Here is a 56,413-nt window from a genome sequence, read left to right as displayed (position 1 = left end):
CTTCAAGCGCCACTTACTGACGTTGGCAGCGACGCTCGGCACAGCCACGCGGACACGAAGGCGTAGTGTTGTCGACGAGCTCGTGCCAGTTTCTCAGCGCGAGGCACAACCGCGCTCGCTCAGCCGAACCACTGGAACCGGAGCTCAGCCGTGGCACATGGACATGGCGCACCGTCCGGTCCCTGCCCGGTACCTAGTGCTCGGGATGCTGGAATGTTCCAGCGGCACCGCTGCAACCGAGCTGCTAGGCGCTGACCTGCTTCTGCCTGATGGGCTCAACGAGGCGGCCAGCACGGAGCCGTTTCTCGTGCGGACTGGCGCGAAATCGTTCTACGCAACAATTAAAGGCAAGGGCCAGCCATTCCTTCGCCTTGACCCTGGCTGCATGGAAGGCGCCACGGAGCGAGCAAGGAGATTGATGACCCTGCTTGTTGACCTGTGCGTGCCGCCGACATACGTTCATCGCTGGACGCCTGGCAGCATCCTGGTGCTGGATAACTGGAAGGTCTTTCACCGCCGTGCGGATGCCCGCGACGACCCCACGCGCTCGTTGTTCAGGATTACCATTTTGGGAGATAGCTCATGACGATGGCCAATATGGATCTCTTTAAGGTTGGCAAAGCACAACGCGGTCGCACTGTGCCAACCGCGATTTCGCATCAAGCGCTGCTGGACAAGTCCAAGCTTTTTGCGAAGCGCAGCATTGACGCGAAGGAGACAAGCCTCGAGAGCGAGTGCCAGCTTTGGGCCGCCGGCGCGCTGGAACTTCTGGCCAAAGCGCAGTTGGCAAGCATCCACCCTTGTCTTGTGGTCGAGCCACACAACCCCAACAGCATGCTCGAAGCGTGCGGAGTTTCAACCACGACGAAGGTCCGCACCATCGATGCATCGGTTGCCTATGTTCGTTTGATTCACACGGTTGACAACTTCACGACGCCTGTCATGGAAGGTTGTAGGCAGTTGGCAAACCGAAGGAATGCAGAACTGCATTCAGGCGATGCTGCATGTGCCGCGATGCCATACGACGGCTGGGAAGGAGATTTCTGGAACGCGGCTGACTTGATTCTCCAAAGCATGGACATGGACCTCCAGGAGTGGCTGGGCGCGGATGCCAAGGCGCCCAAGGCTCTCCTGAAAGCTCATCGCCATGCCGAAGTCCGCGCCGCGAAACAGCGGGTGAAGCACCATGCATCCCAGTTCAAGGAGTCAGAGCACGGGAAACTTGGGCGTGACAAGCTCAAGGCCTTCCTGGCCGCGACACACAACCTTCCGATTAACACCGACCTCTTCCGCTACGTGTACTCGGAATACTGGAGGGCCGACTGCCCCGCGTGCAAGAGTTGCGGATTCGTCGCTGGCGACCTGAGCTGGGAGGATAGGGCGGAGGATCAAGACGATGCCGACTACGGCGACGAAATCATCGAGCGTGGATACACAGCAACGGAGTTTCACTGCCCGACCTGCGGCTTGGCATTAATTGGAGACATTGCCATCCATGCTGCCGGCATCGACGAGGAACACGTCAAAGTCAGCGTCGAGGAAATCAGCTACGAGCCAGAGTACGGCAACGACTAGCGCGCTCGCCCGAGACTCCGACGCCGGTCAACTAAGGCTTTGAACGACCGCTCGAGGGCTTCGAGTCCTGCAAAGCGAAGGACCGTAACCGCTGCAGACCGGTCTGTGAGTTCCGGAGGTTGATGGCACGCCGAGCGGTCCTGCAGAACATCCCGCGCGGGCTCTTCTAGGCTCTCTTTCCCCTGAAAGGGATCACATCACCGGCCACGCATGCATCGAGATAGTCGCTCCAAGCCTGCATCATCTGGGCGCGTGGTTGCAGGTACATCGCGTGGTTGTACGAAGCGCTGACCTGGTTTCGTTCCTGGTGCGCCAGCTGCAGTTCGATGTGTTCGTGTGGCCAGCCCTGTTCGTGCAGCAGGGTGGAGGCAATGCCCCTGAACCCATGGCCGGTCATGCGTCCTGCGTAGCCCATGCGATCCAGGGCTCCCAAGATGGTGTTGTTGCTCATGGACTTCTGGTGGTCGCGCTCACCGGGGAAGAGCAGGGGACTGTGCCCGGTCAAGGTATGCAGACTTCGAAGCAGGGTCACTGCCTGGGCGGACAGCGGCACCACATGCGGCGTTTTCATCTTCATTCGCGAGGCAGGTATGTCCCAGCGCCCGCCGTCGAGATCAAACTCCTCCCAGCGTGCGCCGATCAGTTCGCTGGTGCGCACGAAGGTCATGGCCATGAGCTTGATGGCCACGCGGGTGACGGTGCTGCCGTTGTAGACCTCGATCTTGCGCAGTAACTCGGGCAGTTCCTTGCCGTCCAGCCTGGCGTAGTTCTCCTTTTTGCGCGATGCCAAAACATCGCTCGGTCGTATGTCGACTGCCGGGTTGCGTTTTGCCAAGCCGTGGGCGATGGCGTAACGAAAGATCTGGGAGCAGGTCTGCAACGAGCGTTTGGCGATATCGAGGGCTCCGCGTTTTTCAATGGACTTCATCATGGCGACCAGTTCGGGCGCCTCGATTTCCGCGATGGGCCGTTTTCCAATGGCCGGGAAAACGTCGGCGTCCAGGCGTCGCCATACGTACACCGCGTGGCTGTCGCTGCGCGCGGCCTTCCAGCTTTCCCACCATTTCTGTGCAACGGTCGCAAAGGTGTCTTCGACGGCCAGACGGCGGGCGATCTTGTCGGACTTGCGGGCGGCCATCGGGTCAACACCCGTTGCCAGAAGCTTCCTGGCCGAATCCGCTTTGTCCCTGGCCTGCGCGAGTGAAACATCCGGGTAAATGCCCAAGGCCATGAGCTTTTGTTTGCCCTCATGGCGATAGGCCCAGCGCCACAACTTGGAGCCTTGAGGCGTGACGTGCAACTGCAGGCCGCGTCCGTCAGACAGCTTGAAAGCCGACTCCCGTGGCTTGCTGGACTTGATGGCGATGTCGGTCAGGGCCATGTTCACCCCCGTTGGTAGCGGAAATACCAACAAGGCACCTCCTGCGTACCACCAACAATACCAACAGAAACCCTTGGATGGCAAGAACCGTTACGGGACGTCCGGAAACAAAAAAGCCCCGGAACACTAGGTAAACCGGGGCTTTCAGGTGTCTTTGGGAGACGTTTTGGGACGCTCTGAGACAAATCACTGGCGGAGAGGGCGGGAGACTGTGGTTGAGGAAAAATATCTATAAAAATCAACCACCTATTAAAGCGGCGTCGAACCTCAGTGTACCACCCAAGTGTCTCGATGTGAATGCCTGTCTGGGATCCCCATCGCGGCTGATGAGGGCGGTCGGTTACCAGCTTGTACGTGCATCTGTAGTGCACCTGGATTGATCAGCTAGCGTCTGTCGTGCTTCTCAATCGTTGCTGCATTTGTCAGCTGTCCCGCAAGTCGATTCTGGAGTCCTTCGAAGACCACCAGGTCGTCACAGGCTGCTAGTTCCTGGCGGGTCGTTCGGATCTTTAGGTGCTGACTGTTGGGCAAGAGCATCTTGCCGTCGCGCAACACCGCGCCGGTGACGGGCTTGGCTTGGCTTGCCGCGTAGGCACGTGACTTCTTACGTTTGGTAGTGCGGCCGTGCTTGTGGATGATCTGTCGTGCCCGCCACAAGAGCTTAGAGCTTGCTCCGCTGCCGGAGATCGTGATGTCATCGGCAAACACGGTCATGACGAGTCCATTCGAAGCAGCGAGCTGGTGAAGCTCGTCAAACATGTCCTTGGCACACCAAAAGGCAACAAACCCGCTGAGTGAGCTGCCAGTCGGGAGAAATCCGTTGAAGCAGCAGACATCTGCAAGCATCCGCGATACGTCGCTTGCGCAGTGGAAATGCCGCTGGAACATTCGGGTCACCATGGCATGCGTGGTGCCTGGGTAGAACTCCTTGATGTCGGTCTTCAGCAGTTCGGGCTGGTGACGGTGTGCCCCTGCGTTGTCCAGATGGGAGCGCCCCCGTTTCGAGTAGAGGTAGGAAGGCGTTTCGATGCGAGCCAGCAGTGCTGCGATGCGTCGATGGATTCTGTCGAGGGCGCCACGAGGAGCCTGGATCTCTCGCCCATTGTCATTTGGGAACACTCTGTAGGTGTCAGCTTTGCTGGCCTCAAGCGCCACTTGCAAGGGGGACTGCAACGCCTGTTCGAGCTGCCCCAGACCCTTCAGTGCGAAAAGGGGGGACTGATTGATGGGGTACAGCTTACGCGCCACGCCCCACCGCCTCGCCTTCATCGATCCATTCGAGCAGCTTGAGGATCTTCTGGGATGCAGAGAACCGAATGCGATCACTCGGCTTGTCCGCGTCAATGCGCTCCGAGAAGAGCAGGATGGATGAAACCGGGATGCTGAACACGGTGGCGTACTTTCCCAGCAGCTCCATGCTTGCCGTCTTCGACCCTTTCTCGATCTCCGAGAGGTACGTGTTCGAAATCTCCAGCCGGTCTGCCAGTTGCTGCTGGGTTAGACGGTGGTAGGAGCGAAGAAGCTTGAGGGCGCGATGCAGCATGGTGACCAAATATGTTTGAAAAGAGAGGGCGCCGACTAGCGGAACCAGTCGTACACGCGTGCAACCAGGCTTACCACGTTCATTGCGAACATCGCCACCCTCAAGGTGACGGGGCGCCGCAAGGCACGTTTCAACCACTTCGTCGGCGACTGCTGTTTGGGAGGCTTCTTTTTCACCATTTGTTTGGTCCTCAGTTAACCCCCGGGCGGATTCCCAGGGGTGTCGTCTAACTGATAAGAGCAAACAGCAGTACTACCCTCTACCTACTTTCCAAAGGGCTGTTCCGGGAGTCGTCCCGGAACAGCCCTCGCACGGCGGACGGGGCACGATCCCCACATGAGCCGGCGAGCGGCAGACACCTTTCGGCGTCCACAGGGCTTTCGCCCCACCTACATCACGACATCTCTGTAGGCCTCCGAGGGAGAATTTAGCGAATCCGCTGCGTCGTGTCAAGAAAAAACTTCGCTATTAGCGAAGTTTTTTTGGTGCAAGTTTGCGTGTGTGACCACACGGCGGCGGCGCGCTGAAAGTTGGCGAGAATCGACGCTGCTGATACACAACCAAAAAGCAGACATGACGCACCTCCAGGGCTTGCTAGATACCTTCCGCAACGCATCTGTCACCGAGCGGGAAAAGGGCACCTACTTTGAAGAGCTGATCCTCAGCTACCTTCGCAACGAAGCCACCTATCGCGACCTCTACAGCGACGTGTGGACCTACGCACAGTGGGCGGAGCGACAGGGTCTGGACAAGCGTGACGCTGGCATAGACCTGGTGGCCCAGACGCGGGGGACGGGCGAGTACCACGCCATCCAGTGCAAGCTGTACGCGGCCGACTACCGCCTGCAGAAGGGCGACATTGACAGCTTTTTCACCGCGTCGGGCAAGAAGCCCTTTGCGCACCGAATCATCGTGAGCACGTGCCTCCACTGGAGCGAGCACGCAGAAGACGCGCTTCGCGACCAGCAGCCACCGGTCAGCAAGATCGACCTGAACGACCTGGAAAACAGCCAGATTGACTGGTCTCAGTACCAGCCAAAGGCCGGGGTGACGGTCATCCGGCCCAAAAAGCAGCTGAGACCGCACCAGCAAAATGCTCTGGCCTCGACGTTGCAGGGCTTCCAGTCCGCGGACCGGGGCAAGCTGATCATGGCGTGCGGAACTGGCAAGACCTTTACCAGCCTGAAGATCGCCGAGGCCCAGGCCGGTCAAGGGAAACGGGTGCTCTTCCTGGTGCCCAGCTTGTCGCTCCTGTCGCAGACCCTGACCGAGTGGACTCAGGAGAGCGAGGTCCCCTTGCACAGCTTTGCGGTCTGTTCAGACAGTGACGTCGGGAAGAAGCGTAAGAAGGACGATGACACGGTCCAAACCTTCACTCACGAGCTGCGCTACCCGGCCACCACTGAACCTGCACGACTGGCCATCGAGATGGCCAAGCGGCACGAAGCCGACCACATGAGCGTGGTTTTCAGCACCTATCACTCCATCGACGTGATTGCTCGGGCGCAGGCTGAGCATGGCTTGCCGCCATTTGACCTGGTCGTATGCGACGAGGCACACCGCACCACGGGTGCCACCTTTGGTGACGATGACGAAAGCGCCTTCGTACGTGTGCATGACAGCGACTACATTCGAGCAGCCAAGCGCCTGTACATGACGGCGACGCCGCGCATCTACGGCGATACAGCCAAGGCAAGCGCTGAGCGGGACAACGTAGCCCTGTGCTCCATGGATAACGAAGCGCTCTACGGGCCAGAGTTGTTCGTGATCACCTTCTCCGAGGCGGTCAAGCGCGGGCTGCTGGTGGACTACAAGGTCATTGTCCTGTCTGTGGAAGAGACCCACGTCAGCCGTCGCCTGCAGGCTCTGCTGGCCGATGAAAACAACCAGCTCAAGGTAGACGACGCGGCCAAGATCATTGGCTGCTGGAAAGCGCTGGCCAAACAAGGGTTGGCGGAAGAGCTGAACGGCGACCCAGAAGCCATGAAGCGGGCTGTGGCGTTCTGCCAGGTCATCGAGGTCAGCAAAGGGGCCAAGACCCACAAGGTCAGTTCCAAGAACATCGCTGGCATGTTCCAGGCCGTGGTGGAGGCCTATCAGGCCAGTGAAACCGAGGAGGACGCTGCGACGTTGGCCTGCGAAGCCGAACACGTCGATGGCGGCATGAACGCCAGCGAGAAAGAGGCCAAACTGAACTGGCTGAAGGCTGAGCCACCCGAGGACACCTGCCGCATCCTCAGCAACGTGCGCTGCCTCTCAGAAGGCGTCGATGTTCCGGCGTTGGACGCGGTGCTTTTCCTGACCCCACGCAACTCCCAGGTGGATGTCGTGCAGTCGGTCGGTAGGGTGATGCGCAATGCTCAAGGCAAGAAGCGCGGCTACGTGATTCTGCCGGTGGTGATTCCAGCGGGTGTGGAGCCGCACGATGCGCTGAACGACAACAAGACCTACGCCGTGGTGTGGCAGGTGCTGCAGGCGCTGCGCTCCCACGATGACCGGTTCGATGCAATGGTGAACAAGCTGGACCTGATCGGTCGGGATACAACCAAGATGGAAGTCGTGGCCATCACTGACAAGATCCAGAAAAAGGCCACACAGCCGAAAGCGGACGCGAATGGTAAAAAGCCGGCCAGCAACCGCAAGGCGGGTAAAGGCGGCTTCACTATCGGCACCGGAGAGGACAAGCGAATCCCCACTGCCGCCCAGGAAGACCTGGAGTTCGAAATCGGGGAGATCGAAAAGGCCATCTACGCCAAGCTGGTGCAAAAAGTGGGCAACCGCCACCACTGGGAGGACTGGGCCAACGACATTGCCCGTATTGCCCGAACCCACATCGCGCGGATCACGGCCATCGTTGAAGACCCGACCAACTCGAAAGAGCGCGAGGCATTCAAACGCTTTGCCAGCGAGCTGAGGGATGACCTGAACGGCAGCATCACCGACGAAGAAATCATCGAGATGCTTGCCCAGCACTTGATCACCAAACCGGTGTTCGATGCGCTGTTTGCCGACTACAGCTTCGCTGAACACAACCCCATGAGTCGGGCGATGCAGGGCGTTCTGGACGCCTTGCAGGCACATCGACTGGACAAAGAAGCGGACACTCTGCAAGCGTTCTATGACAGTGTGAAGCTTCGCGCCGAGGGCATCGAGAGTGCAACGGGCAAACAGAAGATCGTTGTCGAGCTGTACGACAAGTTCTTCCGCAACGCCTTTCCCAAGATGACCGAGCGGCTCGGCATTGTGTACACGCCTGTGGAGGTGGTGGACTTCATCGTGCACAGCATCAACGACCTGCTCCAGAGTGAGTTCGGGGCGATGGTGGCCGACGAGAACATCCACATCATCGACCCGTTCACCGGCACGGGCACCTTTGTAACGAGGCTGCTGCAAAGTGGCTTGATTCCGCTGGACAAGCTGCCCCGCAAGTACCGACACGAGATTCATGCCAACGAACTGGTCCTGCTGGCGTACTACATCGCAGCGATCAACATCGAGGCGGTCTATCACAGCCTCGTTGGTGGGCCATACGTGCCCTTCGAAGGTATCTGCCTGACCGACACCTTCCAGATGTACGAGAAGGAAGACCTTGTAGACGCTGTCCTGGTGGACAACAGTGCAAGGCGCCGTCGGCAAAAGAAGCTGCCCATCAGGGTGATCTTCGGGAACCCGCCGTACTCGGTCGGGCAGGAGGATGCCAACGACAACAACCAGAACGTAGCGTATCCGCACCTCGACGCCAGGATCCGGGACACCTACGCGGAACGCTCGGCGTCCAACAACAAGAACTCGCTCTACAACAGCTACATCCGTGCCATTCGCTGGGCCAGTGACCGGGTCGGGTCCAGTGGCATCGTCGGCTTCGTGACCAACGGGGGGTACTTGGACGCAACATCGGCCGACGGCATGCGGCGATGTCTTGCATCTGAGTTCTCCTCCATGTACGTGTTCAACCTGCGTGGCGACGCAAGTAAGTCCGGAGAGCAGCGCCGCAAGGAAAAAGACAACGTGTTCGGCAGCGGCAGCCGATCCCCCATTGCCATAGCCCTTCTGGTCAAGAACCCGAAAGCCGCCCAGACCGGTCAAATTTACTACCACGACATCGGCGACTACTTAACCCGAGAAGACAAGCTCGCGAAGATCAGCGCCTATGGCAGTGTGGGCGGTATCACGGCCGAAAACGGCTGGCAAACCATCACTCCCGACGATCATGGCGACTGGCTCAAGCAGCGGGATACCGGGTTCAGTCAGTTTTTGGCCATTGGTGACAAGAGCGGTGGCACAGAGCCCGTTCTGTTCGCCAACTACTCGTCTGGCGTCAAGACGCAGCGCGATGTCTGGTGCTTCAACGCGTCCAAAACAACTGTCGCCTCGAACATGGAGCGCATGATTGACTTCTACAACGCGGAAGTCGCTCGGTTCAACGTTGCTCATCCAACAGCGAACAAGAACGAGCGGGAGGAGCTAGCCGACAGCTTTGCAAACAGCGACCCGAAGTTGATCAGTTGGACACGGGCACTCAAGAACGATTTCGTCAAGGCCAAGCAGTTCGAATATGACCCTGCTTGCCTGACAGACAGTGTGTACCGCCCGTTTACGAAGCAGTGGCTGTACTTCAACCGACGGTTCAACGAGATGGTGTACCAGATGCCCCGCATCTTCCCATCCTTGGACACGGAAAACCGGATGATCGTGATCAAGCAGCGGTGGAGTGGCGACGGCCACTTGGCGCTGATGGTGGACCGGGTGATTGAGCTGCAAACCGACGGCGGAACGCAGTGCTTTCCTCTCTACCTGTATGACCTAGATGAGGCCTCCGTTGACGAAGGAACTGGGCAGGTGGAGCAATCCGAACTGTTCCACGATGACGCTGGGCGTCCGATGGAACCCCTCACCGCGCAACGGGCGATGCCCAAATACAAGCGTCGCGACGCGATTACCGACGACGGCTTGGCACATTTTTCGAACGCCTATCCAGGGGAGGTCATCTCGAAGGACGACCTTTTTTACTACGTTTACGGCCTACTGCACTCGCCCGACTTCCGCGAACGCTACGCCGATAACCTGGGCAAAGAGCTACCGCGCATCCCGTGCGTCAAGAGCGCTGCGGACTTCTGGGCCTTCAGCCACGCTGGCCGCAAGCTGGCCGATCTGCACGTTCACTATGAAAAGGCGCAGCCTTACCCGGCCTCGGTTACCGGAGACACGGGGGGATTGACGGCGACACAGTACCGCGTGGAGAAGATGCGGTACGGCAAAAAGGGCAAGGACAAAGACCTGACCACCATCCACTACAACAAGTTGATCACTGTGAGTGGCATTCCGTTGGAGGCCTACGACTACGTGGTCAACGGGAAAGCGGCGATTGAGTGGGTGATGGAGCGTCAGTGCGTGAAGACCGACAAGGACAGCGGCATCGTCAACGACGCGAATGACTGGGCTGTGGAGACCATGGACAACCCACGGTACCCGCTGGAACTGCTGCTTCGTGTCGTGACGGTCAGTGTCGAAACGGTTCGCCTGGTCAAGTCGCTCCCGCCGCTCGACATCTGATGGGACTGCCGGACTGCCGGGCTGTCTCGCCGAGGCAGTCTTGTGGTTACAAACGCAGAAGGCCTCCCGAGGGAGGCCTTCTGCTGGGCTCAGAGGTCGTCAGGTCATGCAAACCTCGTATTTTTCGGCCAGCTCGCAGCAATCAGCGTCGAAGTCGGGCTGCACCCTGATGCCTTGCTCGTCAAAAACAGCGAACTCGAAGCAACTCGTGTCCTCGATGGGAACCTCGAGGTGGTAGGCGCCCAGTGCGGCGGCAGCGGCGATGCCCATAGGCAGGTGTCGAGGGACCCAGAAGTCAAAGGTGCCCAGCGCATCTTGGTCTTCTTCCGAAAGGTCTTCGAAATTCTCCCAAGTAGTCACTTCTACGTACATCGTCATGAAGTCTTTTTCAAGGTCGGCTCGGGTCTGATAAGTGGGGCTGTGGTTCATGGCTGACAGATTGATGATGGCGAGATTGCCGCTTCAGGGTAGACAGGTGTTTTAAATTTGCTTCTCGTCGGCAGCTGTCGCCGGATCTGGAAGCGGGCCCGCAGGCCCCACACTCACACAAGGCCGCGCTCGGCCATCGACTGGATTGAGTGCGCCGTGACGATGAAGTGGTCGAGCACCCGGACGTCCACCAGTGCCGTCGCCGCCTTGAGCGTCTGCGTCAGTGCCTCGTCCGCCCTCGACGGTTCCGGTGTCCCCGATGGGTGGTTGTGCACGAGCAGCAGCGCGCTGCTGTTACGCGACATGGCGTCCCGTACCACCTCCCGGGGGTAGACCGACGTCTGACTGACCGTGCCCCGGAACATCTCGACGTAGTCGATGACCCGATTCTGGGAGTCCAGATGGACCACCGCGAACACCTCGTGCGGCAGTTGCCCGAGCCGGGTGCGCAGGAAGTCTTTGACTACTGCGGGCGACGACATCACGTCGTTGCCGCGCAGCTGGGAGGCCAGCAGCCGCTGCGCCGCCAGCAGGATTTCTTCCGTCTCAGCTGGGCGGTACTGGCCAGCAAGATCCCGGACGAGGAAGCCACCCGCGCCAGCGGGGGAAGACAGAAGAGAGTCGAGGGACGAGAACAGGTCGTGCTGCATCAAAAGCTCCAGAAGCCGGGCGGGATTGCCCGGGACCGGAAGGGGCACATCGCAGCGGAGCAGGCACAGGTTCGCAGACGGCCAATTGGCCGCTAGCGCACGAAGGGTGCGCAGACCTTGCCGGCGAGAACGGTGTGACAGCATGGAGGGACCAGCAAGCCAACCCACCACCACACCTGCCTGCGTGAAATGGGCAAGCGCAGCGCGCAGGCCGTGGGCTTGCCCATGGCCGGAGGCGTGAGGGATTGAAGCCGTACGGCCGCGACTCGGGACGAGGTGTGGGGCGGAGCCCGCAAAGCCCGGCGGCGGCAGCCGGCACGCCCTGGACCCCCTGTGTCTTGTAGGGAGACTTCTTAATTAGATGGAGCAGGTGCGGCGTGCCCCAGCACCCTGGTGCGTGCGAACACGACAGGTGCAAACCCTCACGAGTTGCTGTCGGCGCCACGGTGATCGTGCGCGGCTGAATGTAAAGAGTTTGTAAAGACGCCTGGGGGAATAAAAAGATCGGGGGTGACGGTTCTAGACGAAGAACCAGAGGCTGCGGACGCACACATCAACAGTCCCGCGCCGATGGGTTCACCCCAGTGATGCCTGTCACTGGTTCTTTGTCTCTCTCCTGATTGGAACCCTCATGGCTCAAAAATCCGCCAAAACTGAAGCCCCTACCGCTACCCACGACCTGACCCAGGCACCGTATCCGACCGATGCAAGCGCCCCTGGGGCCTCGCTCGACCTGACAGCTCTCCGCCTGCCGCAGAACTTCGGCGCCTCGGCTGGCGTTAAGAAGCTCACCACCACCGTGCCCGTGCGCAAGCCCGGCAACCAAACGTTCGTGCGCGTCCATCCCGGCGCTGACTGGTCGATGGCTGCGCTCATCCTGCAGCTCAAGGAAGACGGCGAGTGCTACTTCGTGATGCCGACCCTGGCTGCCGACCTCGCACAGGAGGTGCGCGCCAAGCAGCTGTACACGTACGTCGGCCGCGACGGCAACGTCGCACTGTGGCCTGTGAACCTGCCCGGCGACGACGGCCGCCTGGACCAGTGGTCGCAGTCCGCCCACTCCGCCGCCGACATTGCGAAGAACAGCTGGGTGCGCCTGGTCGCAAACCGCCACGTGGGCGCATACGACGTGTACGAGGCGCCGAACGTGTCGGACGAACCCGACTGGCCTGAGCTGAGCTTCCGCGAGGTGCTGAACCTGGCGTTCAAGGACCGGCTCATCACGTCGCTTGACCATCCCATCGTGAAGCGTCTGCGCGGGGAGATTTGATGCGCATCGACGCCTACACCGAGGTGTGGGTCGTCGATTTTGAGTTTCGGGCTGCTCCTGGTGAGCGGCCCGATCCTGTTTGTCTCGTCGCATACGAGGTGAACAGCGGTCGTGAAATCCGCCTCTGGGAGGATGAACTCAAAACCGGGCCATGCCCATATCCAACCAGCCCCGACAGCCTTGTCGTGGCTTACTACGCTTCCGCTGAAATGGGGTGCCATCTGGCGCTTGACTGGCCCCTGCCAGCGAACGTGCTCGACCTATACGCCGAGTTCCGCGTCGAGACCAACGGCAAGACGCTCCCAGTCAGCAATGGCCTGCTCGGAGCACTTGAGTACTACGGCCACAGTGGCATCAGCGCCCTGGAAAAGGACGCCATGCGCGACCTGATTCTGCGGGGTGGTGCGTACAGCGAAGCTGAGCGCCAAGCCATACTGGACTACTGCGCTTCCGACGTGACCGCCACCACCCAGCTGCTCGGCTCCATGCAGGGGTTCATCTTCGAACACCCCCGTCTGGGTCAGGCACTGCTGCGTGGTAGGTACACAAAGGCCGTTGCGCACATCGAGTTCGATGGCATTCCAGTTGATGGCGAACTCCTTGCCAAGTTGCGCGAGCACTGGAGTAGCCTGCAAGACCGTCTGATTGCCAAGGTGGATGACCAGTACCACGTCTACGACGGCCGGACGTTCAAGCAAGCAAGGTTCGCCGCCTACCTGCAGGCCCATGGCATCGCCTGGCCAACGCTGGCGTCCGGCCGGCTGGCGCTGGACGACGACACCTTCAGCGAGCAGTGCAAGTCGCACCCGCATCTTCGCCCCCTTAAGGACCTGCGCCAGGCGCTAGGTCAGCTGCGCCTGAGCGAACTGGCCGTCGGCCAGGACAACCGCAACCGGGCCATGATGTCGATGTTCCGGGCACGAACGGGCCGCAACCAGCCGTCGAACTCGAAGTTCGTCTTCGGTCTGTCCGCTTGGCTGCGGGGTCTCATCAGACCGGCGCCGGGCCACGGCTTGGCCTACGTGGACTGGAGCCAGCAGGAGTTCGGTATCGCCGCCGCCCTGTCCGGCGACGAGAAGATGAAAGCAGCGTACCTGTCGGGCGACCCATACCTCGCGTTCGCCAAGCAAGCTGGAGCTGTCCCGCCTGATGCGACGAAGGCGACCCACGGCCCGCAGCGCGACCAGTTCAAGGCCTGCGTGCTGGCTGTCCAGTACGGAATGCAGGAGGAAAGCCTGGCGCGCCGCATCCAGCAGCCGCCCGTCTTCGCCAGGGAACTGCTCAGGATGCACCGTCGCACCTACGCAAAATTTTGGGCGTGGTCCGACGGCGTGCTCGACCACGCATTGACCCAGCGAAAGCTGTGGACCGTGTTCGGCTGGATGCTGCACGTTGATGATCGGCCAAACGGCCGGTCACTCAGGAACTTCCCGATGCAGGGCAACGGCGCGGAAATGCTGCGCCTGGCCTGCTGCCTCGCCACCGAGGCGGGAATCAAGGTCGTCGCACCTGTCCACGACGCTGTGCTGATTGAAGCGCCGCTGGAGCAACTGGAAGCCGACACCGAGCGCATGCAGTCGCTGATGCGGCAGGCCAGCGCCCAGCTGCTGGGCGGCTTTGAGCTGCGCTCGGACGCGAAGCTGATTCGCGCCCCGGAGCGCTTCTGCGACGAGCGCGGCACCGTCATGTGGGAAACGGTCCAGGACTTGCTGAGCGAGCTGGAAGGGGAGACCGCTCAATGACGCTGCAAGCCGCACCCGTCGAAGAGCGCCGCCACGCGTGGTCCGCTGTCAAGGGCGGATACACGCCAGCACCGGAGAGGTCGGCAGGCTTCATCAAGGGGCCACTGCCGTTGGGCTGGATGCAGCAAGCGGCAAAGATGCCTGGCAAGACCCTCCAGGTTGGCCTCACGCTCTGGTATCTGTCTGGACTGCAGAAGTCCAGGACCGTCAAGCTCGCAAGCAAGCCGCTGGCGGCGATGGGGGTGTCTCGCGATGCGAAGTACGAGGCGCTGGAGCGTCTGCGGTTGGCCGGGCTGATTGCTGTTGAACAGCAACCGGGTAGCGCGCCCACCGTCACCCTGTTGGAGGACGACGACTGAAACACATGACGGAAGTAAAAGGAGGGGCATCAGCCCCTCTTTTTTCGTCTGCGCGTCACATGTGATCGTGCCCGTCGAAGCCGCCACCGAAGTCCATCGATCCGCTGCTCTGATGGATGTCTTGCCCGAAGAGACTGCCACCGACGTCAATGCCGCCGATACTGTTGTCGACCATGGGCAGGCCGGTGCTCGGATTGATCACAGGGGCGCTTTGTTCATGGTTCGCTGTGCTGGAAAAGCAGTCGCACAGCCAGGTCCAGAGGTTCATGGAAGTTCCTTCGTCGGTGTTGATGGTGAGCCTCAGTCTTGTCCGGGCAACAGAACCGTGATCACCGGTTCCATTCCATCGCCCGGACCGATGTGCAGTTGCAGTGTTGTGAGCCGAGGGCGGCAGCCGCGCCCACCGCGCGGCACGCGGTAGAGCTGAAAGCTGATCCGGTCGCCATGGGCTCGCCGCGCCGCTACGAATGCCATCCACAAAACGTCCCAAAGCCTGCCTGCTTCGTCCTGCAAGACCTGCCGCTTGCTGTCTTCCTCTGTCCATGTCACGCAGTCGTTCCAGACCTCGGCAGTCAATGCCACCGGGACCTTGAACCCCGCTTCGCGTGCCATATTCGTGGCGTCGATGAGGATGCCGTCCGCAATCGCGTCGGCACGGGTGTAGCTGTGAATGGTTGGCAAAGTGTCCATGTCTTGGGTTCCTGGTTGGATTGATGGTCAGCTCGGCGGTCCTGGTAAGCCGGATTCCAAGATTCCGAGCCTGTGCGTCCGGCCCCTGGAGCCTTCGCACGCGCCCGGAACCACGGTGAAAGCCGTCTTTCCTGAGTTCGTCGCCTGCAAACGTGCACAGCTGGGTGCCCGGGGTTGGCCATCGGTGAATACAAAGCCGCAGCCCATAGGGACCGGGTGCCGTTTCAGCAGGGGCGTGCCGTTGGCTCTTCCCCGGACACTCGGCTACGGTTGCCAGCGGGCGACAAAGCAGGATCGACGCCGCGTCGAGGTTCCCGGGTGGTGCGCAGCGCAGTCGGCGCGGACTGGCGGCAGCCAGTCCGCGCGGGAATCTGGGGGCCGCGTGGCTACAAAGTCGCACACGTGGGGCAAGGCGTTCAGCCGAAGCCCATGAGCGCACGCCCGGCCCACCGGGCAAGCGAATGCGGGGGTGCCGCAAGACAAAGTCCGACAGGTTGCAAACCGTCGTCGAGACTTAGACGGTCCCAAGACCGTCGGTGGCGCAGTGGGGGGCATAGCCCCGCGCCCCAAGCCGCAGGCGCGGGAAACGGGGGCACGTCAGGCAACGCAATGACCAAAGCCGGCGCAGCGTCCAGCGAAGACGGGTGCCCCCGTTTCCCGCGCCTGGAGGCTCCCGCTGTGCGGGCGCTGGAAGACGTGGGGCGCCGGTACTCCTGGGGCACGGGGTGGCGTCCAGACACCCCGAGAGAACGGCCGGTCGTCCAGATCGGGAAAAGTGAACGGTGCCCGGTTGCCGCAGGACAACCTGTTCGCAGCCCCCGTTCGTCCCGGATGGAACAGCGGGACGAACGGGCGGTTCATCGCTAGACGAAGAAACCCCAAAGGAGATTCTTCGTGAAAAACAGCGATGGGCGGCGGGTAGCCGCCGACAACGAGGTCCGCATCTTGCGGGCGCTTCACCGTTTTGGGTGGTTGCGCACACGCGACCTCGCTGTGCTGGTGTGGAGCACATGGGCTCGGCACCCGAAAGGCGAACTCACCTTCGCCCAGGTGGAGCCGACTGCAAGTCAACTGCGGATGGCACAACGAACACTGCGTCGGATGCTGGAGCAGCGCATGGTCCTTCGTGCGACCGCGCCAGACGGTGCCCAGATTTACGCCGTGGCAGAGCCAGGCGCTCGGCGTCTGCAGGATGTCGGGCTGCCCGCCGCATCCGGCAAGGACCTTGTGCGTTCGTTCAGCGCGAGCTACTACCGACATCGCTGCATCGCGAATGCCATCGCCGTAGGCAGCATCGTTCAGGGTTACAGAGTTTCGACCGAGCGCGAGATCTCGCGCGGTGCGTGGGCGGGCGGTGAGAACGGGCTGGCGGGCAAGAAGCCGGATGTCCTCTTGCGCTCGGGTAGCGCGTGGACGTGGGTGGAGGTGGAGCGTAGCCGCCGCAACGCCAAGGACTACGCGGCCTTGCTCAACTGGTTGGACTGGGCTCGTTCGCGGCTTGGTCGGGAGCTGGCAGTTGGTGCCGTGCTTGAGCGAGTGGTTTTCGTGTGCACCGAAGCATTCGAACGGCGGCTGCGCACCGACCTGGCCGGCCGCGGCTGGAACGCCCAAGACGCCCAAAGGCTGATTGCGTATAAAACTGGTGCCTATTCTTTTCAGAACATCAGTTTTGGCAATTGAGGAAGGCACGGACCTGGCTGGCACCGGCCCGACACCATGATTCACCACCCCAAAAAAACTGGGTGGAAACCCGACGGTTGCAGCCAGCCCCGTCGGGTTTTTTTACTTGGGCCACTGCGCGTAGCTCAATGGGGTGGGCACTCCCTCGAAATGGAAGGCGGCCATGGCTGCAAACAGCGGTTCCAGCGGGTATTCGTCGTTGCCGTACGAACGCGCCTCGCTGGCGCTTGTGTGCCCGGTCAGCGCATCGTGTACATCTTCCGAAATACCGAGCTCGCGACAGCGGTGCTTGAACAGGTGTCGGAACGAGTGGAACACTTTGCGCCTGTCCAGGATCTTCAGCTCGTCACGCAGGAACTTCCCGAACGCCTTGCCGAAGCTAGAGCTGCGCCGCTGGTACTTGTCGGGGGTCAGTGTCGGAAAGAGATACCCGCCCTGGTCAGGGAGCGACTCAGCATAGGCGAGAAGGCCAGCATCCAGCAGGCGTTGATGGATTGGCACCCGCCGCCTTGAACTCTCATTCTTGACCGCGCTGTCCTCCCCCTCGTCGGTAATATGAAAGAAATGGCCCAGGGTCGGGTGGCGACGGATCTCCCTCACACGCAACTGCGCGATTTCTTCGATGCGCGCTCCGGTGTAGAGGCCGATCAACGGCAGCCAGAACTCCGCCGGGCCAAACTTGCGGCCCGCTACCGCGCCACGCTGAAACACCGTGGCCCCGAAGATGATGCCCAGCTCATCCGAGGTAAAGCCAGCGCGAGGCTTCTTGGTTGTCTTGGGCATGGCGACCAACACGCCCGCTGTCGGGTCAGACGGTAGAAATTCATCGTGTACCGCGACCCGAAAGATGGTCCGCAGGATCGAGATCTTCTTGTCTACGGTCTTGCTGGTCTGCTGCTCGGCCAGCAAGTGGTCGCGGAAGTCGATGACCTGCCGCTTGCCTACCTCCGCTGGCTGCATGCCCTTGGTAAATGTCTCGAACGCTTTGAGGATGCGTTGAAACTCGTCCGATGTCTTGGGCCGGCGGACGGTCGCGTTGCGCCATTTCTCGAAGAGCTGATCCCAGGTGAACTGCGCCAGAGCAGGTCGTGCGATCGGTCTGGGCAGAAGACTGGATGACGGAGCAAGTACCTCGGGCTCGACCAACTCGCCCTCGTCGCGAAGCGCGATGCTCTGAATGGTCTTGGTGTACCCTTGCAAGAATGCCAGTGACAGTCTGCGGTAGTCCCGGTCGGAGAGACGCAGCTCATAGCCCTGGGACCGAAGGAATACCTTCAGCAGTCCTTCGATGAGGGACGTGTCACCCGTGCGGTTGGCCTGGCGCAGCGCTGCAAGCTGCTGCTCAAGATGCTCTTGACGCAGTTCATAGTCCACCTCGCCAAACGGACTAGTGCGCAAGTCGGTGTCGCTATCAAGTGAGTCGCGCAAGAAGGAGGCTTTCAGCTTGGCGATGAACTCATCGTCGATGTTGGTCACGACGGTGAGCGGCTCAGTGTTCTGGACGGCTGACTTCCTGCGCTCGTCAAACTCGCGATCCAGACGCAGGGACTCGATCTGGACACGCTGCCACGCGACCTGACGGTCGCGCGTGCGAAGAGAAAACTTGATTTCAGCGCCCGGGTAGCAAGCGACCAGATCGACGGGGACTTTGGCTCTAAAGTAAAAGGTGTCGCCGCGCTTGTGCAAGCGAGGATGTCGGTACATCTCGTCGTCTTTCATGGAAGACAGTCTAGCGCCGGTGTACCAGGCTGGTGTACCACTCAGAAACGAAAAAGCCCTTGAATCAAAACTATCCGTTTGGATTCAAGGGCTTACGTCATTTTTGGCGGAGAGGGCGGGATTCGAACCCGCGGTGGGGATTAGCCCACACACGCTTTCCAGGCGTGCGACTTAAACCGCTCATCCACCTCTCCGCGAAGCCTGCGATTGTAGCAGGCCGCTGAGCGCGTTTTTCACTCCTTGGCCTTGGTGGTGCCGATCATCTTCATGGCCGAGCCGATGAGGGCCGAGACCTCGCTCATGTTGCCTGGGACGATGAGGGTGGTGGTCGCATCGGCAGCCACCTTCCCGTAGGCGTCCACCGCACGCTCGGCCACCTTGAGCTGGACGGCCTGCTCGCCGCCAGGTTGCCGGATGGCGGTGGCGATGCGCTCGATGGCCTGGGCCGTGGCGTCGGCCACCGCCGTGATCGCGGCGGCTTCACCCTGGGCCTGGTTGATGGCAGCCTGCTTTTCGCCCTCGGAGCGGGCAATGAAGGCTTCGCGTTCACCGGTGGCGATGTTGATCTGCTCCTGCCGGCGACCCTCGGAGGCGGCAATCAGGGCGCGCTTTTCGCGCTCGGCCGTGATCTGCTGCTGCATGGCGTGCAGGATCTCCTTGGGCGGCGTTAGGTCCTTGATCTCGTAGCGCAGCACCTTGACGCCCCAGTTCAGCGCCGCTTCGTCAATCGCCTGCACCACTTGCGCGTTGATGATGTCGCGCTCCTCGAAGGTCTTGTCCAGTTCCAGTTTGCCGATCACCGAGCGCAGAGAGGTCTGGGCCAGTTGGGTCACTGCCACGATGTAGTTGGACGAGCCGTAGCTGGCGCGCATCGGGTCGGTCACCTGAAAGTACAGGATGCCATCGACCTGCAGCTGGGTGTTGTCCCGCGTGATGCAGACCTGGCTGGGCACATCCAGCGGGATCTCCTTGAGGCTGTGCTTGTAGGCCACCTTGTCGATGAAGGGCACGAGAAAGTTGAGCCCTGGCGCCAGCGATGCGTGGTATTTGCCCAAGCGTTCGACCACCCATGCATTCTGCTGGGGCACGACCTTGACCGCCCGGATGATGAAGATCGCCGCGACGATGAAAAGAAACAGTGCGATTTCCATGTTGATGTCCCTGTGCAGTTGAAAATTTGCTTGACGGAGTTTGTTGACGGATCAGGCCTTCTCGACCTTGAGCCGGTTGCCCACCAGTTCCGTGACCCTGTAGTTGCCCGTCTCCGCCACCTGGCCTTGTTCAAGCACAGCGGTCCACTGTGCACCCCGGTAGCGCACGCTGGCAGTGCCATCGGGATGCCAGTTGTCCACGTGCAGCGTTTCTCCGATGTCCAGGTTCACGCTGCGCAGGGACCGGACCGATGGATCGCCTTTGCGCTTGCGGCGTTGCAGGTGCCCGATGACCACGGCGGCCGCCCCGACCAGGGCTGCAGCCACCAACTGACCGGAGAAAGAGAGTCCCAGGTGGGCGGCGAGCGCGCCGGCTACCAGCCCGACCGCCAGCATGAGGAGGTAGAACGTACCGGTGAAAAGCTCGAGCGCCACCAGCGCCGCAGCTATCAGCCACCACATGGTCGACTCGTCCATTGAACATCCTCCGCGGTATGCGCCACACCTTGTCTGGCAAGCGCCACATTCTGCGTCAAAAGCCTCTCGCAAGAGGCGCAGCGTCATGTGATTTCCGTACACTTGCCCGCTTCCTGCCCTTCCCACCCGCCCCGGCTCGCACCGGCTGGAGATACGCGATGAAATTCCGCTTTCCCATCGTCATCATCGACGAGGATTTCCGTTCCGAAAACACGTCTGGCCTGGGCATCCGTGCCCTGGCCCAGGCCATTGAAAGCGAAGGCTTCGAAGTGGTGGGTGTGACGAGCTACGGAGACCTTTCACAGTTTGCGCAGCAGCAGTCGCGCGCCAGCGCCTTCATCCTGTCCATCGACGACGAGGAGTTCACCCCGGGGCCCGATCTGGACCCTGCGGTGCTGAACCTGCGCAACTTCATCGAGGAAGTGCGCCGCAAGAACGCAGAGGTGCCGATCTATGTGCACGGCGAGACCAAGACCAGCCGCCACCTGCCCAACGACGTGCTGCGCGAGCTGCACGGCTTCATCCACATGTTCGAGGACACGCCGGAGTTCGTGGCGCGCCACATCATCCGCGAGGCCAAGAGCTACCTCGAAGGCATCCAGCCGCCGTTTTTCAAGGCCCTGCTGGACTATGCGGAAGATGGTTCGTATTCGTGGCACTGCCCCGGCCACTCGGGTGGCGTTGCGTTCCTCAAGAGCCCGGTGGGCCAGATGTACCACCAGTTCTACGGTGAAAACATGCTGCGCGCCGACGTGTGCAACGCCGTGGAGGAGCTCGGCCAGCTGCTGGACCACAACGGCGCCATTGGTGCCAGCGAGCGCAACGCCGCGCGCATCTTCAACGCCGACCACTGCTACTTTGTGACCAACGGCACGTCAACGTCGAACAAGATGGTCTGGCACCACACGGTGGCGCCTGGCGACGTGGTGGTGGTGGACCGCAATTGCCACAAGTCCATCCTGCACTCGATCATCATGACGGGTGCGATTCCCGTGTTCCTCAAACCCACGCGCAACCATTACGGCATCATCGGCCCGATCCCGCAGGCCGAGTTCGAGATCGATGCCATCAAGGCCAAGATCCGCGCCAATCCGCTGCTGGCCGGTGTGGACGCCGACAAGGTCAAGCCGCGCATCCTGACGCTGACGCAGTCCACCTACGACGGTGTGCTCTACAACACCGAGACCATCAAGAACCTGCTTGACGGCTGGGTGGACAACCTCCACTTTGACGAGGCCTGGCTGCCGCACGCAGCCTTCCACCCTTTCTACGGCAGCTTCCACGCCATGGGCAAGAAGCGTGCGCGGCCGCAGCATTCGGTGGTGTATGCCACGCAGTCCATCCACAAGCTGCTGGCCGGCATCAGCCAGGCCAGCCATGTGCTGGTGCAGGATTCCCAGAGCACCAAGCTCGACCGCCACCTCTTCAACGAGGCCTACCTGATGCACACCAGCACCAGCCCGCAGTACAGCATCATCGCCAGCTGCGACGTGGCCGCTGCGATGATGGAACCGCCGGGTGGCACGGCGCTGGTGGAAGAAAGCATTGCCGAGGCGCTGGACTTCAGGCGTGCCATGCGCAAGGTGGAAGCCGAGTTTGGACAGGACGACTGGTGGTTCCAGGTCTGGGGGCCGGACAACCTGGTGGACGAGGGCATTGGCCGCGCCAGCGACTGGGTGCTCAAGCGCACCGATGCCGACGGGGTTCAGCCCTCGGACGGTGAAGAAGCCTGGCACGGCTTCGGCGACATGGCACCGGGCTTCAACATGCTGGACCCGATCAAGGCCACCATCGTGACGCCGGGCCTGAACCTCAAAGGCGACTTTGCCGCCACCGGCATCCCGGCGTCCATCGTCACCAAGTTCCTGGCGGAACACGGCGTGGTGGTGGAGAAGACCGGGCTGTACTCGTTCTTCATCATGTTCACCATCGGGATCACCAAGGGCCGCTGGAACACGCTGCTGACGGCGCTGCAGCAGTTCAAGGACGACTACGCCAAGAACCACCCGATGTGGCGGATCATGCCGGAGTTCTGCGCCAAGCAGCCGCGCTACGAGCAGATGGGTCTGCGCGACTTGTGCCAGCACGTGCATGCGCTGTACGCCAAGTACGACATCGCGCGTCTGACCACCGACATGTACCTGAGCGATCACACGCCGGCCATGAAGCCCAGCGACGCGTTCGCACACATTGCCCACCGCACCACGCAGCGCGTGCCGATCGACGATCTCGAAGGGCGCATCACCACCAGTCTGGTGACGCCGTACCCGCCGGGCATTCCGCTGCTCATCCCGGGCGAGGTGTTCAACAAGAAGATCGTGGACTACCTCAAGTTCAACCGCGAGTTTGCCCGTGAATGCCCGGGCTTCGAGACCGATATTCACGGCCTCGTTCAGGAGATCGGGCTCGACGGTGTGGTCAGCTACTTTGCGGACTGCGTGAAGGCGGGGTAAGCTGGCGCCCCGACACCAGAGGAGCGCCGATGTTTCCTGAATACCGCGATCTGATCACACGCCTCAAGGGCCACGATCACCACTTCACCCGGCTGTTCGACAAGCACAACGAGCTGGACCAGCAGATCAGCAACAAGGAAGCCCACATCGAACCGGGCACGCAGCTGGAGATTGAGCGGCTCAAGAAGGAGAAGCTCGCCCTCAAGGACCAGATCTACGCACACCTGCGCCAGGTGTCCGGCGCCTGACGGCCAGCGTCAGCGGGCGGGTGGCCGGTAGTCTGGTCGCTCGCGCAGGAAGCTGGCGAACCGCGGCAGCCCGCTGTCGTGCAGCCCACGGTGGCGGTAGGTGATCCAGCTGCCTATGGCCGGCGGTTGTTCGCGCTGCGCGTCTGAGAAACCTGTGCCCAGCCGGAAGCGCTGGCCGTCGGGTGTCTCGACCCACATCGCGCCCATCCGCCCGGCGTGTCGCCCTTTGCCGGGTACGTAGGACAGTACGCGTGCTTCGGCATCGTCAAACGGCTTGAGCTTGACCAGGTCGTCGCCCCGCACCGCGCGGTAAGGCGAATCACCCCGGTGCAGCATCAGTCCTTCGGCACCCGCCTGTACGTCGGCCTTCAGCCGGCGCTGAAGCGTGCCGTGGTCGGTGATTTTTTCCTGGGGCACCGCCACCACCCACGGCAGATCAAGCTGGCGCACCAGCGCCTGGTAGGCCACCAGCCGCTCATCGAACAGGCCCGCATGGGCGGGCAGATCGAACACCATGAAGCGGATGCGGCGCCAGGCCTCATCGCTGGCTTGCAACTGGCGCACGGTGCCGCTGACTTCCTCGAAACGGCCGCGCCCGGCCCACAGCTCGCCATCCATGGGCATGGGTGACCAGCCCTTCGTGAACCAGGCGGGTGGCGACAGCGGCTCACCGCCCCGGGTCCACAGGCGCTGCCCGTCCCAGTAGCCACGCACGCCGTCGTACTTTTCGCTGACCCAGTACGCCGACAGATCCAGGCCCGGCCGGTACTTGCCCGCCAGCATGAGGGCCGGTGGCGCGTCGGAGGCCAGCGATGCCAAAGGGCACAAAAAAACACCGGCGATGGCAGCGAGAACGCTGCGTCGACCGGTGCTCATGGTGGTCATCTCGAAGAAAAAGGCGGTCAGGAGACCGATTCGCTGTCCTTGCTGATGCCGGCGGTCTGGCTGAAACCGCAGTCCACATAGGTGATTTCGGACGTCACGCCGGAGGCTAGGTCCGACAGCAGGAAGGCAGCCACATTGCCGACGTCCTCGATCGTGACGTTGCGGCGCAACGGGGAGGCCGCTGCCACGTATCCCAGCAGCTTGCCGAAGTCCTTGATGCCACTGGCGGCCAGGGTCTTGATCGGGCCGGCGCTGATGCCGTTGACCCGCGTGCCGCGCGGCCCCAGCGATTCCGCCAGATAGCGCACGCTGGCTTCCAGGCTGGCCTTGGCCAGGCCCATGGTGTTGTAGTTGGGGATGGTGCGCAGCGCCCCCAGGTAGCTCAGCGTCAGCAGCGCTGCATTGGCATTGAGGTAGGGCAGGGCGGCCTTGGCCATGGCCGGGAAGCTGTAGGCGCTGATGTCGTGCGCGATGCGGAAGTTCTCGCGCGTCAGGCCGTCGAGGAAGTCACCGGCAATCGCCTCGCGCGGGGCGAAACCGATGCTGTGAACGAAACCATCGAACTTGGGCCAAGTCTGCGACAGGTCGGCAAACAGCTTCTCGATCTGGGCGTCGTCGCCGACGTCGCAGTCGAAGATCAGCTTCGAGTTGAAATCGGCCGCAAATTCGGTGATGCGGTCCTTGAAGCGTTCGCCCACGTAGCTGAAGGCCAGTTCGGCCCCTTGCGCATGACAGGCCTTGGCAATGCCGTAGGCGATGGACCGGTTGGACAGCACGCCCGTGATCAGCAGTTTCTTGCCGGCGAGAAAACCCATTGTTCAGACTCCAGAAAAATTTCCCGCAGAATTGTCGCATGCAAGCCCATCGAGCCTTTTCCCTCCGCCTGTGGCGCCTTCTGGCGGCCGTCGGCGTTGCGATGGCTTCACTGCCGGCCTTGGCCGCACACGGCTATGCGCTCTGGGGGGAGTTGCGGTATCCACCCGGCTTCACGCACTTCGCCTACGTGAATCCCGATGCGCCCAAAGGCGGTGAGCTGCGCCTGGTCAGCAACCTGCGGGTCTCCACCTTCGACAAGTACAACCCCTTCACCCTGCGCGGCAACGCGCCGGCCTACCTGTCGAACCTGATGTTCGACAGCCTGCTGGCGGGCGCGCTGGACGAAACCGGCTCGGCCTACGGCCTGCTGGCCTCGGACGTGTCGCTGGCGCCCGACCGGCTGTCGGTGACTTTTCGAATCCGGCCGGAGGCGAAGTTCCACAACGGACAGCCGGTGCTGGCCGCCGACGTGAAACACAGCTACGAGACGCTGATCGGCCCCCACACCTCGCCGGCCTACAAGACGATTCTGGAAGATGTGGCCGGCGTCGATGTGGTCGACGACCGCACGGTGCGCTACCGCTTCAAAAAATTCAACCGCGAACTGCCGCTGACGGTAGGCGGCCTGCCGGTGTTCAGCCGCGCCTGGGGCGACGAGAAAGACCCCAAGACCGGCCAGCGCAAGAGCTTCGACCAGGTGGTGATGGACATCCCCATCGGCAGCGGGCCCTACAAGATCGGGCCGGTGCGCTTCGGCAAGGACATCACCTACGTGCGCGATCCGGCCTACTGGGCGAAGGACCTGCCGGTGCGCCGCGGCACGGCCAACTTCGACCGCATCACTGTCAAGATCTACAGGGACAACACCGCGCGTCTCGAGGCGCTCAAGGCCGGCGAGTTCGACCTGATGCGCTTTTTCTCGGCCGGCGACTGGGCGCGGCGCGTCAATGGCAAGCGCTTCGACAGCGGCGAACTGGTCAAGGCCGAGTTCGTGCACAAACAGCCCACCGGTTTCCAGAGCTATGTGCTCAATACCCGCCGCCCACCTCTGGACGACATTCGCGTGCGGCAGGCTCTGGGCCTGGCGCTGGACTACGAGTGGATGAACCGGCAGATGTTCTACGGCGCCTACCAGCGGGTGCAGGGCCTGTTCGGCAACACCGATTGCGCGGCCGAGGGAATGCCGTCGCCGGCCGAGCTCGCCCTGCTGTCGCCGTGGCGTACCCAATTGCCGCCGGCCGTCTTCGGCCCGGCCTACCGTTCGCCGCGCACCGATGGCGATGACTCCTTGCGCGGCAACCTTCGCAAGGCACAGACCCTGTTGCGCGAGGCTGGCTGGACGGTGAAAGACGGAGCGCTGCGCAATCCGAAGGGCGAGGCCATGGTGCTGGAGTACCTGGACAGCCAGGAAACGGGTGCGCGCGTGGTCACGCCTTGGTCGCGCAACCTCGCCAAGCTGGGCGTCCAGCTGAGCTTCCGACCGGTCGACTTCGCGCTCTATCAGCAGCGCCTGCGCACGTTCAACTTCGACATCACGTCGATCGCCTACGGCGGTACGCACAACCCCGGTCCGGAATACGCCGACCTGTTCGGCAGCAAGGCCGCCGATACCGAGGACTCGGGCAACATGGCGGGCGTAAAAAGCCGGGTGGTCGACGACCTGATTGGCCGCATGGTCGGCGCCGACACCCACCCCGAGTTCCTGGCCGCCTGCCGTTCGCTGGAGCGTGTGATCACGCACAGTCACTACCTGGTGCCGCAGTGGTCTTCCAGCACGCACCGCATGGTCTACAACGCCTGGCGCCTCGCCCGGCCGGAGGCCATGCCGCCTTACGCCACGGGCGAGGACTGGGCGATCGACACCTGGTGGGCGAAACCCTGATATGTGGTCCTACATCCTCAAGCGCCTGTTGTTGATGATCCCGACGCTGTTCGGGGTGCTGCTGCTGACTTTCGTGGTGATCCAGTTCGTGCCGGGTGGGCCGGTGGAGCAGTACCTCGCGGAAGCGCGTGCCGGGGCCGGCACGGGTGCGGAAGGCGGCTCGGTCTACCGTGGCGCGCAGGGCGTGGACCCGCAACGGCTGGAGCAGATCAAGGCCCTCTACGGCTTTGACAAACCGGCGCACGAGCGCTTCTTCCAGATGCTGGGCCAGTTCGCGCGCTTTGACCTGGGCACCAGCTTCTTCCAGAACAAGGCGGTGTCGCAGCTGATCATTGAAAAGCTGCCCGTGTCGATCAGCCTCGGGCTCTGGACCTTTCTCATCAGCTACCTGGTGGCGGTGCCGCTGGGCGTTGCCAAGGCGGTGCGCGCCGGTTCGCGCTTCGACCTGGTGACCACCTTGCTGGTGCTGGTGGGGTATGCGATTCCGGGCTTCGTGCTCGGCGTCGCGCTGCTGGTGATCTTCGGCGGGCAGCTGCAGTGGTTTCCGCTGCGCGGCCTGACCTCGTCGAACTGGGAAGAGCTGAGCTGGGGAGCGCGCATCTTCGACTACCTCTGGCACATCACGTTGCCGGTGACAGCCATGGTGCTCGGCAGCTTCGCGGTCACAGCCATGCTGACGAAGAACTCGTTCCTCGAAGAGATCCGCAAGCAGTACGTGATGACGGCCCGCGCCAAGGGGCTGAGCGAGCGGCAGGTGCTGTGGAAGCACGTGTTCCGCAATGCCCTGATCCCCATCGTGACCGGCTTTCCGGCGGCCTTCGTCGGCGCCTTCTTCACCGGCGCGCTGCTGATCGAAACCCAGTTCTCGCTGGATGGGCTGGGCCTGCTCGGCTACGAGAGCGTGATACGGCGAGACTACCCCGTGGTCATGGGCACGCTGTTCCTGTTCACCCTGATCGGTCTGATCACCAAGCTGGTGTCCGATCTCTGCTACGTGTGGGTCGACCCGCGCGTGAAGTTCGACTGATGGCCGCCGCCTCGCTGTCCCCCTCCCGCCGCGCCTGGCAGCGCTTCAAGCGCAACCGCCTGGGCTACTGGAGCCTGGTGCTGTTCTGCACCCTGGTGGTGCTGAGCCTGTTCGCCGAGCTGATCTCCAACGACCGCCCGCTGGTCGTGCGCTACGAGGGCAAGACCTATTTCCCGATAGTCCAGGACCCGCCAGAAACCGCCTTCGGCGGCGATTTCGAATCCGACACGGACTACCTTGACCCCTTCATCCGCGAGCGCATCACGCAAGGGGACAACTGGGCGGTCTACGCGCCCAACCCCTACGGCCCCAAGACGCTGAACTACTTCGCGAAAGAGCCCAACCCGTCCCGCCCGACCGCCGAGAACTGGCTGGGCACCGACGACCGCGGGCGCGACCTGCTGGCGCAGCTGATCTACGGCTTTCGCGTGAGCGTGCTGTTCGCTCTCGCGCTGACCGTCATCGGCACCCTGCTGGGCATCCTCACCGGGGCAATCCAGGGCTTCTTCGGCGGGCGGACCGACCTGGCCTTCCAGCGCTTCATCGAGATCTGGTCTTCCATGCCCGAGCTGTACCTGCTGATCATCTTCTCGGCCGTGCTGTCGCCGAGCATCGGTCTGCTGCTGGTGCTGCTGAGCCTGTTTGGCTGGATGGGGCTGTCCGACTACGTGCGCGCCGAGTTCCTGCGCAACCGGCAGATGGACTACGTGCGCGCGGCGCGCGCCATGGGGCTGTCCAACGGGCAGATCATCTGGCGCCATGTGCTGCCCAACAGCCTGACGCCGGTGGTCACCTTCCTGCCGTTCCGCATGAGCGCGGCCATCCTGGCGCTGACCTCGCTGGACTTCCTGGGCCTGGGCGTGCCGCCGGGAACGCCGTCGCTCGGTGAACTGCTGAGCCAGGGCAAGAACAACATCGACGCGTGGTGGATCTCGCTCTCGACCTTCGGCGTGCTGGTCATCACGCTGCTGCTGCTGACCTTCATGGGCGACGCGCTGCGGGACGCGCTGGACCCTCGAAAGGCCCACCGATGACGCCGCTGCTGGAGGTCAAGGGCCTGAGCGTCTCGTTCGGTGGCCAGGAGGTGGTGCACGGCATCGACTTCTCGCTCGCGGCCGGCGAGAAGCTCGCGCTGGTGGGCGAGTCGGGCTCCGGCAAGACCGTTTCGGCGCTGTCACTGCTGCGGCTGATCCACAACGCCGAGGTGCGCGGCACGGCGAACTTCGGCGGAACCGATCTGCTTTCCCTGAACGAACACGCGCTGCGCGGCATCCGGGGCGACCGCATCGCAGTGATCTTCCAGGAGCCGATGACGGCGCTCAACCCGCTCTATAGCGTGGGCGAGCAGATCGTCGAGGTGCTCCAGCTCAAGAAGGGCCTCACCCCCGCGCAGGCCCGGGCCGGCGCCATCGAACTGCTGGCCTCGACCGGCATCCCGGAGCCCGCCCGCCGCGCCGGGGCGTTTCCCCACCAGCTCAGCGGTGGCCAGCGCCAGCGCGCCATGATCGCCATGGCGCTGGCGGCGCAGCCGCAGTTGCTGATCGCCGACGAGCCGACCACCGCCCTGGACGTCACCGTGCGGGCCCAGATCCTGGCCCTGCTGTCGGATCTGCAGCGCCAGCACGGTATGGCGGTGCTGCTGATCACCCACGACCTGAACCTGGTGCGGCACTTCGCCGACCGGGTGGCCGTGATGGAAAAGGGACATCTCGTGGAGCAGGGCAGTGTGCAGTCGGTGTACGCGGCGCCGCAGCACGCCTACACCCGCCGCCTGCTGGCCAGCGAGGCGAGACGGGATGTTGCAGAGCCCCCTGCGGATGCTCCAGCGGTGATGCAGGCGCAGGGTTTGCGCGTGAGCTACCCGGTGCCGCTGCCGGGGATCCGGGGCTGGTTCCGGCACGGCAGTTTCGTCGCGCTGAAGGGGGCTGATTTTGCGATTCCGGCCGGCGGCACACTCGGGGTGGTCGGTGAATCCGGATCGGGCAAATCCACCCTGGCGCTGGCGGCGCTGGGCCTGCTGCCACACGGCGGCGACCTGCAGGTCGGCGACATCAGCTGGGCGCAGGCGCGCCAGACCGGGGCCGAAAAAGCGCTTCGCCGCCAGGTCCAGGTGGTGTTTCAGGACCCGTTTTCTTCGCTGTCCCCGCGCATGACGGTGGAGCAGATCGTCGGTGAAGGGCTCAGTGTTCACGAGCCAGGGTTGGATGCCATACAGCGCCGCGAACGGGTGAGGGCGGCGCTGGCCGACGTCGGGCTGGTACCCGAACCCAGTCAGGCCGACGACTGGCTGCAGCGCTATCCGCATGAGTTCTCCGGCGGACAGCGCCAGCGCCTGGCCATCGCCCGCGCGCTGATCGTCGAGCCGCGGCTGCTGGTGCTGGACGAGCCCACCAGTGCGCTGGACGTGACGGTCCAGCAACAGGTGCTGGCGCTTCTGCAGCGCCTGCAGCGAGAGCGCGGCCTGAGCTATCTGCTGATCACCCACGACATTGCGGTGATCCGGGCCATGGCGCACGAGGTGCTGGTGCTCAAGGATGGTGTCGTGATGGAGCGCGGCACTGTCAAGCAGGTCCTCCGTGCGCCGAACAACGCCTACACACAGGCGCTTGTCAGCGCCGCGTCCTGAGCTTCCAGTAGGATCGGTTGCGGCGCAATCGCGCCTTGTCGAACGCACCCGACCACGTCCAACCGCTGCTTTTCATGACCCAAGCCTCCAAGCCCGCGACGATACGGACCATGCCCGTGGACATGATTTCGCCGACCCGCTGGATCGAGCGCGGCTGGGAAGACCTTCGGGCCAATCCGTTGCCGGGCCTTCTGCACGGGCTGGCTCTGGCTCTTTTTGGCTGGCTGCTGCTCTGGCTGGCGCGTGACCGCTTCTGGCTGCTGGCCGGTGCGTTTTCGGGTTTCCTCATCGTGGCACCGGTGCTGGCCACAGGGCTCTATCACATCAGCCGAGAACGCGCGGCGGGTCGCCAGGCCGGACTGCGTGATGTCTTCGCGCTGTGGAGGTCCTTCGATGGCCGTCTGGTCCGTTTCGGCGTATTGCTGGGCCTGGCCGGAACAGGTTGGGTGATGGCTTCGGCCGGTCTGATCACGCTCTTGTCGCCCACCCCCATCCTCAAGCCGGTGGACTTCTTCCGCCATGTGGTGCTGGTCAAGGAGGTCGGCCTGTTCGAAGCCTGGCTCGTGCTGGGCTCTTTGCTTGCGGCGCCTGTTTTTGCATCCAGTGTCGTTGCCATTCCCATGCTGATCGACAAGAGCGTGCCCGTGAGCATGGCGGTGACGGCCAGCTGGCGTGCGGTGGCCGACTACCCTGGGCCACTGGTCTGGTGGGCCGTGCTGATCACGATGCTGGTTGGTCTGGGCATGGTCACCGCACTGGTGGGTCTGGTGGTGGTGATCCCGCTGATTGCCCACGCGAGCTGGCACGCCTACCGCGACCTCACGGCCACCCCATCGCCGGCTTCGGCTCACTGAGCCTGGACCATCTCGCAGTCATGGAAAACACGATATTTGGTCTGACCGAGGGTCAGATCGCCCAGTTCGGCCTGACCTTCGGGGTCGGGGCCTTCATTCTCTACATGCTGTTCATCGTGTTGAATCTGGCCCTTGAATCCAAGGCTGGTAAATTCGGCACTTTCATCATCTTTCTGGTGCTCTCTCTGGGCATGATGGGTTTCATGGCCAAAAACGTCATTCAGTGGGTGCTCGGCATCTGACGCATTCCTGGTCGGCGCTATTGCAAGAAAGGTGCCGCACGGAGTACAATGCTGGCTTCACGACCAAATGGGCGGGTTACTACCGGCCCATTTTTTTTGTCCAAACGCTTTTCCGGAATCTCGATTCCATTCACCACAAGACTGCAACACACCCGATGAGCTGGCAAGAAACCATTGCGCAAACCGTGACCGGACTGGGTTTTGACCTGGTGGATCTGGAGCGTTCGGCTGGTGGCTTGCTCCGGGTGACGATCGACCTGCCATGGCAGGCTCCGCAGCCTGGTGAACCCGCAGGTCCCGAGCAGTTCGTGACCGTGGAAGATTGCGAGACGGTCACCCGGCAGCTTCAGTACCTGCTGGAGGTAGAGGGTCTGGACTACCGGCGCCTCGAAGTGGGCTCTCCCGGCATCGACCGGCCGCTGCGGCATGAGGCCGACTACCAACGGTTTCAAGGTCAGGTCGTTGACCTCACGCTCAAGGCGCCCATCGGTGCCACCGGCGGCGTGGTGGCCGCCAACAGGAAAAAGTTTCGCGGCACGCTGGAGCGGGCCGCCGACGGGGTGATGTGGCAGGTGGTCTGGAGTGACGAGCCGCCCGTCAAGCCGGGGCAGCGCGTGAGCAAGAAGCGCGAGCCCGCACCTCTTCAGGCACTGACGTTTGCGCTGGACGATGTCCAGCAGGCCAAGTTGGCGCCCATCGTGAATTTCAAGGGACGGCGTACCGGCTCCTGAGTTTTTTGTGATTTGAGATAAGAGATACGGAAAGGTAGGCGACTGATATGAATCGCGAAATGTTGATGCTGATCGATGCCATCTCGCGCGAGAAGAACGTCGAACGCGACGTCGTGCTTGGTGCGGTTGAGCAGGCGCTGGCCTCGGCGACCAAAAAACTCTACAAGGGTGAGGTCGACATCCGTGTCGCGATGGATCCGGATACCGGTGCCTACGAAACCTTCCGCCGCTGGCTGGTGGTGCCCGATTCGGCAGGTCTGCAGAACCCGGATGCCGAGGAGCTGCTGAGCGATGCCCGTGACGATATTCCGGACATCGAAGAGGGCGACTACATCGAGAAGCCGGTGGACAGCGTGCCGATCGGCCGCATCGGCGCCATGGCCGCCAAGCAGGTGATCCTGCAGAAGATCCGCGACGCCGAGCGCGAAATGCTGCTCAACGACTTCATGAGCCGCGGCGACAAGATCTTTGTCGGCACCGTCAAGCGCATGGACAAGGGCGACCTGATCGTCGAGAGCGGGCGCGTCGAAGGCCGCCTCAAGCGCGGCGAGATGATCCCTAAGGAAAACTTCCGCACCGGCGACCGCGTGCGCGCCATGATCATGGAGGTCGACCTGACCCTGCGTGGCGCACCCATCCTGCTGTCGCGTTCCGCTCCGTCGTTCATGATCGAGCTGTTCCGGCAAGAAGTGCCGGAGATCGAGCAAGGCCTGCTGGAGATCAAGACCTGCGCCCGCGACCCCGGTTCGCGCGCCAAGATCGCCGTGCTGTCGCACGACAAGCGCATCGACCCCATCGGCACCTGCGTCGGCGTGCGCGGCTCGCGCGTCAACGGCGTGACCAACGAACTCGCCGGCGAGCGTGTCGACATCGTGCTCTGGTCCGAAGATCCCGCGCAGTTTGTGATCGGTGCCCTTGCGCCGGCCAACGTCGTGTCCATCGTGGTGGACGAAGAGCGCCACGCCATGGACGTGGTGGTGGATGAGGAGAACCTCGCGATTGCCATCGGCCGCGGTGGCCAGAACGTCCGTCTCGCGTCCGAGCTGACCGGCTGGCGCATCAACATCATGACCGCCGACGAGTCGGCACAAAAACAGGCCGAAGAGGCCGACGGCATCCGCAAGCTGTTCATGGCCAAGCTGGACGTGGACCAGGAGATCGCCGACATCCTGATCGAAGAAGGCTTCACCAGCCTGGAAGAGGTGGCCTATGTCCCTCTGCAGGAGATGCTGGAGATCGAGTCCTTCGACGAGGACACCGTCAACGAGCTGCGCGCGCGCGCCAAGGACGCGCTGCTGACGATGGAAATCGCCCGCGAAGAAAGTGTGGAAGAAGTGTCGCAGGATCTTCGGGACCTGGAGGGGATGACTCCCGAACTGGTCGCCAAGCTGGCCGATGGCGGCGTGCACACCCGCGACGAACTGGCCGATCTGGCCACCGACGAACTCACCGACATGACCGGCCAGACGCCCGAAGAGGCGACCAACCTGATCATGCGCGCCCGCGCTCACTGGTTCTCCGGTGAGGAGACGCCTGCGTCCAACTGACCCGTGCAGGCACGAGCGGAGAACAAACACCTATGACCAGTACCACCGTTGCCGAATTGGCCGCTGAGCTGAACAAGCCCACCACCACCCTGCTGGAGCAGCTGTCTGCTGCCGGGGTGCCTAAAACCGCAGGGACCGATGTGGTCACCGAGACCGACAAGCAGAAGCTGCTGGGCCACCTCAAGGCCAGTCACGGTACCGCCGGAGCCGAGCGCAAGAAGATCACGCTGGTGAAGAAGTCCACCACGGAGATCAAGCAGGCCGACGCCACAGGGCGTGCCCGCACCATCCAGGTCGAAGTGCGAAAGAAGCGCACCTTCGTCAAGCGCGACGACGAGGTGGTGGTTCCTGATGCACCGGTGGAGGCCGTTGAGCCCGTCGCACCAGTGGTGGATCCGGCCGAACTGGCGCGTCGCGAGGAAGAAGCGAGCCGTCAGGCCGAGCTGCTGCGGCGCCAGGAAGAAGAACTGCTGATCAAGCGCCAACAGCGCGAAGCCGAAGAAGCCCGCCAGGCGGAGCTCGCGCGCCAGGCCGCCGAGGCCGAAGAGGCTGCTGCCCAAGCGCGGCAGCAGGCGGCGGCGAAATCCGCCGCTTCTGTCGACTCTGCCAAGGAAGAGGCCGCCAAGGAGGACCAGCGCCGAGCCGCTGTCGCCGCCGAGCGTGAAGCCGCAGCCAAGGCGGAGGCCGACAAGCAGGCTGAAGCCCGCAAAGCGGAAGAGTCCCGAGCACAGGATCTGCTGGAGCGTCGCCGCAAGGCAGAGGCCGAGGCTGCCAACATCCGCGCGATGATGGCAGCGCCGGCCAAGACCCTGGTGGCCAAGAAGCCTGAACCAACACCGGATCCCAAGGCCATCAAGGGCACTCTGCACAAGCCTGCTGGTACGCCTGCCGCCAAGACGGCTGCCGGTGCGCCGGCTGCGCCCGGCTCGGGCGGCAAGAAAGAGGTCAAATCCGAGAACCTGTCGTCGACCTGGAAGGACGACGCAGCGAAGAAGAAAGAGATCAAGACCCGTGGTGACACCAGCGCCGGTCGTTCCAACTGGCGCAGCGGCCCCAAGGGCGGTGGTCGCCGTGGTGATCGCGACAGCCGTGACAACTCACAGAGCAGCTTCGTTGCCCCGACGGAAGCCAAGGTCATCGAGGTGCACGTGCCGGAAACCATCACGGTGGCCGAACTCGCGCACAAGATGAGTCTGAAGTCGTCCGAGGTCATCAAGCAGCTGATGAAGCTGGGCCAGATGGTCACCATCAACCAGCCGCTGGACCAGGACACCGCCATGATCGTGGTGGAAGAACTGGGTCACACCGCGGTGGTGGCGGCGCTGGACGATCCGGAGGCCTTCACCGATGAGGAAGCGGGCCAGCACCAGGCAGAGCTGCTGCCACGCGCACCGGTGGTCACCGTCATGGGCCACGTGGACCATGGCAAGACCTCGCTGCTGGACTACATCCGCCGTGCCAAGGTGGCCGCGGGCGAAGCCGGTGGCATCACGCAGCACATCGGTGCTTACCACGTGGAAACGCCGCGTGGCATGGTGTCCTTCCTCGACACCCCGGGCCACGAGGCGTTCACCGCCATGCGTGCCCGCGGCGCCCAGGCCACCGACATCGTCATTCTGGTGTGTGCGGCCGACGACGGCGTGATGCCGCAGACCAAGGAAGCCATCAAGCATGCGAAGGCGGCTGGGGTGCCCATGGTCGTCGCCTTGACCAAGATCGACAAGCCGGGCATCAACCTCGAGCGTGTGCGCTCCGAGCTGGTGGCCGAAGAGGTGGTGCCCGAAGAGTTCGGTGGCGACGTGCCTTTCGTGGGCGTCTCCGCCAAGACTGGTGAAGGCATTGACGCCCTGCTGGAGCAGGTGCTGCTGCAGGCCGAAGTGCTGGAGCTCAAGGCTCCGGTGGATGCCATGGCCAAGGGCCTGGTGATCGAAGCCCGTCTGGATAAGGGCCGCGGCTCCGTTGCGACCGTTCTGGTCCAGAGCGGCACGCTCAAGACCGGCGACGTGGTGCTGGTGGGTCAGACGTCTGGTCGCGTGCGCGCCATGCTGGACGAAAACGGCAAGCCCATCAAGGAAGCTGGGCCCTCCATTCCGGTGGAAATCCAGGGTCTGTCCGAAGTGCCTCAAGCCGGCGATGACTTCATGGTGATGACCGACGAGCGCCGTGCGCGCGAAATCGCCACCTACCGTGCCGGCAAGTTCCGCAACACCAAGCTGGCCAAGCAGCAGGCTGCCAAGCTGGAGAACATGTTCTCTGACATGTCGGCTGGCGAAGTCAAGGTGCTGCCGATCATCATCAAGGCCGATGTGCAGGGTTCTCAGGAAGCGCTGGGCGCCTCGCTGCTCAAGCTCTCGACCGACGAGGTCAAGGTCCAGCTGGTGTTCTCCGGCGTGGGCGGCATCAGCGAGTCCGATGTCAACCTGGCGATTGCGTCCAAGGCCATCATCATTGGCTTCAACGTGCGCGCCGACGTGGGTGCACGCAAGCTGGCTGAAGGCAACGATGTCGACCTGCGCTACTACAACATCATCTACGACGCGGTCGATGAGTTGAAGGCCGCCATGTCGGGCATGCTGGCACCGGAGAAGCGCGAAGAGGTCATCGGCTCCGCCGAGATCCGCACCGTGTTCGTGGCCACCAAGATCGGCACGATTGCAGGTTGTATGGTCACGTCCGGCATGGTCACCCGCAACGCGCATTTCCGCCTGCTGCGCGACAACGTGGTGGTCTACACCGGCGAGATAGACACGCTCAAGCGCCTCAAGGACGACGTGCGCGAAGTCAAGGAAGGCTTCGAGTGCGGTATCAAGCTCAAGAACTACAGCGACATCAAGGAAGGTGACCAGCTGGAGTTCTTCGAGGTCAAGGAAGTGGCCCGTACGCTGTAAGGATCGAGCAACACCATGCCCCGCAAGGCTTCTTCTGTCCCCAACCGCGGTTTCCGTGTGGCCGACCAGATCCAGCGCGATCTGGCCGAGTTGATCGCGCGCGAGCTCAAGGATCCGCGGGTGGGCATGGTCACGATCAATACGGTCGAGGTCACACCCGATTACGCACACGCCAAGGTGTTCTTCAGCCTGCTCACCGGCAATCCGGACGAGACGACACAGGGCCTGAATGCCGCCGCCGGGTTCCTGCGCAACGGCCTGTTCAAGCGCCTGCACATCCACACCGTGCCGACGCTGCACTTCGTGTTCGACCGCACCACCGAACGCGCGGCGGACATGAACGCGCTGATCTCCAAGGCCGTTGCGTCGCGTTCCAAGAACGAGGAATGACCATGCAGCGCCACAGCACCAGGGTGCCACGGCGCCCTGTGCATGGGGTGCTGTTGCTCGACAAACCGCTGGGTTTCTCCAGCAACCAGGCCTTGCAGAAGGCCAAATGGCTGCTGCGCGCCGAGAAGGCCGGGCACACCGGGACACTGGACCCGCTGGCCACAGGCGTGCTGCCGATCTGCTTCGGCGCCGCCACCAAGTTCAGCCAGCTGCACCTGGACGCCGACAAGAGCTACGAGACCGTGGTCCGCCTTGGTGTGACCACGACCACCGGCGACGCCGAGGGCGATGTGCTGGAGAGCCGTCCAGTGACCTGCAGCTTCGGGCAAGTGGTAGAGGTGCTGGACCGGTTCACCGGGCCCATCACCCAGATTCCGCCCATGCACAGCGCCCTCAAGAAGGATGGCAAGGCGCTGTACGAATATGCCCGTGAAGGCGTCACGGTGGAGCGTGCGCCGCGCGCGGTCACCATCCACGACTTGGAGTTGCTGGAATTGGGGCTGGAGGGCGATGAGCCTTTCCTGCGATTGCGCGTACGCTGCTCCAAGGGCACCTACATCCGCACGCTGGGCGAAGACATTGCAGCGGCCCTGGGCTGCGGCGGGCACCTGAGCCTGCTGCGCCGGGTGCAGACCGGTCCGTTCGACGCCAGCCAGTGCATCACTGTCGAAGCCCTTGAGGCGCTGCCCGAAGAGCAGCGCCTGCAACGGCTGCTGCCGGTGCAAGCCCTGTTGCCCGACCACACGGCTGTCACGCTCGACAGCGACAATGCCGCGCGCTTCCTCAGTGGTGTTCGCCGCCGCGGGGCCTGGTCCGACCAGTCCCAGGTGGCGATCTACGGCCCGCCGCCGGGCACCTCCCACACGCCGGTCCTGCTGGGCAGTGGCCACACACAGGCCGGCGAACTCATCCCGGGGCGGCTGCTGAGCCCCATCGAAATACAGCAAATCCTGGAACCTGCAACATGAGCAAACAGATCCGCAACATCGCCATCATCGCCCACGTCGACCACGGCAAGACCACCATGGTCGACCAGCTGCTGCGCCAGTCGGGCACCTTCGCCGAGCACGAAAAAGTCGTGGACACGGTGATGGACAACAACGCCATCGAACGCGAGCGCGGCATCACCATCCTGGCCAAGAACTGTGCCGTGAGCTGGGAAGGCACGCACATCAACATCGTCGACACCCCGGGCCACGCGGACTTCGGCGGTGAAGTCGAACGCGCCTTGTCGATGGTCGACGGCGTGGTGCTGCTGATCGACGCCCAGGAAGGCCCGATGCCGCAGACCCGCTTCGTGACCAAGAAGGCACTGGCCCTCGGCCTCAAGCCTATTGTGGTCGTCAACAAGGTCGACAAGCCCGGTGCCAACCCGACCAAGGTGATCAACGAGGCGTTCGACCTGTTCGCCAACCTGGGGGCGACCGACGAGCAGCTGGAATTCCCGGTGGTCTACGCCTCGGGCATCAACGGCTGGACTTCGCTGGAAGAGGGCGCGCCTGGCGAACAGTGGGGTCCGAACATGTCGGCCCTGTTCGACACCGTGCTCAAGCACGTGCCGGCACAAACCGGTGACCCGGCTGCGCCGCTGCAGCTGCAAATCTCAGCCCTGGATTTCTCCACCTTCGTGGGCCGCATCGGCGTAGGCCGAATCAGCCAAGGCACGATCAAGCCCAACATGGACGTGCTGGTGATGGAAGGCCCCGATGGCAAGTCCTTCAAGGGCCGCATCAACCAGGTGCTGACCTTCCAGGGACTGGACCGCGTGCAGGCCACCGAAGCCGGCCCGGGCGACATCGTGCTGATCAACGGCATCGCCGACATCGGTATCGGCGTGACGGTGACCGACCCGCTCAACCCGGCGCCGCTGCCCATGCTCAAGGTGGACGAACCCACCCTGACCATGAACTTCTGCGTCAACACCAGCCCGCTGGCTGGTCGCGAAGGCAAGTACGTCACCAGCCGCCAGATCTGGGACCGCCTGCAGAAAGAGCTGCAGTCCAACGTGGCGCTGCGCGTGCGTGAAACCGACGAAGACGGTATTTTCGAAGTGATGGGCCGGGGCGAACTGCACTTGACCATCCTGCTGGAAAACATGCGCCGCGAAGGCTACGAGCTGGCCGTCTCCAAGCCGCGCGTGGTGTTTCGCGAGATCAACGGCGAGAAGTGCGAGCCAATCGAACTCGTGACGGCCGACATTGAAGAGCAGCACCAGGGCGGCGTGATGCAGGCGCTGGGCGAGCGCAAGGGCGAGCTGGTCAACATGGAGCCGGACGGCCGTGGCCGCGTGCGCCTGGAGTACCGGATTCCGGCACGGGGCCTGATCGGTTTCACCAACGAATTCCTGAACCTGACCCGCGGTTCTGGGCTGATCAGCAACATTTTCGACAGCTACGAGCCGCACAAGGGCGAGATTGCCAGCCGCAAGAACGGCGTGCTGATCTCCATGGACGACGGTGAGATCTTTACCTATGCCCTGGGCAAGCTCGACGACCGTGGCCGCATGTTCGTCAAGCCGAACGACCCCGTGTACGAGGGGATGATCGTCGGCATCCACAGCCGCGACAACGACCTCATCGTCAACGCCACCCGCACCAAGCAGCTGACCAACTTCCGCGTCAGTGGCAAGGAAGACGCGATCAAGATCACGCCCCCGATCGACCTGACGCTTGAGTATGGCGTCGAGTTCATCGAGGACGACGAGCTGGTCGAAATCACGCCCAAGAGCGTGCGTCTGCGCAAGCGCCATCTCAAGGAACACGATCGCAAGCGCGCTTCGCGCGAAGCCTGACCCATCGGGCAGCCGTTGGCTGCGCGCAAAGGTGCACTCCACCCCATGCCGTTCAAGCTGCTCAACCGCCTGACTCACACCCAGGCGGTGTTCCTCATGGTCGCGGTGACCCTGATGTGGTCGATCGCCGGCGTGGTCTCGCGCCAGCTGGAGTCGGCCGCCCGTTTCGAAGTCACCTTCTGGCGCAGTGCATTCACCTTTGTGTCGCTGTTGCTCATCCTGCCGGTATGGCGGGCTTCAGACCGTGCGGCAGGCGCTCTGGCCGACGAGGCAAAGCACCAGAGCGTGCTGCAACGCCACTGGGGCATCCTCGCCGGGTCGCGAGCCTTCTGGGTGTCGGGCGTCTGCTGGAGCGTGATGTTCACCGCCTTCATGCTGGCGCTGACCTTTACCAGCGTCGCCAACGTGCTGGTGATCATGGCGGCCGGGCCTCTGTTCACCGCCGTGCTTGCTCGCGTGTTCATCGGCCAGCGACTTCCCCTGCGCACCTGGGCCGCCATCGTGACGGCTGGTGCTGGCATCGTTTACATGTACGGCAGCCAGATGTGGGCCGCCTTCACCGACCCGGCGGCAAACGCATCGGGCCTGGTCCTTGGATCACTGGCATCGCTCTGCGTGCCGGTGGCGGGCGCGATCAACTGGACCGTGGTGCAGCGCAGCCAGCAGCATGGAGAGTCCATCGACCTTGTTCCGTCGGTGCTGGTGGGGGCGCTGTTCTCGACTGTGGCCACCCTGCCGCTGGCGTTCCCGTTTCAGGCCACCGGCAGCGATATCGTCTGGCTGGCCATGCTGGGTCTGGTGCAGCTGGCGATTCCTTGCACGCTGGCGGTGGTCTGTGCCCGTTCGCTGAAAGCGCCCGAAGTGTCCCTGCTGGCGCTGCTGGAGGTGATTTTCGGCATCGTGTGGGCTTGGCTATGGGCCAACGAGACGCCCGGTCGCGAGGTGCTGCTGGGCGGCAGTGTGGTGATTGCCGCCTTGCTGCTCAACGAACTGGCCGGCTGGCGTGACCGCCAAGGCGCACCGCGCATTCAGACGCTCAACGCCCAGAATACCGAGACATCCGTTGGAGAAACGCCATGAATGGGTCCGAACAGTTCATCATCACCGAAGTCCGTGGCCGCGTCGGTTGCATCACCCTGAACCGGCCCCGGGCGCTCAACGCGCTGTCCTTGGACATGATCCGCGACATCAGCGCCGCCTTGCTGGCCTGGCGAGAAGACCCGCAGGTGCTCGCGGTGGCGATTCGTGGCATGGGCAAGGAGGGCGCGTTCGGCAGCTTCTGCGCGGGCGGTGACATCCGCTTCTTTCACCAGGCGGCGCTCGCGGGCAACCCCGAGCTTGAGGACTTCTTCACCGAGGAATACGCGCTCAACCACCTGATCCACACCTACCCCAAGCCCTACATCGCGTTCATGGACGGCGTCTGCATGGGTGGGGGCATGGGCATCACCCAGGGCGCGAGCCTGCGCATCGTCACCGAACGCAGCAAGATCGCCATGCCGGAAACTGGCATCGGCCTGTTCCCTGATGTGGGAGGTGGCTATTTTCTGAGCCGTTGCCCAGGCCGGCTGGGCGAGTACCTGGCCATGACCGGTCTGGTGCTCGACGGCGTTCAGTCACTGGCCGCAGGCCTGGCCGACGCGATGATGGACAGCGGTCGCCTGACGGGACTGTGGGATAGCCTGGGCCAGACTCCGTATGAAAGTGGCGATGCCGTGGAGCGGTGGTGTCGGAACCACGTGCACAAGTCGCCTCCGAAGACCCACCTCCCGCAAGCCGACATTGATCGCGTGTTCTCTTTGGACTCCGTGACAAGTGTGATTCAGGCGCTGGAACAGGCCAACGACGACTGGGCCCGCGACACCGCACAGCTGCTGCGCAAGCGTTCGCCATTGATGTTGCATGTGGTGCTGGAGCAGGTGCGCCGGGCCCGGGGCATGGGGTTGGCCGATGAGCTGCGCATGGAGCGTGGCCTGGTGCGCCGCTGCTTCCACCTGCGACCGGGAGCCGCGAGCGAGACCGCTGAAGGCATCCGCGCTCTGGCGGTGGACAAGGACCACTCGCCGCGCTGGAACCCGTCCCGCATTGAAGAAGTGGCAGCCACCGATGTCGAGGCATTTTTCGTCAGCCCCTGGCCGGCCAGTGCCCATCCGCTGCGCCATCTGGGCTGAACTCTGGCAGAGCGCCGCGCCCCACAGGTTCAGCGCTGGCGCTGCTTCATCGCGCGCTCGACCTCGCGCTTGCCTTCGCGGTCCTTGATCGTGTCGCGCTTGTCGTGCTCCGCCTTGCCCTTGGCGAGCGCGATCTCGCATTTCACCTTGCCGCTTTTCCAGTGCAAGTTCAGCGGCACCAGGGTGTGGCCCTTCTGCTCGACCTTGCCGATCAGACGCCGGATCTGGTCCTTGTGCAGCAACAGCTTTTTGGTTCGCACCGAGTCCGGGCTCACGTGGGTGGAAGCGGTTCTGAGCGGGTTGATCTGGCAGCCGATCAGGAACAGTTCGCCTTCCCGGATCACCACATAACCGTCGGTGAGTTGCACCTTGCCCTCGCGCAGCGCCTTCACCTCCCAGCCTTGCAGCACCATGCCTGCCTCGAAACGTTCCTCGATGGCGTAGTTGAACAAGGCCTTCTTGTTGTCCGCGATGCGGCTGTCAGCGGTCTTGGCGGCGGATTTGCTGGGTTTGGTGGACATGGAGCAGTAAATGGGGTCGCGGGCGACCCATACAATGGGCGCCGATTGTATGAAAACGATTCAGAAGTCCGTCCTGCTCTGGCACAGCGCCCACGAGATGTTTGCGCTGGTCACCGATGTTCAGCACTACCCGCAGTTCCTTCCATGGTGTGATCAAAGCGAAGTGATGGAGCGTGATGACCACGGCATGGTGGCCCGTGTCGGCATGGCCATTAGCGGTCTGAAGCAGAGCTTCACCACCCGAAACAGGCACATTGATGACCGACAGGTGTTGATGGAGCTGGTGGACGGCCCGTTCTCCCATCTGGAGGGGGTCTGGAACTTCACACCGCTTGGCGATGGCAGCCAGCGGGCCTGCAAGGTGGAGTTCACGCTGACCTACGGCTTTTCAAGCCAGGCGCTGGCCACGTTGGTGGGGCCTGTGTTCGACCGGATAGCGGGCAGCTTGGTGGACGCATTCGTCAAACGCGCTGACCAGGTGTACGGCGCATGATTTCCGTGGTGCTGGCTCGGTCTCCCCAACCCCGAATGGTGGAAGAGCTGCCTCTGCAGCTTCCCGATGGCGCGACCATCGCTGAGGCCCTAGCCATGGTTGGCTGGGCCCTGAGCGTAGACGGCTCAGAGGACTCCATGTGGACTTGTGGAGTGTGGGGCCGCCAGGCAAATCCAGACACGCCGCTCAGAGCCGGCGACCGCGTCGAGCTGTACCGGAGCCTGAGGGTTGACCCCAAGGTGGCCCGCAGAGAGCGGTTCGTCGGTCAGGGTTCACGCAACGCAGGGCTGTTCGCCCAGCGACGACCCAACTCCAAAGCCGGATACTGATCCCGTTCCGGCCATGTTCCTCAGTTGACGTTCTGCGCGGACGCCGATGCTGGGCCACAGTCTGAACGAATGACGCCGTCGATGCGCTGCTGCTCAGCCGCGCGCGCCTTGTCATCCATGATCTCGCGCTCGCCCTTGGCATTGGTGGTGGCGATGCGAATGCCCGAATCCAGCGTGGCCTTGGCACGTTTGGCCCGCTCGCAGTTGCCGGCGCGGGCTGCAGCAATCCGCTCGTCCTCGGCCTTCTTCTTGGCCTGAGCTGCTTCCTGCACCTGCTTTTCGGCCTGTTTCTTCTTTGCTTCGAGCTGTTCGTCGCGGCCAGTCATCTTTGGCGCGTCGCCTGCCTGCGCAGCGGGCTGGCCGGTGGTCGCAGGGTCGGTTCCGGTCGGAGCTGGGCTTGCTGGCCCAGCCTGACGCACGGTTCCTGGTGTGCGAAGAATGCTCTTCTCGGGCGTGCCAGGCGGCGGCGCCGTGTCGCTGAAAACCTTGTTGCCGGAAGAGTCCACCCAGACCCACTGCGCCCAGGTTGATCCACTGAACAGAGTGGCCAGCGCTGCGAATGCGAGAACTCGCCAGAAAGAGGTGTGTGTGTGACGGCTAAGCATACGAATCAGTTTAACCCGGGGCCTCCCAGCCGCCCACCACAGGGCGCGCGCTAGGTGACGAAGTAGCACTTTTGCTGGCTTGACGGAGCTTTTTGACCGGACCTGGTGGTGTTCTGCAGACAGAGGAGCTCTCGGTTGAACGCCGGGTACAATCGTGCTTTTGGAGCTTTACCTCATGCGCCTCCTCGGCAAAGCGCTCACTTTCGACGACGTTCTGCTCGTCCCCGCGTACTCCCAGGTCCTGCCCAAGGACACCTCCCTCGCCACCCAGTTCACCCGCAACATCCGTCTGAACCTGCCCCTGGTCTCCGCGGCCATGGACGCAGTGACGGAGGCCCGGCTGGCGATTGCCATTGCCCAGGAAGGCGGCATCGGCATCATCCACAAGAACCTCTCGGCGCAGGAACAGGCTGCCCACGTGGCCAAGGTGAAGCGCTACGAGTCCGGTGTGCTGCGCGACCCGGTGGTCATCAGCCCCTCGACCACTGTGCGCCAGGTCATGAAGCTGTCCGACGAGCTGGGGGTCTCCGGCTTCCCGGTCGTGGACTCGGGCAAGGTGGTGGGCATCGTCACCGGTCGCGATCTGCGCTTTGAAAACCGCTACGACCTGCCGGTCAGCGAGATCATGACCCCGCGCGAGCGCCTCATCACGGTGCCCGAAGGCACCACGCCGGAGCAGGCCAAGGCGCTGCTCAACAAGCACAAGCTGGAGCGTCTGCTGCTGGTCAACGACGCCTTTGAGCTCAAGGGTCTGATCACAGTGAAGGACATCACCAAACAGCTGAACTTCCCGAACGCCGCGCGCGACGCCGCCGGCCGCCTGCGCGTCGGCGCGGCTGTGGGCGTGGGCGAAGGCACCGAAGAGCGTGTGGAAGCCCTGGTCAAGGCCGGTGTGGACGCCATCGTGGTGGACACGGCCCACGGTCACAGCAAGGGTGTTATCGACCGCGTGCGCTGGGTCAAGCAGAACTACCCGCAGGTGGACGTGATCGGCGGCAACATCGCCACCGGCAGCGCCGCCCTGGCGCTGGTGGATGCAGGCGCCGACGGCGTCAAGGTCGGCATTGGTCCTGGCTCCATCTGCACCACCCGAATCGTCGCCGGTGTGGGCGTGCCCCAGATCATGGCCATCGACAACGTGGCGACCGCGCTGCAGACCACCGGCGTGCCCATGATCGCCGACGGTGGCATCCGCTATTCCGGTGACATCGCCAAGGCCATTGCGGCTGGCGCCAACACCGTGATGATGGGCGGCATGTTCGCCGGCACCGAAGAAGCTCCTGGCGAGATCGTGCTCTACCAGGGCCGCAGCTACAAGAGCTACCGCGGCATGGGCTCTATAGGTGCCATGCAGCAGGGCAGTGCAGACCGCTACTTCCAGGAAAGCAGCACCGGCAATCCCAACGCGGACAAGCTGGTGCCCGAAGGTATCGAAGGGCGCGTGCCGTACAAAGGCTCGGTCGTGTCGATCATCTTCCAGATGGCCGGCGGCATCCGCGCGTCCATGGGCTACTGTGGCTGCCCGACCATCGAGCACATGCGCGCCAAGGCGGAGTTTGTCGAGATCACCTCGGCCGGCATCCGCGAAAGCCATGTGCACGACGTGCAGATCACCAAGGAAGCGCCGAACTACCGCGCGGGCTGACCGGTCCCGCTCCTCAGGCCGTCCACCGAGACGGCCTTTTTCTTTTCCCTGCAGCCTTTTTCAACGCCATGCAGCACCAGAAAATCCTCATCCTCGATTTCGGTTCCCAGGTCACCCAGCTGATCGCGCGCCGGGTGCGCGAAGCCCACGTGTACTGCGAAGTGCATCCCTGCGATGTCAGCAGCGATTGGGTACGCGAATTCGCCGCCGACGGTCAGCTCAAGGGCGTGATCCTCTCGGGCAGCCACGCCAGCGTCTACGAAGTGGACGACAAGGCCCCCGATGCGGTGTTCGAGCTGGGCGTGCCGGTGCTGGGCATCTGCTACGGTATGCAGACCATGGCCCAGCAGCTGGGCGGCAAGGTCGAGGCCGGCAAAACGCGGGAGTTCGGTTACGCCGAGGTGCGTGCCCGTGGCCACACGGCCCTGCTCAAAGACATCGCCGACTTCACCACGCCTGAAGGCCACGGCATGCTCAAGGTGTGGATGAGCCACGGCGACAAGGTCACCGAAATGCCGCCGGGATTCAAGCTCATGGCCAGCACCGACGCCTGCCCGATCGCCGGCATGGCCGACGAGTCGCGCGGTTACTTCGCGGTGCAGTTCCACCCCGAGGTGACGCACACGGTGCAGGGCAGGGCGCTGCTGGAGCGCTTTGTGCTGGAGATCTGCGGCACCCGGCCCGACTGGATCATGCGCGACCACATCGAGGAAGCCGTGCAGAAGATCCGCGAGCAGGTGGGCGACGAGGAGGTGATCCTGGGCCTGTCGGGCGGCGTGGACTCGTCGGTGGCCGCGGCCCTGATCCACCGCGCCATCGGCGACCAGCTGACCTGCGTGTTCGTGGACCACGGCCTGCTGCGACTGCACGAGGGCGACATGGTGATGGACATGTTTGTCGGCAAGCTGCACGCCAAGGTCATCCGGGTGGACGCGGCGGACCAGTTCCTCGGCCACCTGGCCGGGGTGAGCGATCCGGAAGCCAAGCGCAAGATCATCGGCCGCGAGTTTGTCGAGGTGTTCAAGGCCGAAGCCGCCAAACTCATCTCAAGTGGTGCTTCAACAAAAGGCGCCAAGTGGTTGGCACAAGGGACAATTTACCCGGACGTGATCGAATCCGGTGGCGCCAAGAGCAAGAAGGCTGTGACCATCAAGAGCCACCACAACGTGGGTGGCCTTCCCGAACAGTTGGGCCTGAAGCTGCTGGAGCCGCTGCGCGACCTGTTCAAGGACGAGGTGCGCGAGCTGGGTGTGGCACTGGGCCTGCCGCACGACATGGTCTACCGCCACCCGTTCCCTGGCCCTGGCCTGGGCGTGCGCATCCTGGGCGAGGTGAAGAAGGACTACGCCGATCTGCTGCGCCGGGCCGATGCCATCTTCATCGAAGAACTGCGCTCTACCATTGACCCCCATTCGGGCAAGAGCTGGTACGACCTGACCAGTCAGGCCTTCACGGTGTTCCTTCCGGTCAAGAGCGTGGGCGTGATGGGCGACGGCCGCACCTACGACTATGTGGTGGCACTGCGCGCGGTGCAGACCAGCGACTTCATGACCGCCGATTGGGCGGATCTGCCGTATGCACTGCTCAAGAAGGTCTCCAGCCGCATCATCAACGAGGTGCGGGGCATCAACCGCGTGACCTACGACGTCAGTTCAAAGCCGCCCGCCACCATCGAGTGGGAATGAGTCGATCGCTGCAGGAGAAGCCGCCGCCTGTCAAAAATACTGTTTATAAATACAGTATTCATGCACAATGGAACTCCGTCAACGCAACCCAAGGAGGTGTTGCATGGAGTTCCGTCACGACTTGTACTGCATGCTGCGCCTGCCACCAGCGGTTGCGCAAAAGGTGGCTCGCCTTCAACAGCACATCAACCGTTCATACCGCGGCCCGTCGAAACCCATGGCGGAGGATCGGCTGCATACCACGCTGGTGCCTCTGGGTTCGTACGAGCACCGCATTCCTCCCGAAGTCCTGAGGGTGGTTTTCCGCGCCGGCGCCCTGCTGGATGTGACTCCTTTTCGGGTCTGTTTTGACACACTGCAGTCTCGCGGACCAAGAGACGAACTTGGTACGGTAGAGCTCGCGGGCCATGGCGCCGGGGTGTTGCCGCTGTTCCATCTCCGGAGGCAACTGGTGGCTGCGCTGCTCAAGGCAGGATGGCCCGCCGAATGAATAAGGCACGGCTTCTATCCGCATGTCACTCTGGACTACAAGCACCAACCCGTCAGCGCGCAGCGCGTCGAACCGGTGGCCTGGGACGTCACCGAACTGAGTCTGGTCGACAGCCACTATGGGAGTGGCCACCACGAGGTCGTCGCCCGCTGGCCACTGCATGACCGGCAGCCGTCGCTGTTCGATTGAATGTGCCGCCGCGAGGGTGCAGGACAATGGCGACATGAACGACGCCGAGTACATGGGCCTGGCCCTGAGAGAAGCCCAGGCCGCTCGCGCCGCGGGCGAGGTGCCGGTCGGCGCCGTGGTGGTGCACCGGGGCAGGGTGGTGGGCATGGGACGCAACGCGCCCATCGCCGCTCACGATCCGACGGCCCATGCAGAAATCCTCGCCCTTCGCGCGGCAGCGCAGACCCTGGGCAACTACCGGCTTTATGACTGCGAGCTGTTCGTGACGCTGGAGCCATGCACCATGTGCAGCGGCGCGCTGTTGCACTCGCGCCTGCGGCGGGTCGTCTTCGGCGCACATGATCCGAAGACCGGTGCCGCCGGCTCGGTGGTGGATCTGTTCGGGCATGCGCAGCTGAACCACCACACCCAGGTCTTGGGGGGTGTGCGGGCCGACGAGTGCGGCAACCTGCTCAGCGAGTTTTTCAAGGCCCGCCGTGAGCAGCAGCGCCGCGAAGGCCAACCACTGCGAGACGACGCGCTGCGCACGCCCGAACGCCATTTCGACGGGCTGCCGGGATACCCCTGGTCGCCGCGCTACCTGAACGATCTCCCTTCGCTGGGTGGCCTTCGCCTGCACTACCTGGACGAAGGGCCGCTGGACGCGCCGCGCACCTGGCTGTGCCTGCACGGCAACCCGGCATGGAGCTATCTCTATCGCAAGATGATTCCCGTCTTTACCGAGGCGGGAGATCGTGTGGTGGCGCCCGACCTGATCGGCTTTGGCAAGAGCGACAAACCCAAGAAGGACGCGTTCCACCGCTTCAACTGGCACCGCAACGTGCTGCTCGAGTTCGTGGACCGGCTGGACCTGCGCAACGTGGTGCTGGTGGTCCAAGACTGGGGTGGCCTGCTCGGGTTGACCCTGCCGATGGCCTCACCGGGGCGTTATGCCGGCTTGCTCGTGATGAACACCCTGCTGGCCACAGGCGACGAGGCACTGTCTCCGGGGTTTCTGGCGTGGCGCAAGATGTGCGCCGACAAACCGCTGTACGACGTCGGCCGCCTGTTCGCACGTGGCAACCCGCACCTCGATCCCGCCGAATGCGAGGCGTACAACGCACCATTCCCGGACACGGGCCATCGCGCCTCATTGCGTGCCTTCCCGGCTCTGGTGCCGGAGCACGCGGACGACGAAGGTGCGGCCATATCCCGCGAGGCCTTGCAGTTCTGGCGCGAGCGCTGGCAAGGCCGGACGCTGATGGCGGTGGGAGTACGCGACCCGGTGCTGGGAGAACCTGTCATGCAAGCACTGGCACGTAACATCCGGGGCTGTCCGCCCCCGTGGCTGATTCCTGACGCTGGGCATTTTGTTCCCGAGCATGGGGAGCAGATTGCACGCGCGGCCTGTCAACACTTCTCCATCGATCCCGTTTCCTTCAACGAGCCATGAGCCACATCTACATTTATTCCCCGTCCAGCGCCGTGCGCGACAAGGCCGCCTTCAGGCGCGGGGTGAAACGGCTGCAGCACCTCGGCCACGAGGTCGAGATCGACGAGGCTGCGCTCAGCAGCCACATGCGGTTTGCGGGCGACGACGCCACCCGCATCGCAGCCATCGGCCGAGCAGCGGCCAGCGGCGCCGACGTGGCGCTGATTTCACGCGGTGGGTATGGCCTCACGCGCCTTCTGCCCGAACTGCCTTACAAACAGCTCGCGAAAGCCATCGGCAAGGGCATGCAGTTCGTGGGCCTTAGCGACTTCACCGCCTTGCAATGCGCGCTGCTGGCCAAGACGGGCGCCGTGACCTGGGCTGGCCCGGCCCTTGGGGAGGATTTTGGTGCCGAAGAGCCCGACGACATCATGGAAGCCTGCTTTGACGATCTGCTCGATGGGCACGGCGAGGGCGCGGGCTGGGTGCTGCCCAAAAAGGACCTGCCCTGTCTGCCCACGACCGTCAGGGAAGATGCCCCATCGCTGCATCTGCACAAAGCTCAGTTGTGGGGCGGCAACCTGTCGGTGCTGTGTTCATTGGTCGGCACGCCCTGGGTGCCCGATGTGAAGGGCGGCGTGCTGTTTCTAGAGGATGTCAACGAGCATCCCTACCGCATCGAACGACAGCTGACGCAACTGCTCCATGCGGGCATCTTGGGACGTCAGAAGCTGATCGTGCTGGGCAGTTTCAACCGCTTCAAGACGGTTCCACACGACCGTGGGTTCAAGCTGCAGACCGTGGTCGACTGGCTTAGAAGCCAGACCCGGACACCCGTGCTGACGGGGCTGCCATTCGGGCATGTCCCCACCAAGGTGTTGTTACCGGTGGGCCGGGAAGTGGCGGTGATGGTGCAGGGGCGTGAGGCCCTGATGTTCTGGGGATGAGCAGGGCGCTCGCAAATGTCTCAGCGAGCCGAACGGGTTGACTCCATGAGGCCTTTGGGCAGGAGGCCATTGAACACCGGGGTGACGCTGCGGACCAGATCGACCGCGCGTGCCTCGCCATGAAGACTGCTGAGGACGGCCACCATCTCGGCCCGGGCATACCAGAGCGCTTGCACATCGTGCACATACATGAGGCGGTGTTTGAGCCTGGGGTTGGCTTGCGCGCCTGCTTCACCAAGAACAGACAGCATGGCCTGCCGCACCGGCTCCAGCGACTCCGGCGCATGTTTGCGTACCTCGGTGCCCAGCAAGGCGGAGATGCTGTGGCGAATGGTCGGTTTGATCCAGCGCATTTGCGATCCCAACGATAGGAAGTTATGGGGGGCAGGATACGTCCGGGGAGCCCCACGGGCAAGGCCTCGAACCTGAGGAAAGTCAAGAAAACAACAGCCAAATCAAGCGCTTAGAAAGACTGTTTAAGATATTGCGTGTACAGGTCTGGTGACGATGCCAGCAATTGCTCCGGAAAGTGTTCAATGACGGCCGGTTCACTTAGGTCCTTTGGACTCAAGCTTGTGGAAACCCACAACAGCGGTCCTGGGGCACGTCAATTCAGGTGCTCAAATGACCGGATGTGTGATAAACCACACACCTTGTTACCATCCACCAGCCTGTCCTTGCTTCGGTTGACACCAACAGCGCCCCGCCTCGCCCAGGCCGATTTCTATTCATATTCATGGCCGAACTGACGATTGCCTTCGTGGACCTGACCGGCAGCGTCTCCGTGTTTGAAACACTGGGCAATGACCGTGCCGCCAAGGCGGTGACCAAGCTGACCCAGTGGATCGGGTCCATGGGACTGGAACACCACGGCAAGGTCGTCAAGATGCTGGGCGACGGCGTTCTGCTCTCGTTCACCAACAACCGGCTTGCGGTCGAGTGCATGAGCACCATCCAGCAGGAGCACTCGCAACGGGTGGCCCAGTGGCCCAACCGGCTCAAGCTGATGATGCAGATCGGCATGGCGCGCGGGCAGGTGGTGCAAGTCGACGGCGACTGCTTCGGCGACGCGGTCAACGTGGCGTCGCGCCTGAGCGATCTGGCGGGGCCGGAACAGATCCTGGTCAACGACATGGTGATCCGCAAGCTGGGCAAAGGGCAGAACGTGCGCAGCCGCAGCCTTGGACCGATCCGCATCAAGGGGCGCGTGGAGCCGGCAGAGGTCTTCCGCATCGAATGGCAGACCGAGATGCTGTCGGAGTTCCTGACGCTGCCAGCAGACCTGCATGCCCTGCGCAAGAGCACCGAATCGGTGTTCGGTGGCATCGAGCTCGGTTGGCTCGATGCCAGCCAGTCGTTCAATCTCACCGACCTGCCGTTGAAGATTGGTCGGGTGCCCGAGGCCGATTTTGTGGTGAACGATCCGCGGGTCTCGCGGATGCACGCCTCCATCGACATCCGTTCGGGCAACTACCTGCTGGAAGACACCAGCAGCTACGGCACCTGGGTCCGCTTTGCAGGCGCTGAAAACGCCATTGCGCTGAGGCGGCAGGAGTGCCTGCTGCACAGCGATGGCGAGTTCTCGATGGGGGCGCCTTTCACAGACATCAGCGCTCCCACGGTGAGCTTCCGTCTGGTGGATGGCCAGATGGTGCTCGGACACGGTCGCACGCGCGTCTGATCACTCGCAAGCCCGGGTGCACCCGCGGCCTGGCGCCGCTACCATCGCCCCAGCCTTGGAGGTGCTGATGCGCTGGTTGACCCGTCTGTTTTTTCTGCTGCTGTTTCTGGTCCTGCTTGGGGCGGTGGCATTGTCGATCTATGCCTGGCGGAGCCAGCCCCAGATGAATGGGGATCTGAGCCTGCCGGGATTGCGCGGCGCCGTGCAGGTGCAACGCGACGGCAGCGACGTGGCGCACATTCTGGCCACCGACCCGCGGGACGCCTGGATGGCGATGGGTTATGTGCACGCGCAGGAACGCGGATGGCAGCTGGAGTTCAACCGCCGCCTGATGCGGGGACAGCTGTCCGAGGTGTTTGGCCGCTCCACGCTGGAGACCGACCTGCTCATGCGCACGCTGGGCATCCGGCAAGCGGCCCAGGCGCAGCTCGCCGGCATGAGCGAAGAGGGGCGGGTGGCGCTGAAGGCCTACAGCGACGGCGTGAACGCGTTTTTCGCTCAACGTCAGCAGGCACTGTCGCCCGAGTTCCAGATCCTGCGCATCGATCCACGGGAAGACGCAGCGGCCGGCCGCTACTGGGAACCCGAAGACAGCGCAGGCTGGGCCTTGATGATGGCACTGGACCTCGGTGGCAACTGGGGCAACGAGCTGGCCCGGCTGTCCGCGCTGCAGGTGCTGGACACACCGTCCCTGTGGCAACTGTTTCCGCCGTATCCGGGCGAGGCGCCCGCGGCCTCGGCCGATCTGGCAGAGCTGTACCGTGCCATGCGCGTGTTTCCGGCGGCTGAAGGCAAACAGTCGCGCACCACCGAGAGCAGTCCTGCGGCGGATGCCCTGGCACAGGGGGTGATCGAGTGGACCCGCTCCCTTGGAGAAGTGGAGGGCAAGGGCTCGAACAACTGGGTGGTGTCGGGCGCGCGCAGTGCCAGCGGCAAGCCGCTGCTGGCCAACGACCCGCACCTGGGCCTGAGTGCGCCGGCGATCTGGTACTTCGCCCGCCTGCAGGCGCCCGACGTGCCCGGACTCAAGGGCATGGACGTGATTGGCGCCACCTTGCCGGGCACCCCGTTCGTAGTGCTCGGGCGCACACCCGATGTGGCCTGGGGCTTCACCAACACCGGCCCCGATGTACAGGACCTGTACCTGGAACAGCTCGACCCCAGCGACCCGACCCGCTATCGCCTCCCGGCACCGGCGGGGCAGGAAGCCTGGGCGCGCTTTGACGAGCGCATCGAAACCATCCGCGTCAAAGGCGAGCCGGACGTGGTGCACACGGTGCGCAGCAGCCGGCATGGCCCTGTGCTCAGTGACGCTCCTGGTCGTGCGCGCGACCTCATCGACACCGGGCGCTTCGCGCTGTCGCTGCGCTGGACGGCCCTGGAGGCGGACAACCGCAACGTGGACGCCACCCTGGCTTCCAACCGTGCACGCTCGGTCGACGATCTGCTGGAGGCATACCGCCACTTTCACGCACCGATGCAGAACGCGGTGATGGCCGACCGCAGCGGCCGCATCCTCTTCAAGGCGGTGGGCAAGGTGCCGCTGCGGTCGCCGGACAACCGCATCCGCGGTGTGGCACCTTCGCCAGGCTGGGACGCCCGCTACGACTGGACGGGCTACCTACCTTACGAAGACACCCCGCAGGACGACGGTGCCAAGGGCTGGATTGCGACCGCCAACCAGCGCATCCATGCGGCCGACTACCCGCACTTCCTGACCCAGGACTGGGCGGCGCCATACCGCCAGGAACGCATCGAGGCCCTGCTGGCGCAGACGGAGAAGCACGATGCGGCCAGCTTCCGCGCCATGCACGGCGACCTGCATTCGGAAGCGACGCTGCGGCTGTTGCCCCACTTGAAAAAAACCGCGTCAAGCCATCCCCTTGCCGCGGCAGCGCTGGCATCGCTGAAAGACTTCAAGGGTGGCATGTCCGCCGATGCGGCGGCGCCGCTCGTCTACAGCGTCTGGGTCGACGAGTTCACGCGCGGTGTGGTCGGCCAGCGCCTGGGTGTGGAACGGTTCGAGAAGCTCTACGGCAAGCGCCTGTTCCGCAACGCGGTCGAGGGCATCCTGGAACGCGACGACCACGCCTGGTGCGGCCCGCAGGGCTGTGCTGCAGCCAGCACCGCCGCGCTTGACCGCGCGCTGGACCGCATCAGCGCGCAGCAGGGACAGGATGTGTCGCAATGGCGCTGGGGCACGGCCCACCCGGCGATTTCCGTGCACCGTCCGTTCAGCAACGTCGGCGCGCTGGCACCCCTGTTCGAGGTGCGAAAGGAGACGGGTGGCGACCCGTTCACCGTGAACGTCGGCCAGTACCACCTGGACAAGGTCGATGCGCCGTTTGCCAACCGGCACGCCGCCAGCCTGCGCGCCATCTACGACCTGGCGGAGCCGGAGAACTCGCTGTTCATCTACCAGACCGGACAGGGCGGCAACGCGCTCTCCAGCCGCTACCGCGACATGAGCGATGCCTGGGCCGCCGTAGAATACCGGCCGTTGCAAATGGCGCCCGCGCAGTGGCGCAGCCGCCTGGAACTCAAACCCTGATCGCCGGCTGGCGTCAGGCGGATTCGTTGAGGCTGCCGCCGCTCAGCGAGGCCAGGGCGGTGTCGTTGTAGCGTTTGCTCGCAGCTTCGGCCTGGGCGCTCAGCTTGGCCACGTAGGCGTTCAGCTCGGCACTCGAAATGTCGCCGCTGCCGTCGGTATCGACGGTCTGCATGAGGGCCTGCAGGGATGCGTCCTCGGTCCCCGCCACCGCCTCTTCGGTGCTGGCGACTACCGGATCCGCTTCCGGCGTGGTGACCGCGTGCACGGGGGGCGTGGTTGCTGGCGCCGTGGGAACGGTGGCTCCGGCCAGCGCGGTGGACCCTTCGGGCGCCACTTCCTGCGTGGTCGTGATCACCGTGGTGGTCTGCACCACCGTGGTTTCGGTGGATGGTGTGATACCGAACTCGGCCATCGAGATCTGGCCGTCGTTGTCGGCGTCGAGTTCGGCGAACCGGGCCTCATCGCCGCGCGACTGGACAAACGCCTGGGTGTTCGAGGCGGACGAAAACAGGTTCTGCAGCAGGGTGCCCACCTCGGCGCCATTCAGTGCACCGTCCTTGTTGGCATCAAGCGAGGCATAGAGCTCGGATGCGCCCTGGCCCACCTCGACACCCAGCTTGCCCGCGACCTTTTCAAGCGCTGCCTGGAACTCGCTCTGGCTGACACCGCCATCGCTGTCGGCATCCATCTTCTTGTGCATCTTGTCCTGCAGGTAGCTGGACATGGCGCCACTCAGGGACGACAGGGTCTGGGACCAGGCGCTGGAGTTGCTGGTGTCGACAGTGCTCATGGAGAGGTTCCTTTCTGGCAGGTGGTTCCGGGATGGAGCAATGCTCTCGCATCCGGACGCCACAGAAACCCACCAACAGCAGGATGGAAACCCCGCTGTTCGCCCGATTGGCGAACCGTCGCCGACGGCTTACTTGAGCTTGCCCGAGAGGAACTGGGATAGCCGTTCGGACTTAGGGTTGACCAGCACCTCACGGGGGTTGCCCTGTTCCTCGATGCGCCCCTGGTGCAGGAACAGCACGTGGTTGCTGACCTCGCGCGCAAAACCCATCTCGTGGGTCACCACCACCATGGTGCGGCCTTCTTCGGCCAGGGTGCGCATCACGCGCAGCACTTCGGTGACGAGCTCGGGGTCGAGCGCGCTGGTCGGCTCGTCGAACAGCATCACCTCGGGCTCCATCGCCAGCGCCCGGGCGATCGCAACACGCTGCTGCTGGCCGCCCGACATGTGGGCCGGGTATTTGCCCTCGACATCGCGCAGCCCGACCTTCTCGAGGTACTTGCGGGCGGTGGCAATGGCTTCGTCCTTGCCCTTGCCGAGCACGTGCATGGGCGCTTCGATCACGTTTTCCAGCACGGTCAGGTGGGACCAGAGGTTGAAGTGCTGGAATACCATGGCCAGCTTAGCGCGCAGGCGCTGCAGCTGTTTCTCGTCGGCGGCCTTGAGCATGCCGTCCTTGGCGGTGACCAGCTTGAGTTCCTCGCCGGCCACCACGATGCGGCCGTTCTGCGGGCGCTCCAGCAGGTTCATGCAGCGCAGGAAGGTGGATTTGCCAGATCCGGACGAGCCGATGATGCTGATCACATCGCCAGCCTTGGCCGTCAGGGAAATGCCCTTGAGCACCTCGTGCGAGCCGTAGCTCTTGCGGATGTCGATCGCTTCGAGTTTGGTGGTCATGGTGCGTGTGTCTGTCAGGGGCTCAGCAGGTTGCCGGAGCGGATCGGTGTTCGGCCGGCGACGCGGCAAAGCTCCATGCCCGTTGTCGCCCAGCGCAGGCTGTGGCGGGCGTAGACGATGCCGCCGATGCTGCTGCGGATGTCGGTTTCGCGCGGTGTCAGTGGGTCGATCACCCGCGCCAGCAGCTGGCCGACGGCCACACGCTCGCCGACCTGGGCGACAAAGTCGATCACGCCAGGGTGTGGGGCGTGGGAGGCTTCCGTGCCGGCCAGTGGCGTCGGCTCGCACTGCGGATCGGGCAGGGCAGGGGCGGGGCCGGCCATCACACCGACATGGCGCAGGTATCCGACGATGGCCTGAGCATCCTGGCTGGCCAGGGCGCCCGACACATCGGTCTGGCTGCGCAGCT

The 56,413-nt window shown here is 63.3% G+C and carries 50 protein-coding genes and 1 tRNA gene (2 of these 51 only partly in view); 32 read left to right on the top strand and 19 right to left on the bottom strand.

Annotation, left to right across the window (positions count from 1 at the left end; translation table 11 throughout):
• Together HFL01S_RS24765 and HFL01S_RS17530 are read left to right on the top strand one after the other, a co-directional pair.
• On the top strand, positions 1-586 hold the 3' portion of the coding sequence (locus HFL01S_RS24765; protein WP_084383449.1) for a TauD/TfdA dioxygenase family protein. It extends 89 nt beyond the left edge of the window; 586 of the gene's 675 nt are visible here — the last part of the coding sequence; its start codon lies beyond the left edge, outside the window; it ends in the stop codon at positions 584-586.
• Complete coding sequence (locus tag HFL01S_RS17530) at positions 583-1,575, top strand: hypothetical protein (protein ID WP_066260928.1); 993 nt, start codon at positions 583-585, stop codon at positions 1,573-1,575. Before HFL01S_RS24765 ends, HFL01S_RS17530 begins: the two co-directional genes overlap by 4 nt.
• 166 nt (positions 1,576-1,741) lie before the next feature.
• Here HFL01S_RS17530 and HFL01S_RS17525 read toward each other — a convergent pair whose 3' ends face one another.
• From HFL01S_RS17525 to HFL01S_RS17515, 3 genes are all read right to left on the bottom strand, one after another.
• Positions 1,742-2,956, bottom strand: a complete 1,215-nt coding sequence (locus tag HFL01S_RS17525; protein WP_066260954.1) for a tyrosine-type recombinase/integrase — start codon at positions 2,954-2,956, stop codon at positions 1,742-1,744.
• A gap of 384 nt (positions 2,957-3,340) precedes the next feature.
• Positions 3,341-4,204, bottom strand: a complete 864-nt coding sequence (locus HFL01S_RS17520; protein ID WP_169802350.1) for a reverse transcriptase family protein — start codon at positions 4,202-4,204, stop codon at positions 3,341-3,343.
• Positions 4,194-4,499 (bottom strand): helix-turn-helix transcriptional regulator, encoded by a 306-nt coding sequence (locus HFL01S_RS17515; RefSeq protein ID WP_066260952.1) that lies wholly within the window; start codon positions 4,497-4,499, stop codon positions 4,194-4,196. Before HFL01S_RS17515 ends, HFL01S_RS17520 begins: the two co-directional genes overlap by 11 nt.
• A 573-nt stretch (positions 4,500-5,072) precedes the next feature.
• Between HFL01S_RS17515 and HFL01S_RS17510 the strand changes: the two genes are divergently transcribed.
• Positions 5,073-10,052, top strand: coding sequence for a DEAD/DEAH box helicase (locus HFL01S_RS17510; RefSeq protein ID WP_066260925.1), 4,980 nt, complete (start codon positions 5,073-5,075; stop codon positions 10,050-10,052).
• A 99-nt stretch (positions 10,053-10,151) separates the two neighbouring features.
• On the opposite strand, the gene HFL01S_RS17505 is transcribed toward HFL01S_RS17510, so the two are convergent.
• Both HFL01S_RS17505 and radC read right to left on the bottom strand, forming a co-directional pair.
• Complete coding sequence (locus HFL01S_RS17505) at positions 10,152-10,481, bottom strand: hypothetical protein (protein WP_066260923.1); 330 nt, start codon at positions 10,479-10,481, stop codon at positions 10,152-10,154.
• Between the two features lie 113 nt (positions 10,482-10,594).
• On the bottom strand, positions 10,595-11,131 hold the full coding sequence (gene radC, locus HFL01S_RS17500; RefSeq protein ID WP_066260919.1) for a RadC family protein: 537 nt from the start codon (positions 11,129-11,131) through the stop codon (positions 10,595-10,597).
• A 631-nt stretch (positions 11,132-11,762) separates the two neighbouring features.
• On the opposite strand from radC, the gene HFL01S_RS17495 reads away from it, so the two are divergent.
• From HFL01S_RS17495 to HFL01S_RS17485, 3 genes are read left to right on the top strand one after another with little or no spacing between them, the layout of a single operon-like run.
• Positions 11,763-12,401, top strand: a complete 639-nt coding sequence (locus tag HFL01S_RS17495; RefSeq protein ID WP_066260917.1) for a hypothetical protein — start codon at positions 11,763-11,765, stop codon at positions 12,399-12,401.
• Positions 12,401-14,143: a DNA polymerase gene (locus tag HFL01S_RS17490; protein ID WP_066260915.1), complete on the top strand. Its 1,743-nt coding sequence runs from the start codon at positions 12,401-12,403 to the stop codon at positions 14,141-14,143. The genes HFL01S_RS17495 and HFL01S_RS17490 overlap by 1 nt, the downstream gene beginning before the upstream one ends.
• Complete coding sequence (locus HFL01S_RS17485; protein ID WP_066260914.1) at positions 14,140-14,502, top strand: hypothetical protein; 363 nt, start codon at positions 14,140-14,142, stop codon at positions 14,500-14,502. The genes HFL01S_RS17490 and HFL01S_RS17485 overlap by 4 nt, the downstream gene beginning before the upstream one ends.
• Positions 14,503-14,557: 55 nt before the next feature.
• On the opposite strand, the gene HFL01S_RS17480 is transcribed toward HFL01S_RS17485, so the two are convergent.
• Together HFL01S_RS17480 and HFL01S_RS17475 are read right to left on the bottom strand one after the other, a co-directional pair.
• The gene (locus HFL01S_RS17480; protein ID WP_066260913.1) at positions 14,558-14,770 is read right to left on the bottom strand and encodes a hypothetical protein; all 213 of its coding nucleotides are present in this window, start codon (positions 14,768-14,770) and stop codon (positions 14,558-14,560) included.
• Positions 14,771-14,802: 32 nt separating this feature from the next.
• Positions 14,803-15,192, bottom strand: coding sequence for a DUF6573 family protein (locus tag HFL01S_RS17475; RefSeq protein ID WP_066260912.1), 390 nt, complete (start codon positions 15,190-15,192; stop codon positions 14,803-14,805).
• A gap of 894 nt (positions 15,193-16,086) precedes the next feature.
• On the opposite strand from HFL01S_RS17475, the gene HFL01S_RS17470 reads away from it, so the two are divergent.
• Positions 16,087-16,872, top strand: a complete 786-nt coding sequence (locus HFL01S_RS17470) for a hypothetical protein (RefSeq protein WP_066260910.1) — start codon at positions 16,087-16,089, stop codon at positions 16,870-16,872.
• A 102-nt stretch (positions 16,873-16,974) separates the two neighbouring features.
• Here the strand turns inward: HFL01S_RS17470 and HFL01S_RS17465 are convergent, their stop codons facing one another.
• The 4 genes from HFL01S_RS17465 to HFL01S_RS17450 form a co-directional block, all read right to left on the bottom strand.
• Positions 16,975-18,591 (bottom strand): site-specific integrase, encoded by a 1,617-nt coding sequence (locus HFL01S_RS17465; protein WP_157538933.1) that lies wholly within the window; start codon positions 18,589-18,591, stop codon positions 16,975-16,977.
• Between the two features lie 104 nt (positions 18,592-18,695).
• Positions 18,696-18,785 (bottom strand) — tRNA-Ser (locus tag HFL01S_RS17460).
• A 39-nt stretch (positions 18,786-18,824) separates the two neighbouring features.
• On the bottom strand, positions 18,825-19,742 hold the full coding sequence (locus HFL01S_RS17455; RefSeq protein ID WP_066260906.1) for an SPFH domain-containing protein: 918 nt from the start codon (positions 19,740-19,742) through the stop codon (positions 18,825-18,827).
• A 51-nt stretch (positions 19,743-19,793) separates the two neighbouring features.
• Positions 19,794-20,219 carry an NfeD family protein gene (locus HFL01S_RS17450; protein ID WP_066260905.1) on the bottom strand — a complete coding sequence of 142 codons (426 nt, stop codon included), beginning with the start codon at positions 20,217-20,219 and terminating at the stop codon, positions 19,794-19,796.
• Between the two features lie 158 nt (positions 20,220-20,377).
• Here HFL01S_RS17450 and HFL01S_RS17445 point away from each other — a divergent pair, with 158 nt between their 5' ends.
• Both HFL01S_RS17445 and HFL01S_RS17440 read left to right on the top strand, forming a co-directional pair.
• Positions 20,378-22,672, top strand: coding sequence for an arginine/lysine/ornithine decarboxylase (locus HFL01S_RS17445; protein ID WP_066260904.1), 2,295 nt, complete (start codon positions 20,378-20,380; stop codon positions 22,670-22,672).
• A gap of 29 nt (positions 22,673-22,701) precedes the next feature.
• Positions 22,702-22,920 carry an HP1242/YdcH family protein gene (locus HFL01S_RS17440; RefSeq protein WP_066260903.1) on the top strand — a complete coding sequence of 73 codons (219 nt, stop codon included), beginning with the start codon at positions 22,702-22,704 and terminating at the stop codon, positions 22,918-22,920.
• Positions 22,921-22,929: 9 nt separating this feature from the next.
• Here HFL01S_RS17440 and HFL01S_RS17435 read toward each other — a convergent pair whose 3' ends face one another.
• Positions 22,930-23,796: a DNA ligase gene (locus HFL01S_RS17435; protein WP_066260951.1), complete on the bottom strand. Its 867-nt coding sequence runs from the start codon at positions 23,794-23,796 to the stop codon at positions 22,930-22,932.
• 26 nt (positions 23,797-23,822) lie between these two features.
• Positions 23,823-24,620, bottom strand: coding sequence for an enoyl-ACP reductase FabI (fabI, locus tag HFL01S_RS17430; RefSeq protein WP_066260902.1), 798 nt, complete (start codon positions 24,618-24,620; stop codon positions 23,823-23,825).
• Between the two features lie 38 nt (positions 24,621-24,658).
• Here fabI and HFL01S_RS17425 point away from each other — a divergent pair, with 38 nt between their 5' ends.
• From HFL01S_RS17425 to HFL01S_RS17360, 14 genes are all read left to right on the top strand, one after another.
• Positions 24,659-26,503 (top strand): extracellular solute-binding protein, encoded by a 1,845-nt coding sequence (locus HFL01S_RS17425; protein WP_066260900.1) that lies wholly within the window; start codon positions 24,659-24,661, stop codon positions 26,501-26,503.
• Between the two features lies 1 nt (position 26,504).
• Positions 26,505-27,530, top strand: coding sequence for a microcin C ABC transporter permease YejB (locus HFL01S_RS17420; protein ID WP_066260898.1), 1,026 nt, complete (start codon positions 26,505-26,507; stop codon positions 27,528-27,530).
• The gene (locus tag HFL01S_RS17415; RefSeq protein ID WP_066260896.1) at positions 27,530-28,564 is read left to right on the top strand and encodes an ABC transporter permease; all 1,035 of its coding nucleotides are present in this window, start codon (positions 27,530-27,532) and stop codon (positions 28,562-28,564) included. Before HFL01S_RS17420 ends, HFL01S_RS17415 begins: the two co-directional genes overlap by 1 nt.
• Positions 28,561-30,156, top strand: a complete 1,596-nt coding sequence (locus tag HFL01S_RS17410) for an ABC transporter ATP-binding protein (RefSeq protein ID WP_066260894.1) — start codon at positions 28,561-28,563, stop codon at positions 30,154-30,156. Before HFL01S_RS17415 ends, HFL01S_RS17410 begins: the two co-directional genes overlap by 4 nt.
• A gap of 74 nt (positions 30,157-30,230) precedes the next feature.
• Complete coding sequence (locus HFL01S_RS17405; protein ID WP_066260950.1) at positions 30,231-31,010, top strand: DUF2189 domain-containing protein; 780 nt, start codon at positions 30,231-30,233, stop codon at positions 31,008-31,010.
• A gap of 20 nt (positions 31,011-31,030) precedes the next feature.
• Positions 31,031-31,252 carry a DUF2788 domain-containing protein gene (locus HFL01S_RS17400; RefSeq protein ID WP_066159673.1) on the top strand — a complete coding sequence of 74 codons (222 nt, stop codon included), beginning with the start codon at positions 31,031-31,033 and terminating at the stop codon, positions 31,250-31,252.
• A gap of 155 nt (positions 31,253-31,407) precedes the next feature.
• Positions 31,408-31,983 carry a ribosome maturation factor RimP gene (gene rimP, locus HFL01S_RS17395; RefSeq protein WP_066260892.1) on the top strand — a complete coding sequence of 192 codons (576 nt, stop codon included), beginning with the start codon at positions 31,408-31,410 and terminating at the stop codon, positions 31,981-31,983.
• 47 nt (positions 31,984-32,030) lie between these two features.
• Positions 32,031-33,530 (top strand): transcription termination factor NusA, encoded by a 1,500-nt coding sequence (nusA, locus tag HFL01S_RS17390; RefSeq protein ID WP_066260891.1) that lies wholly within the window; start codon positions 32,031-32,033, stop codon positions 33,528-33,530.
• 32 nt (positions 33,531-33,562) lie between these two features.
• Complete coding sequence (gene infB / locus HFL01S_RS17385) at positions 33,563-36,418, top strand: translation initiation factor IF-2 (protein WP_066260890.1); 2,856 nt, start codon at positions 33,563-33,565, stop codon at positions 36,416-36,418.
• Positions 36,419-36,433: 15 nt separating this feature from the next.
• Positions 36,434-36,808 (top strand): 30S ribosome-binding factor RbfA, encoded by a 375-nt coding sequence (rbfA, locus tag HFL01S_RS17380; RefSeq protein ID WP_066260889.1) that lies wholly within the window; start codon positions 36,434-36,436, stop codon positions 36,806-36,808.
• A gap of 2 nt (positions 36,809-36,810) precedes the next feature.
• The gene (gene truB / locus HFL01S_RS17375) at positions 36,811-37,776 is read left to right on the top strand and encodes a tRNA pseudouridine(55) synthase TruB (RefSeq protein ID WP_066260887.1); all 966 of its coding nucleotides are present in this window, start codon (positions 36,811-36,813) and stop codon (positions 37,774-37,776) included.
• Positions 37,773-39,599, top strand: a complete 1,827-nt coding sequence (gene typA / locus HFL01S_RS17370) for a translational GTPase TypA (RefSeq protein ID WP_066260885.1) — start codon at positions 37,773-37,775, stop codon at positions 39,597-39,599. Before truB ends, typA begins: the two co-directional genes overlap by 4 nt.
• A gap of 45 nt (positions 39,600-39,644) precedes the next feature.
• A complete protein-coding gene (locus HFL01S_RS17365; RefSeq protein WP_066260884.1) occupies positions 39,645-40,679 on the top strand; it encodes a DMT family transporter in 1,035 nt (344 codons plus the stop codon).
• Positions 40,676-41,770, top strand: coding sequence for an enoyl-CoA hydratase/isomerase family protein (locus tag HFL01S_RS17360; protein ID WP_066260882.1), 1,095 nt, complete (start codon positions 40,676-40,678; stop codon positions 41,768-41,770). Before HFL01S_RS17365 ends, HFL01S_RS17360 begins: the two co-directional genes overlap by 4 nt.
• Before the next feature lie 29 nt (positions 41,771-41,799).
• On the opposite strand, the gene smpB is transcribed toward HFL01S_RS17360, so the two are convergent.
• Positions 41,800-42,291 carry an SsrA-binding protein SmpB gene (smpB, locus tag HFL01S_RS17355; protein WP_066260880.1) on the bottom strand — a complete coding sequence of 164 codons (492 nt, stop codon included), beginning with the start codon at positions 42,289-42,291 and terminating at the stop codon, positions 41,800-41,802.
• Between the two features lie 49 nt (positions 42,292-42,340).
• On the opposite strand from smpB, the gene HFL01S_RS17350 reads away from it, so the two are divergent.
• Together HFL01S_RS17350 and HFL01S_RS17345 are read left to right on the top strand one after the other, a co-directional pair.
• The gene (locus tag HFL01S_RS17350) at positions 42,341-42,784 is read left to right on the top strand and encodes a type II toxin-antitoxin system RatA family toxin (RefSeq protein ID WP_066260946.1); all 444 of its coding nucleotides are present in this window, start codon (positions 42,341-42,343) and stop codon (positions 42,782-42,784) included.
• Positions 42,781-43,113: an RnfH family protein gene (locus HFL01S_RS17345; RefSeq protein WP_066260879.1), complete on the top strand. Its 333-nt coding sequence runs from the start codon at positions 42,781-42,783 to the stop codon at positions 43,111-43,113. Before HFL01S_RS17350 ends, HFL01S_RS17345 begins: the two co-directional genes overlap by 4 nt.
• A 20-nt stretch (positions 43,114-43,133) precedes the next feature.
• Here the strand turns inward: HFL01S_RS17345 and HFL01S_RS17340 are convergent, their stop codons facing one another.
• A complete protein-coding gene (locus HFL01S_RS17340; protein WP_157538932.1) occupies positions 43,134-43,718 on the bottom strand; it encodes a DUF4124 domain-containing protein in 585 nt (194 codons plus the stop codon).
• A gap of 175 nt (positions 43,719-43,893) precedes the next feature.
• Between HFL01S_RS17340 and guaB the strand changes: the two genes are divergently transcribed.
• The 5 genes from guaB to HFL01S_RS17315 all read left to right on the top strand — a co-directional run bounded on the left by guaB (position 43,894) and on the right by HFL01S_RS17315 (position 50,085).
• Positions 43,894-45,363 carry an IMP dehydrogenase gene (gene guaB, locus HFL01S_RS17335; RefSeq protein ID WP_066260877.1) on the top strand — a complete coding sequence of 490 codons (1,470 nt, stop codon included), beginning with the start codon at positions 43,894-43,896 and terminating at the stop codon, positions 45,361-45,363.
• Between the two features lie 68 nt (positions 45,364-45,431).
• Positions 45,432-47,048 (top strand): glutamine-hydrolyzing GMP synthase, encoded by a 1,617-nt coding sequence (guaA, locus tag HFL01S_RS17330; protein WP_066260876.1) that lies wholly within the window; start codon positions 45,432-45,434, stop codon positions 47,046-47,048.
• A gap of 103 nt (positions 47,049-47,151) precedes the next feature.
• Positions 47,152-47,538, top strand: a complete 387-nt coding sequence (locus HFL01S_RS25175) for a 2'-5' RNA ligase family protein (RefSeq protein ID WP_157538931.1) — start codon at positions 47,152-47,154, stop codon at positions 47,536-47,538.
• Positions 47,539-47,761: 223 nt separating this feature from the next.
• On the top strand, positions 47,762-49,159 hold the full coding sequence (tadA, locus tag HFL01S_RS17320) for a tRNA adenosine(34) deaminase TadA (RefSeq protein ID WP_066260873.1): 1,398 nt from the start codon (positions 47,762-47,764) through the stop codon (positions 49,157-49,159).
• Positions 49,156-50,085, top strand: a complete 930-nt coding sequence (locus tag HFL01S_RS17315; RefSeq protein ID WP_066260869.1) for an LD-carboxypeptidase — start codon at positions 49,156-49,158, stop codon at positions 50,083-50,085. The genes tadA and HFL01S_RS17315 overlap by 4 nt, the downstream gene beginning before the upstream one ends.
• A gap of 20 nt (positions 50,086-50,105) precedes the next feature.
• Here HFL01S_RS17315 and HFL01S_RS17310 read toward each other — a convergent pair whose 3' ends face one another.
• On the bottom strand, positions 50,106-50,438 hold the full coding sequence (locus HFL01S_RS17310; RefSeq protein ID WP_066260867.1) for a hypothetical protein: 333 nt from the start codon (positions 50,436-50,438) through the stop codon (positions 50,106-50,108).
• 383 nt (positions 50,439-50,821) lie between these two features.
• On the opposite strand from HFL01S_RS17310, the gene HFL01S_RS17305 reads away from it, so the two are divergent.
• Entirely contained in the window at positions 50,822-51,766 is a 945-nt protein-coding gene (locus HFL01S_RS17305) for an adenylate/guanylate cyclase domain-containing protein (protein ID WP_066260866.1), read from the top strand.
• A gap of 67 nt (positions 51,767-51,833) precedes the next feature.
• Positions 51,834-54,317: a penicillin acylase family protein gene (locus tag HFL01S_RS17300; RefSeq protein WP_066260865.1), complete on the top strand. Its 2,484-nt coding sequence runs from the start codon at positions 51,834-51,836 to the stop codon at positions 54,315-54,317.
• Between the two features lie 13 nt (positions 54,318-54,330).
• On the opposite strand, the gene HFL01S_RS17295 is transcribed toward HFL01S_RS17300, so the two are convergent.
• The 3 genes from HFL01S_RS17295 to HFL01S_RS17285 all read right to left on the bottom strand — a co-directional run.
• Positions 54,331-55,107 (bottom strand): EF-hand domain-containing protein, encoded by a 777-nt coding sequence (locus HFL01S_RS17295; RefSeq protein WP_066260863.1) that lies wholly within the window; start codon positions 55,105-55,107, stop codon positions 54,331-54,333.
• 129 nt (positions 55,108-55,236) lie between these two features.
• Positions 55,237-56,004, bottom strand: a complete 768-nt coding sequence (locus tag HFL01S_RS17290) for an ABC transporter ATP-binding protein (RefSeq protein WP_066260862.1) — start codon at positions 56,002-56,004, stop codon at positions 55,237-55,239.
• A 14-nt stretch (positions 56,005-56,018) separates the two neighbouring features.
• A protein-coding gene (locus tag HFL01S_RS17285) for a succinylglutamate desuccinylase/aspartoacylase family protein (protein WP_066260861.1) crosses the window boundary here: on the bottom strand, positions 56,019-56,413 show its 3' end. It continues 727 nt past the right edge of the window; 395 of the gene's 1,122 nt are visible here — the last part of the coding sequence; its start codon lies off the right edge, out of view; it ends in the stop codon at positions 56,019-56,021.

This window comes from Hydrogenophaga flava NBRC 102514, from assembly GCF_001571145.1.
In the GTDB taxonomy this organism is placed as follows: Bacteria; Pseudomonadota; Gammaproteobacteria; order Burkholderiales; family Burkholderiaceae_C; genus Hydrogenophaga; species Hydrogenophaga flava.
Note: the sequence above shows the minus strand (reverse complement) of the source record. Positions and strands in the feature narration are given on the sequence as shown.

Excerpts from the sequence above, each read along its gene's own strand:
- rimP (WP_066260892.1), top strand. The coding sequence starts at position 31,408 with ATGAGCTGGCAAGAAACCATTGCGCAAACCGTGACCGGACTGGGTTTT.
- HFL01S_RS17515 (WP_066260952.1), bottom strand. The coding sequence starts at position 4,499 with ATGCTGCATCGCGCCCTCAAGCTTCTTCGCTCCTACCACCGTCTAACC.
- HFL01S_RS17305 (WP_066260866.1), top strand. The coding sequence starts at position 50,822 with ATGGCCGAACTGACGATTGCCTTCGTGGACCTGACCGGCAGCGTCTCC.
- HFL01S_RS17410 (WP_066260894.1), top strand. The coding sequence starts at position 28,561 with ATGACGCCGCTGCTGGAGGTCAAGGGCCTGAGCGTCTCGTTCGGTGGC.
- HFL01S_RS17530 (WP_066260928.1), top strand. The coding sequence starts at position 583 with ATGACGATGGCCAATATGGATCTCTTTAAGGTTGGCAAAGCACAACGC.
- HFL01S_RS17455 (WP_066260906.1), bottom strand. The coding sequence starts at position 19,742 with ATGGAAATCGCACTGTTTCTTTTCATCGTCGCGGCGATCTTCATCATC.
- HFL01S_RS17300 (WP_066260865.1), top strand. The coding sequence starts at position 51,834 with ATGCGCTGGTTGACCCGTCTGTTTTTTCTGCTGCTGTTTCTGGTCCTG.
- HFL01S_RS17510 (WP_066260925.1), top strand. The coding sequence starts at position 5,073 with ATGACGCACCTCCAGGGCTTGCTAGATACCTTCCGCAACGCATCTGTC.
- HFL01S_RS17315 (WP_066260869.1), top strand. The coding sequence starts at position 49,156 with ATGAGCCACATCTACATTTATTCCCCGTCCAGCGCCGTGCGCGACAAG.
- HFL01S_RS17405 (WP_066260950.1), top strand. The coding sequence starts at position 30,231 with ATGACCCAAGCCTCCAAGCCCGCGACGATACGGACCATGCCCGTGGAC.
- guaB (WP_066260877.1), top strand. The coding sequence starts at position 43,894 with ATGCGCCTCCTCGGCAAAGCGCTCACTTTCGACGACGTTCTGCTCGTC.
- HFL01S_RS17495 (WP_066260917.1), top strand. The coding sequence starts at position 11,763 with ATGGCTCAAAAATCCGCCAAAACTGAAGCCCCTACCGCTACCCACGAC.
- typA (WP_066260885.1), top strand. The coding sequence starts at position 37,773 with ATGAGCAAACAGATCCGCAACATCGCCATCATCGCCCACGTCGACCAC.
- HFL01S_RS17505 (WP_066260923.1), bottom strand. The coding sequence starts at position 10,481 with ATGAACCACAGCCCCACTTATCAGACCCGAGCCGACCTTGAAAAAGAC.
- HFL01S_RS17480 (WP_066260913.1), bottom strand. The coding sequence starts at position 14,770 with ATGAACCTCTGGACCTGGCTGTGCGACTGCTTTTCCAGCACAGCGAAC.
- HFL01S_RS17445 (WP_066260904.1), top strand. The coding sequence starts at position 20,378 with ATGAAATTCCGCTTTCCCATCGTCATCATCGACGAGGATTTCCGTTCC.
- HFL01S_RS17350 (WP_066260946.1), top strand. The coding sequence starts at position 42,341 with ATGAAAACGATTCAGAAGTCCGTCCTGCTCTGGCACAGCGCCCACGAG.
- HFL01S_RS25175 (WP_157538931.1), top strand. The coding sequence starts at position 47,152 with ATGGAGTTCCGTCACGACTTGTACTGCATGCTGCGCCTGCCACCAGCG.
- HFL01S_RS17360 (WP_066260882.1), top strand. The coding sequence starts at position 40,676 with ATGAATGGGTCCGAACAGTTCATCATCACCGAAGTCCGTGGCCGCGTC.
- HFL01S_RS17435 (WP_066260951.1), bottom strand. The coding sequence starts at position 23,796 with ATGAGCACCGGTCGACGCAGCGTTCTCGCTGCCATCGCCGGTGTTTTT.
- fabI (WP_066260902.1), bottom strand. The coding sequence starts at position 24,620 with ATGGGTTTTCTCGCCGGCAAGAAACTGCTGATCACGGGCGTGCTGTCC.
- HFL01S_RS17310 (WP_066260867.1), bottom strand. The coding sequence starts at position 50,438 with ATGCGCTGGATCAAACCGACCATTCGCCACAGCATCTCCGCCTTGCTG.
- HFL01S_RS17465 (WP_157538933.1), bottom strand. The coding sequence starts at position 18,591 with ATGAAAGACGACGAGATGTACCGACATCCTCGCTTGCACAAGCGCGGC.
- smpB (WP_066260880.1), bottom strand. The coding sequence starts at position 42,291 with ATGTCCACCAAACCCAGCAAATCCGCCGCCAAGACCGCTGACAGCCGC.
- rbfA (WP_066260889.1), top strand. The coding sequence starts at position 36,434 with ATGCCCCGCAAGGCTTCTTCTGTCCCCAACCGCGGTTTCCGTGTGGCC.
- HFL01S_RS17475 (WP_066260912.1), bottom strand. The coding sequence starts at position 15,192 with ATGGACACTTTGCCAACCATTCACAGCTACACCCGTGCCGACGCGATT.
- HFL01S_RS17425 (WP_066260900.1), top strand. The coding sequence starts at position 24,659 with ATGCAAGCCCATCGAGCCTTTTCCCTCCGCCTGTGGCGCCTTCTGGCG.
- HFL01S_RS17340 (WP_157538932.1), bottom strand. The coding sequence starts at position 43,718 with ATGCTTAGCCGTCACACACACACCTCTTTCTGGCGAGTTCTCGCATTC.
- nusA (WP_066260891.1), top strand. The coding sequence starts at position 32,031 with ATGAATCGCGAAATGTTGATGCTGATCGATGCCATCTCGCGCGAGAAG.
- HFL01S_RS17490 (WP_066260915.1), top strand. The coding sequence starts at position 12,401 with ATGCGCATCGACGCCTACACCGAGGTGTGGGTCGTCGATTTTGAGTTT.
- HFL01S_RS17415 (WP_066260896.1), top strand. The coding sequence starts at position 27,530 with ATGGCCGCCGCCTCGCTGTCCCCCTCCCGCCGCGCCTGGCAGCGCTTC.
- HFL01S_RS17365 (WP_066260884.1), top strand. The coding sequence starts at position 39,645 with ATGCCGTTCAAGCTGCTCAACCGCCTGACTCACACCCAGGCGGTGTTC.
- infB (WP_066260890.1), top strand. The coding sequence starts at position 33,563 with ATGACCAGTACCACCGTTGCCGAATTGGCCGCTGAGCTGAACAAGCCC.
- HFL01S_RS17400 (WP_066159673.1), top strand. The coding sequence starts at position 31,031 with ATGGAAAACACGATATTTGGTCTGACCGAGGGTCAGATCGCCCAGTTC.
- HFL01S_RS17290 (WP_066260862.1), bottom strand. The coding sequence starts at position 56,004 with ATGACCACCAAACTCGAAGCGATCGACATCCGCAAGAGCTACGGCTCG.
- truB (WP_066260887.1), top strand. The coding sequence starts at position 36,811 with ATGCAGCGCCACAGCACCAGGGTGCCACGGCGCCCTGTGCATGGGGTG.
- HFL01S_RS17295 (WP_066260863.1), bottom strand. The coding sequence starts at position 55,107 with ATGAGCACTGTCGACACCAGCAACTCCAGCGCCTGGTCCCAGACCCTG.
- radC (WP_066260919.1), bottom strand. The coding sequence starts at position 11,131 with ATGCAGCACGACCTGTTCTCGTCCCTCGACTCTCTTCTGTCTTCCCCC.
- HFL01S_RS17420 (WP_066260898.1), top strand. The coding sequence starts at position 26,505 with ATGTGGTCCTACATCCTCAAGCGCCTGTTGTTGATGATCCCGACGCTG.
- HFL01S_RS17525 (WP_066260954.1), bottom strand. The coding sequence starts at position 2,956 with ATGGCCCTGACCGACATCGCCATCAAGTCCAGCAAGCCACGGGAGTCG.
- HFL01S_RS17440 (WP_066260903.1), top strand. The coding sequence starts at position 22,702 with ATGTTTCCTGAATACCGCGATCTGATCACACGCCTCAAGGGCCACGAT.
- guaA (WP_066260876.1), top strand. The coding sequence starts at position 45,432 with ATGCAGCACCAGAAAATCCTCATCCTCGATTTCGGTTCCCAGGTCACC.
- HFL01S_RS17345 (WP_066260879.1), top strand. The coding sequence starts at position 42,781 with ATGATTTCCGTGGTGCTGGCTCGGTCTCCCCAACCCCGAATGGTGGAA.
- tadA (WP_066260873.1), top strand. The coding sequence starts at position 47,762 with ATGAACGACGCCGAGTACATGGGCCTGGCCCTGAGAGAAGCCCAGGCC.
- HFL01S_RS17450 (WP_066260905.1), bottom strand. The coding sequence starts at position 20,219 with ATGGACGAGTCGACCATGTGGTGGCTGATAGCTGCGGCGCTGGTGGCG.
- HFL01S_RS17485 (WP_066260914.1), top strand. The coding sequence starts at position 14,140 with ATGACGCTGCAAGCCGCACCCGTCGAAGAGCGCCGCCACGCGTGGTCC.